General features: G+C 69.6%; 56 protein-coding genes (2 of these 56 running past the window's edge). 32 read left to right on the top strand and 24 right to left on the bottom strand.

The window, feature by feature from the left end:
* From ACIBTM_RS19865 to ACIBTM_RS19835, 7 genes are all read right to left on the bottom strand, one after another.
* Positions 1 to 1,292: the 5' portion of an amino acid permease gene (locus ACIBTM_RS19865; RefSeq protein ID WP_395878533.1), read on the bottom strand. 145 nt of this gene lie to the left of the window's left edge; the window shows 1,292 of its 1,437 coding nt (coding positions 1-1,292); its start codon is at positions 1,290 to 1,292; the stop codon falls past the left edge of the window.
* Between the two features lie 55 nt (positions 1,293 to 1,347).
* Positions 1,348 to 2,349, bottom strand: coding sequence for a proline racemase family protein (locus tag ACIBTM_RS19860; protein WP_395878532.1), 1,002 nt, complete (start codon positions 2,347 to 2,349; stop codon positions 1,348 to 1,350).
* Positions 2,350 to 3,261 carry a dihydrodipicolinate synthase family protein gene (locus ACIBTM_RS19855; RefSeq protein WP_395878531.1) on the bottom strand — a complete coding sequence of 304 codons (912 nt, stop codon included), beginning with the start codon at positions 3,259 to 3,261 and terminating at the stop codon, positions 2,350 to 2,352. It lies immediately after the preceding gene.
* Positions 3,258 to 4,619 (bottom strand): NAD(P)/FAD-dependent oxidoreductase, encoded by a 1,362-nt coding sequence (locus ACIBTM_RS19850; RefSeq protein ID WP_395878530.1) that lies wholly within the window; start codon positions 4,617 to 4,619, stop codon positions 3,258 to 3,260. The genes ACIBTM_RS19855 and ACIBTM_RS19850 overlap by 4 nt, the downstream gene beginning before the upstream one ends.
* Entirely contained in the window at positions 4,616 to 4,924 is a 309-nt protein-coding gene (locus ACIBTM_RS19845; RefSeq protein WP_395878529.1) for a (2Fe-2S)-binding protein, read from the bottom strand. The genes ACIBTM_RS19850 and ACIBTM_RS19845 overlap by 4 nt, the downstream gene beginning before the upstream one ends.
* Positions 4,921 to 6,093 (bottom strand): NAD(P)/FAD-dependent oxidoreductase, encoded by a 1,173-nt coding sequence (locus ACIBTM_RS19840; RefSeq protein ID WP_395878528.1) that lies wholly within the window; start codon positions 6,091 to 6,093, stop codon positions 4,921 to 4,923. The genes ACIBTM_RS19845 and ACIBTM_RS19840 overlap by 4 nt, the downstream gene beginning before the upstream one ends.
* A 78-nt stretch (positions 6,094 to 6,171) precedes the next feature.
* Positions 6,172 to 6,771: a helix-turn-helix domain-containing protein gene (locus ACIBTM_RS19835; protein WP_395878527.1), complete on the bottom strand. Its 600-nt coding sequence runs from the start codon at positions 6,769 to 6,771 to the stop codon at positions 6,172 to 6,174.
* Positions 6,772 to 7,006: 235 nt separating this feature from the next.
* Between ACIBTM_RS19835 and ACIBTM_RS19830 the strand changes: the two genes are divergently transcribed.
* Positions 7,007 to 8,137 carry a metalloprotease gene (locus ACIBTM_RS19830; RefSeq protein WP_395878526.1) on the top strand — a complete coding sequence of 377 codons (1,131 nt, stop codon included), beginning with the start codon at positions 7,007 to 7,009 and terminating at the stop codon, positions 8,135 to 8,137.
* A gap of 232 nt (positions 8,138 to 8,369) precedes the next feature.
* Here ACIBTM_RS19830 and ACIBTM_RS19825 read toward each other — a convergent pair whose 3' ends face one another.
* The gene (locus tag ACIBTM_RS19825; RefSeq protein ID WP_395878525.1) at positions 8,370 to 9,785 is read right to left on the bottom strand and encodes an aminopeptidase P family protein; all 1,416 of its coding nucleotides are present in this window, start codon (positions 9,783 to 9,785) and stop codon (positions 8,370 to 8,372) included.
* Between the two features lie 90 nt (positions 9,786 to 9,875).
* On the opposite strand from ACIBTM_RS19825, the gene ACIBTM_RS19820 reads away from it, so the two are divergent.
* The 3 genes from ACIBTM_RS19820 (at position 9,876) to ACIBTM_RS19810 (ending at position 12,120) form a co-directional block, all read left to right on the top strand.
* On the top strand, positions 9,876 to 10,862 hold the full coding sequence (locus ACIBTM_RS19820) for a LysR family transcriptional regulator (protein WP_395878524.1): 987 nt from the start codon (positions 9,876 to 9,878) through the stop codon (positions 10,860 to 10,862).
* 372 nt (positions 10,863 to 11,234) lie between these two features.
* Positions 11,235 to 11,447: a hypothetical protein gene (locus ACIBTM_RS19815; RefSeq protein ID WP_395878523.1), complete on the top strand. Its 213-nt coding sequence runs from the start codon at positions 11,235 to 11,237 to the stop codon at positions 11,445 to 11,447.
* A 235-nt stretch (positions 11,448 to 11,682) separates the two neighbouring features.
* Entirely contained in the window at positions 11,683 to 12,120 is a 438-nt protein-coding gene (locus ACIBTM_RS19810; protein WP_395878522.1) for an STAS domain-containing protein, read from the top strand.
* A gap of 3 nt (positions 12,121 to 12,123) precedes the next feature.
* On the opposite strand, the gene ACIBTM_RS19805 is transcribed toward ACIBTM_RS19810, so the two are convergent.
* Positions 12,124 to 12,468, bottom strand: a complete 345-nt coding sequence (locus ACIBTM_RS19805) for an STAS domain-containing protein (RefSeq protein ID WP_395878521.1) — start codon at positions 12,466 to 12,468, stop codon at positions 12,124 to 12,126.
* A 153-nt stretch (positions 12,469 to 12,621) separates the two neighbouring features.
* Between ACIBTM_RS19805 and ACIBTM_RS19800 the strand changes: the two genes are divergently transcribed.
* Complete coding sequence (locus ACIBTM_RS19800; RefSeq protein ID WP_395878520.1) at positions 12,622 to 13,035, top strand: ATP-binding protein; 414 nt, start codon at positions 12,622 to 12,624, stop codon at positions 13,033 to 13,035.
* A gap of 13 nt (positions 13,036 to 13,048) precedes the next feature.
* Here the strand turns inward: ACIBTM_RS19800 and ACIBTM_RS19795 are convergent, their stop codons facing one another.
* The 4 genes from ACIBTM_RS19795 to ACIBTM_RS19780 all read right to left on the bottom strand — a co-directional run bounded on the left by ACIBTM_RS19795 (position 13,049) and on the right by ACIBTM_RS19780 (position 16,536).
* Complete coding sequence (locus tag ACIBTM_RS19795) at positions 13,049 to 13,882, bottom strand: ABC transporter ATP-binding protein (RefSeq protein ID WP_395878519.1); 834 nt, start codon at positions 13,880 to 13,882, stop codon at positions 13,049 to 13,051.
* 39 nt (positions 13,883 to 13,921) lie between these two features.
* Positions 13,922 to 14,497: a dihydrofolate reductase family protein gene (locus tag ACIBTM_RS19790; protein ID WP_395878518.1), complete on the bottom strand. Its 576-nt coding sequence runs from the start codon at positions 14,495 to 14,497 to the stop codon at positions 13,922 to 13,924.
* A 182-nt stretch (positions 14,498 to 14,679) separates the two neighbouring features.
* Complete coding sequence (locus ACIBTM_RS19785) at positions 14,680 to 15,351, bottom strand: response regulator (protein WP_395878517.1); 672 nt, start codon at positions 15,349 to 15,351, stop codon at positions 14,680 to 14,682.
* Complete coding sequence (locus ACIBTM_RS19780) at positions 15,352 to 16,536, bottom strand: sensor histidine kinase (protein ID WP_395878516.1); 1,185 nt, start codon at positions 16,534 to 16,536, stop codon at positions 15,352 to 15,354.
* Between the two features lie 180 nt (positions 16,537 to 16,716).
* Between ACIBTM_RS19780 and ACIBTM_RS19775 the strand changes: the two genes are divergently transcribed.
* Positions 16,717 to 16,950 carry a hypothetical protein gene (locus tag ACIBTM_RS19775; protein WP_395878515.1) on the top strand — a complete coding sequence of 78 codons (234 nt, stop codon included), beginning with the start codon at positions 16,717 to 16,719 and terminating at the stop codon, positions 16,948 to 16,950.
* An 89-nt stretch (positions 16,951 to 17,039) separates the two neighbouring features.
* Positions 17,040 to 19,352, top strand: coding sequence for a LuxR C-terminal-related transcriptional regulator (locus ACIBTM_RS19770; protein ID WP_395878514.1), 2,313 nt, complete (start codon positions 17,040 to 17,042; stop codon positions 19,350 to 19,352).
* Positions 19,353 to 19,355: 3 nt separating this feature from the next.
* Here ACIBTM_RS19770 and ACIBTM_RS19765 read toward each other — a convergent pair whose 3' ends face one another.
* The 3 genes from ACIBTM_RS19765 to ACIBTM_RS19755 all read right to left on the bottom strand — a co-directional run bounded on the left by ACIBTM_RS19765 (position 19,356) and on the right by ACIBTM_RS19755 (position 23,725).
* On the bottom strand, positions 19,356 to 20,468 hold the full coding sequence (locus ACIBTM_RS19765; protein WP_395878513.1) for a helix-turn-helix domain-containing protein: 1,113 nt from the start codon (positions 20,466 to 20,468) through the stop codon (positions 19,356 to 19,358).
* 233 nt (positions 20,469 to 20,701) lie between these two features.
* Positions 20,702 to 22,381, bottom strand: a complete 1,680-nt coding sequence (gene ilvD, locus ACIBTM_RS19760; RefSeq protein WP_395878512.1) for a dihydroxy-acid dehydratase — start codon at positions 22,379 to 22,381, stop codon at positions 20,702 to 20,704.
* A gap of 63 nt (positions 22,382 to 22,444) precedes the next feature.
* Entirely contained in the window at positions 22,445 to 23,725 is a 1,281-nt protein-coding gene (locus ACIBTM_RS19755; protein ID WP_395878511.1) for a hemolysin family protein, read from the bottom strand.
* A 130-nt stretch (positions 23,726 to 23,855) separates the two neighbouring features.
* Here ACIBTM_RS19755 and ACIBTM_RS19750 point away from each other — a divergent pair, with 130 nt between their 5' ends.
* Positions 23,856 to 25,190 carry a cytochrome P450 gene (locus ACIBTM_RS19750; RefSeq protein ID WP_395878510.1) on the top strand — a complete coding sequence of 445 codons (1,335 nt, stop codon included), beginning with the start codon at positions 23,856 to 23,858 and terminating at the stop codon, positions 25,188 to 25,190.
* A 60-nt stretch (positions 25,191 to 25,250) separates the two neighbouring features.
* On the opposite strand, the gene ACIBTM_RS19745 is transcribed toward ACIBTM_RS19750, so the two are convergent.
* The gene (locus tag ACIBTM_RS19745) at positions 25,251 to 25,424 is read right to left on the bottom strand and encodes a lactococcin 972 family bacteriocin (RefSeq protein WP_395878901.1); all 174 of its coding nucleotides are present in this window, start codon (positions 25,422 to 25,424) and stop codon (positions 25,251 to 25,253) included.
* 131 nt (positions 25,425 to 25,555) lie between these two features.
* On the opposite strand from ACIBTM_RS19745, the gene ACIBTM_RS19740 reads away from it, so the two are divergent.
* The 11 genes from ACIBTM_RS19740 to ACIBTM_RS19690 all read left to right on the top strand — a co-directional run bounded on the left by ACIBTM_RS19740 (position 25,556) and on the right by ACIBTM_RS19690 (position 34,713).
* A complete protein-coding gene (locus ACIBTM_RS19740) occupies positions 25,556 to 25,957 on the top strand; it encodes a hypothetical protein (RefSeq protein WP_395878509.1) in 402 nt (133 codons plus the stop codon).
* 543 nt (positions 25,958 to 26,500) lie between these two features.
* Positions 26,501 to 27,007, top strand: coding sequence for an O-acetyl-ADP-ribose deacetylase (locus ACIBTM_RS19735; protein ID WP_395878508.1), 507 nt, complete (start codon positions 26,501 to 26,503; stop codon positions 27,005 to 27,007).
* Positions 27,008 to 27,071: 64 nt separating this feature from the next.
* Positions 27,072 to 27,341: a hypothetical protein gene (locus tag ACIBTM_RS19730; protein WP_395878507.1), complete on the top strand. Its 270-nt coding sequence runs from the start codon at positions 27,072 to 27,074 to the stop codon at positions 27,339 to 27,341.
* A gap of 10 nt (positions 27,342 to 27,351) precedes the next feature.
* Entirely contained in the window at positions 27,352 to 27,834 is a 483-nt protein-coding gene (locus tag ACIBTM_RS19725; RefSeq protein ID WP_395878506.1) for a hypothetical protein, read from the top strand.
* An 81-nt stretch (positions 27,835 to 27,915) separates the two neighbouring features.
* Positions 27,916 to 28,896 carry a helix-turn-helix domain-containing protein gene (locus tag ACIBTM_RS19720; protein ID WP_395878505.1) on the top strand — a complete coding sequence of 327 codons (981 nt, stop codon included), beginning with the start codon at positions 27,916 to 27,918 and terminating at the stop codon, positions 28,894 to 28,896.
* Positions 28,897 to 28,936: 40 nt separating this feature from the next.
* Positions 28,937 to 29,704 (top strand): MoaF C-terminal domain-containing protein, encoded by a 768-nt coding sequence (locus ACIBTM_RS19715; protein ID WP_395878504.1) that lies wholly within the window; start codon positions 28,937 to 28,939, stop codon positions 29,702 to 29,704.
* A gap of 186 nt (positions 29,705 to 29,890) precedes the next feature.
* Positions 29,891 to 30,283 (top strand): nuclear transport factor 2 family protein, encoded by a 393-nt coding sequence (locus ACIBTM_RS19710; protein ID WP_395878503.1) that lies wholly within the window; start codon positions 29,891 to 29,893, stop codon positions 30,281 to 30,283.
* On the top strand, positions 30,280 to 31,458 hold the full coding sequence (locus tag ACIBTM_RS19705; protein WP_395878502.1) for an ABC transporter substrate-binding protein: 1,179 nt from the start codon (positions 30,280 to 30,282) through the stop codon (positions 31,456 to 31,458). The genes ACIBTM_RS19710 and ACIBTM_RS19705 overlap by 4 nt, the downstream gene beginning before the upstream one ends.
* A gap of 12 nt (positions 31,459 to 31,470) precedes the next feature.
* A complete protein-coding gene (locus tag ACIBTM_RS19700; protein WP_395878501.1) occupies positions 31,471 to 32,331 on the top strand; it encodes a branched-chain amino acid ABC transporter permease in 861 nt (286 codons plus the stop codon).
* Positions 32,318 to 34,021, top strand: a complete 1,704-nt coding sequence (locus ACIBTM_RS19695) for an ATP-binding cassette domain-containing protein (protein WP_395878500.1) — start codon at positions 32,318 to 32,320, stop codon at positions 34,019 to 34,021. Before ACIBTM_RS19700 ends, ACIBTM_RS19695 begins: the two co-directional genes overlap by 14 nt.
* On the top strand, positions 34,018 to 34,713 hold the full coding sequence (locus ACIBTM_RS19690) for an ABC transporter ATP-binding protein (RefSeq protein ID WP_395878499.1): 696 nt from the start codon (positions 34,018 to 34,020) through the stop codon (positions 34,711 to 34,713). Before ACIBTM_RS19695 ends, ACIBTM_RS19690 begins: the two co-directional genes overlap by 4 nt.
* Positions 34,714 to 34,796: 83 nt before the next feature.
* Here ACIBTM_RS19690 and ACIBTM_RS19685 read toward each other — a convergent pair whose 3' ends face one another.
* Positions 34,797 to 35,594 carry an SDR family NAD(P)-dependent oxidoreductase gene (locus ACIBTM_RS19685; RefSeq protein ID WP_395878498.1) on the bottom strand — a complete coding sequence of 266 codons (798 nt, stop codon included), beginning with the start codon at positions 35,592 to 35,594 and terminating at the stop codon, positions 34,797 to 34,799.
* Positions 35,595 to 35,608: 14 nt separating this feature from the next.
* Positions 35,609 to 36,328 carry an SDR family NAD(P)-dependent oxidoreductase gene (locus tag ACIBTM_RS19680; protein ID WP_395878497.1) on the bottom strand — a complete coding sequence of 240 codons (720 nt, stop codon included), beginning with the start codon at positions 36,326 to 36,328 and terminating at the stop codon, positions 35,609 to 35,611.
* A gap of 114 nt (positions 36,329 to 36,442) precedes the next feature.
* Here ACIBTM_RS19680 and ACIBTM_RS19675 point away from each other — a divergent pair, with 114 nt between their 5' ends.
* The 4 genes from ACIBTM_RS19675 to ACIBTM_RS19660 are packed head-to-tail and all read left to right on the top strand — an operon-like array spanning position 36,443 to position 41,377.
* Positions 36,443 to 38,308 carry a primary-amine oxidase gene (locus tag ACIBTM_RS19675; protein ID WP_395878496.1) on the top strand — a complete coding sequence of 622 codons (1,866 nt, stop codon included), beginning with the start codon at positions 36,443 to 36,445 and terminating at the stop codon, positions 38,306 to 38,308.
* A 10-nt stretch (positions 38,309 to 38,318) separates the two neighbouring features.
* Positions 38,319 to 39,110 (top strand): molybdenum cofactor biosynthesis F family protein, encoded by a 792-nt coding sequence (locus ACIBTM_RS19670; protein WP_395878495.1) that lies wholly within the window; start codon positions 38,319 to 38,321, stop codon positions 39,108 to 39,110.
* Between the two features lie 3 nt (positions 39,111 to 39,113).
* A complete protein-coding gene (locus ACIBTM_RS19665) occupies positions 39,114 to 40,748 on the top strand; it encodes an amidohydrolase (protein ID WP_395878494.1) in 1,635 nt (544 codons plus the stop codon).
* 41 nt (positions 40,749 to 40,789) lie between these two features.
* Positions 40,790 to 41,377 (top strand): TetR/AcrR family transcriptional regulator, encoded by a 588-nt coding sequence (locus ACIBTM_RS19660; RefSeq protein ID WP_016333932.1) that lies wholly within the window; start codon positions 40,790 to 40,792, stop codon positions 41,375 to 41,377.
* A gap of 69 nt (positions 41,378 to 41,446) precedes the next feature.
* On the opposite strand, the gene ACIBTM_RS19655 is transcribed toward ACIBTM_RS19660, so the two are convergent.
* Together ACIBTM_RS19655 and ACIBTM_RS19650 are read right to left on the bottom strand one after the other, a co-directional pair.
* A complete protein-coding gene (locus ACIBTM_RS19655) occupies positions 41,447 to 42,382 on the bottom strand; it encodes an alpha/beta hydrolase (protein ID WP_395878493.1) in 936 nt (311 codons plus the stop codon).
* On the bottom strand, positions 42,379 to 43,365 hold the full coding sequence (locus tag ACIBTM_RS19650) for a methyltransferase dimerization domain-containing protein (RefSeq protein WP_395878492.1): 987 nt from the start codon (positions 43,363 to 43,365) through the stop codon (positions 42,379 to 42,381). Before ACIBTM_RS19650 ends, ACIBTM_RS19655 begins: the two co-directional genes overlap by 4 nt.
* 233 nt (positions 43,366 to 43,598) lie before the next feature.
* On the opposite strand from ACIBTM_RS19650, the gene ACIBTM_RS19645 reads away from it, so the two are divergent.
* From ACIBTM_RS19645 to ACIBTM_RS19625, 5 genes are all read left to right on the top strand, one after another.
* Positions 43,599 to 45,341: a dipeptide ABC transporter ATP-binding protein gene (locus ACIBTM_RS19645; protein ID WP_395878491.1), complete on the top strand. Its 1,743-nt coding sequence runs from the start codon at positions 43,599 to 43,601 to the stop codon at positions 45,339 to 45,341.
* Entirely contained in the window at positions 45,338 to 46,918 is a 1,581-nt protein-coding gene (locus ACIBTM_RS19640) for an ABC transporter substrate-binding protein (RefSeq protein WP_395878490.1), read from the top strand. Before ACIBTM_RS19645 ends, ACIBTM_RS19640 begins: the two co-directional genes overlap by 4 nt.
* Complete coding sequence (locus tag ACIBTM_RS19635) at positions 46,915 to 47,859, top strand: ABC transporter permease (protein WP_007029119.1); 945 nt, start codon at positions 46,915 to 46,917, stop codon at positions 47,857 to 47,859. Before ACIBTM_RS19640 ends, ACIBTM_RS19635 begins: the two co-directional genes overlap by 4 nt.
* Entirely contained in the window at positions 47,856 to 48,776 is a 921-nt protein-coding gene (locus ACIBTM_RS19630) for an ABC transporter permease (RefSeq protein WP_395878489.1), read from the top strand. Before ACIBTM_RS19635 ends, ACIBTM_RS19630 begins: the two co-directional genes overlap by 4 nt.
* Before the next feature lie 75 nt (positions 48,777 to 48,851).
* On the top strand, positions 48,852 to 49,505 hold the full coding sequence (locus ACIBTM_RS19625; RefSeq protein ID WP_395878900.1) for an alpha/beta fold hydrolase: 654 nt from the start codon (positions 48,852 to 48,854) through the stop codon (positions 49,503 to 49,505).
* 188 nt (positions 49,506 to 49,693) lie between these two features.
* Here the strand turns inward: ACIBTM_RS19625 and ACIBTM_RS19620 are convergent, their stop codons facing one another.
* Positions 49,694 to 50,635: an aldo/keto reductase gene (locus tag ACIBTM_RS19620; protein ID WP_395878488.1), complete on the bottom strand. Its 942-nt coding sequence runs from the start codon at positions 50,633 to 50,635 to the stop codon at positions 49,694 to 49,696.
* Between the two features lie 69 nt (positions 50,636 to 50,704).
* On the opposite strand from ACIBTM_RS19620, the gene ACIBTM_RS19615 reads away from it, so the two are divergent.
* Positions 50,705 to 51,421: an SDR family NAD(P)-dependent oxidoreductase gene (locus ACIBTM_RS19615; protein WP_395878899.1), complete on the top strand. Its 717-nt coding sequence runs from the start codon at positions 50,705 to 50,707 to the stop codon at positions 51,419 to 51,421.
* Here the strand turns inward: ACIBTM_RS19615 and ACIBTM_RS19610 are convergent.
* Positions 51,338 to 52,717 carry an amidohydrolase gene (locus tag ACIBTM_RS19610; protein ID WP_395878487.1) on the bottom strand — a complete coding sequence of 460 codons (1,380 nt, stop codon included), beginning with the start codon at positions 52,715 to 52,717 and terminating at the stop codon, positions 51,338 to 51,340. The genes ACIBTM_RS19615 and ACIBTM_RS19610 overlap by 84 nt on opposite strands.
* Positions 52,718 to 52,767: 50 nt before the next feature.
* On the opposite strand from ACIBTM_RS19610, the gene ACIBTM_RS19605 reads away from it, so the two are divergent.
* The 3 genes from ACIBTM_RS19605 to ACIBTM_RS19595 are packed head-to-tail and all read left to right on the top strand — an operon-like array spanning position 52,768 to position 55,757.
* Complete coding sequence (locus tag ACIBTM_RS19605) at positions 52,768 to 53,871, top strand: zinc-binding dehydrogenase (RefSeq protein ID WP_395878486.1); 1,104 nt, start codon at positions 52,768 to 52,770, stop codon at positions 53,869 to 53,871.
* Between the two features lie 9 nt (positions 53,872 to 53,880).
* The gene (locus tag ACIBTM_RS19600) at positions 53,881 to 54,837 is read left to right on the top strand and encodes an aldo/keto reductase (protein ID WP_395878485.1); all 957 of its coding nucleotides are present in this window, start codon (positions 53,881 to 53,883) and stop codon (positions 54,835 to 54,837) included.
* The gene (locus ACIBTM_RS19595) at positions 54,834 to 55,757 is read left to right on the top strand and encodes an alpha/beta hydrolase (RefSeq protein WP_395878484.1); all 924 of its coding nucleotides are present in this window, start codon (positions 54,834 to 54,836) and stop codon (positions 55,755 to 55,757) included. Before ACIBTM_RS19600 ends, ACIBTM_RS19595 begins: the two co-directional genes overlap by 4 nt.
* On the opposite strand, the gene ACIBTM_RS19590 is transcribed toward ACIBTM_RS19595, so the two are convergent.
* On the bottom strand, positions 55,741 to 56,480 hold the 3' portion of the coding sequence (locus tag ACIBTM_RS19590) for a GMC family oxidoreductase (RefSeq protein WP_395878483.1). The gene runs 706 nt beyond the window's last position; only the last 740 of its 1,446 coding nucleotides appear in the window; its start codon lies beyond the right edge, outside the window; the stop codon is at positions 55,741 to 55,743. The two genes, ACIBTM_RS19595 and ACIBTM_RS19590, sit on opposite strands and share 17 nt — an antisense overlap.

Below are 56,480 nucleotides of genomic sequence, written 5' to 3'. Positions count from 1 at the left end.
CCGACCAGCGGTACGAACGGGACCCACGGGGTGCGGAACGATCGCGGCAGGTCCGGCCGGGTGCGCCGCAGCACCATCACCGCGATCGACACGACGATGAACGCGGCCAGGATCCCGATGTTCGTCAGATCCGCGGCCTCCTTGATCGGCAGGAAACCCGCGATGACCGCCGAGCCGATCCCGACCGGCCAGATCACCCGTGTCGGGACCCTGCGCCGGGGGTGGGTGCGGGCGAAGTACCGTGGCAGCAGGCCGTCCCGGCTCATCGCGAACCAGATCCGCGACACCGCCAGCATGTTCGCGAACGCCGACGTCGTGATCCCGAGGATGCCGCCGACCGCGACGACCGTGCCCAGCCCGGCCAGCCCGACCGCGGCCAGCGCGCTCGAGAACGGGCTGTGCACGTCGATCTGGTCGTAGCGTTGCATGCCCACGAGCACGATGGACACCAGCAGGTAGATCACCGCCGCGATGGCGAGCGACACGATGATCGCCTTGGGCAGCAACCGTTTCGCCTCGACACTCTCCTCCGCGGCGGCCGTCATCGCGTCGTAGCCGTACACCGCGAAGAACGTCGTCGCCGCGCCCGCGACCGCGCCGCCGATGCCGTAGGGCAGGAACGGGCTGAAGTTCCCCGCCGAGATGTGGAACGCGCCGGCGACCACGACCAGTGCCACGATCGCCAGCTTGATCACTACCAGCGCCGTCTCGAACCGCGCGGATTGCTTGCTGCCGCGGGAAAGGACGAACGCCAGCAGCAGGCACAGCAGCGCGGCGAACAGGTCGACGCGGTGCCCCGGCCCGGTTCCCGGTGCCCCGAGCATCCACGACGGCAGGTCAAGGCCGACCTGCTCCACGACATAGGACAGGTACCCGGATACCGCGATCGCCACCACCGCGACGATCGCGGTGTACTCCAGCAGCAGATCCCAGCCGATGAGCCAGCCCGCGATCTCCCCCAGCGCCGCGTAGGAATAGGTGTACGCGGATCCGGCACGCGGGATGAGCCCGGCGAACTCCGCGTAGCACAGGGCCGCCGCCGAGCTGGCGATGATCGCGATCAGGAACGAGATCATCACGCCGGGTCCGGCCTGCTGGTTCGCGACCACGCCTGCCAGCGAGAAGACACCGGCGCCGACCAGGCCGCCGAGGCTGAGCGAGACCAGCTGCCAGAGGCCCATCGTGCGGGGAAGCCCACCGGCCTCGTCGGGGCCTTCGAAGAACTTGCGGCGGAAGAGCCCGGAACGGGAGAAAAGCTTGGACTGAGGCCGGATCGTCGTTGATTCGGGCATGACAAATCCCTTCCGGACCGCGCGAGGCGGCCCGGGTCGGCGGTGGGGAGAGGGGTTAGAGGACGAACCCCGCGGGGAACGGGTCGTCCGGGTCCAGCAGATAGGTGGCGTTGCCGGTGATCCAGGCCCGTCCGGAGAACTCCGGCACCACCGCGGGGAGGCCGCCGACGGTGGTCTCGGCGACCAGCTCGCCGGTGAACGTGGTGCCGATGAGGGAACTGTTCTCGAACGGCGTGTGCAGCGCGAGCTCACCTCGGGCGTGGAGCTGGGCCATCCTGGCCGAAGTGCCGGTGCCGCAAGGCGACCGGTCGAACCAGCCAGGGTGGATCGCCATCGCGTTCCGTGAAGCCCGGGCGTCCGAACCCGGAGCGAGGAACTGGACGTGCTTGCAGCCGCCGATCAGCGGATCGGCGGGATGTTCCGGCGGGCGCCGGTCGTTGATCGCCGCCATGATGTCCAGCCCGGCGGCGAGGATCCGGTCCTTCTCCGCCCGATCGAACGTGATGTCCACTTGGGACAGTTCGAGGATGGCGTAGAAGTTTCCGCCGTAGGCCAGGTCGTAGCGCACCTCGCCGAGCCCCTGCACCTCGACGACGGCGTCCCGCTCGGCGAGGAACGAAGCGACGTTGCGCAGTTTGACGCGGACCGCGCGGCCGTCCCGGACCTCGACCTCGGCGTGCACGAGCCCGGCCGGGGTGTCCAGGCGGACCACGGTCTTCGGTTCGGTCACCTCGACCATGCCGGTCTCCACCAGCACGGTCGCCACACCGATCGTGCCGTGCCCGCACATCGGCAGGCAGCCGGACACCTCGATGTACACCACGCCCCAGTCGGCGTCCGGCCGGGTCGGCGGCTGCAGGATCGCGCCGCTCATCGCCGAATGGCCGCGCGGCTCGTTCATCAGGAACTGCCGCAGGTGGTCCATCTTCTCCATGAAGTACCGGCGGCGTTCGGCCATCGTGTCGCCGGGGATGACGCCGACCCCGCCGGTCACCACCCGGGTCGGCATGCCCTCCGTATGCGAGTCGACCGCGATGATCGACCGGATCGACCGCACCTACTCCACCCCCAGCGAGGCGAGTGCGCGGCGCATGTCGGCGGTGACCTGCTCGTGGTGCTCCTCGGTCAGCGGTCCCCTCGGCGGACGGCACGGCCCGCCGTAGCGGCCCACGAGGTCCATCCCGAGCTTGATCGCCTGGACGAACTCGGTTCGCGAGTCCCAGCGGAACGCGGCCACCAGCGGTTCGTAGAGTGCCCTGGCCTCTTCGAGTTTGCCGGACCGCGCCAGGTCGAACAGGCGCACCGACTCGGCGGGGAACACGTTGGGGAAACCGGCGAACCAGCCTGTCGCGCCCATCAGCAGGCTCTCCAGCACGACGTCGTCGGCGCCGCTGATCACGTCCAGGCCCGGTGCCTGCTCGCGGATCTCCAGCACCCGCCGGACGTCACCGGAGAACTCCTTGACCGCGACCACGTTGTCGATCTGCGCGATCTCGGCGAGCAGGGCGGGCGTGAGGTCGACTTTGGTGTCGATCGGGTTGTTGTAGACCATCACCGGCAGGCCGACCGACGCGACCGCCTCGAAATGCGCGAGCACCTCGCCGCGGTTCGCGCGGTACATCGTGGGCGGCAGGCACAGCAGACCGTCGGCACCGTCCTCGGCGGCGACCTCGGCCCAGTGCTTCGCCTGATGGGATCCGGGGCCGTGCACGCCGACGACGACGATCCCGTCCTCGCCGACGGTTTCGATCGCGGTGCGGGCGACGCGGCGGCGCTCCTCGTCGGTCAGCGACGAGTACTCGCCGAGGGAGCCGTTCGGGCCGACGCCCCGGCAGCCGTTGTCGACCAGCCACCGGCAGTGCGCGGCGTAGGCGTCGTAGTCCACGGCCAGCCCGGCGGGGGCCGACGCGTCCGCCCGGTACGGGAGGGCGGTCGCGACGACGACGCCACCGAGGTCGGGGGTGCTCATTCAGGTTCTCCTTCGGTTCGGGCGGCGAGTTCGCCCAGCCGGATCGGCTGGACGATCGGGCGGTGGTGCCGTTCGGCTCCGCCGCCGAGTTCGGATACGGTCGGGCCGCAGATCCGGCCTTGGCACGGGCCGAGACCGGCCCGGGTACCGAGTTTCAGCGCGTGCGGTCCGGGACAGGACTCGTCCTCGGCCGCACGCGTCAGGTCGCCGTACGTGGTTTCCTCGCAGCGGCAGACGATCGTGTCCGCACGCAGCCAGCTTGGCCAGGCAGGGCCGATCGGGTGTGCGGTGGCGAGACGTTCGGCGAAGACGCGGGCCCGGTCGCGGGCACGCAGCAGTGCCGGTGCCGGTGTTCCACCCGCGGCGGCGCAGCCGGCCACCGCACCTTCGGCGGCGGCGGTGATCGCGCCGCCGATCCCGGTGATCTCGCCCGCGGCGAAGACACCGTCCACTGTGGTCTTTTGCGCGGCGTCGACCCGGACGAAACCGTCGTCCAGGACACAGCCCGCGGCGACGGCCAGTTCCGGCTGCGGGACGAAGCCGTGTCCGACGCAGACCGCGTCGACCTCGTAGACGCGCTCGGTCCCGGGGACGACGGACCAGTCCGCGCGGACCTTCGCGGTCACGACCTCGCGGACGCGATCCGCGCCGCGAGCCTCGATCACCACCCGGCCCATCAGGTACGGGACCCGGTGCCTGGCCAGCGTCGCGGCGTAACGAACCAGTTCCCCCGCCTTCCCGGCGTGCGCGGCCAGGCGCCACGGCCGGGACGACCATCCTTTTCGGACGGTCGAGACCGGGTTCGCCTCCAGCACCGCGACCACCTCGGCCCCGACGCCCAGCAAGGATTCCGCGACCGGCAGCAGGAACGGCCCGGCACCGGCGACGAGAACCCGCTCGCCGATCGCGACCCGCTCCCCCTTCGCCAGCGCCTGTGCCGCGCCCGCGGTGTACACGCCGGGCAGTTCCCAGCCGGGAAACGGCAGTGTGCGGTCGTATGCACCGGTGGCGAGGATCAGCGCGTCCGGGACGAGGGTCAGCCGCCGTCGTCCCGAACCGTCGGCCGGTCCGCGCAGGATGTGCACCCGCCGCTCCGCCCGGTCGAACGCCCAGACGGTGGAGCCGGGCCACCACCGGCACCGCGGATGCGCGAGTACCCGGCGGCGCCGGTCGAACTCCGCCCGGCCGTGCTGTACCCGTTCCGGACGCTTCGCCGCGTACGCCTCGGGGAGCATCCGGTGGTACTGGCCGCCGGGGGTGTCCGCCTGGTCCAGCACCGTGACCTGGGCACCGGCCCGCAGGGTGTGCTCGGCCGCCGCGAGCCCGGCGGGCCCGGCACCGACGATCACCACGTTCACGCGGTCTCCTCCCGGGACTGGGTACGGACTTCGTCACCGTCGGCCGCCGGACGCCGGCACGCGCGGACGTCGGGCACGTCGTTGACCGTGAGCAGGCAGTCGAAGCACGCGCCAATTCCGCAGAAGACCCCGCGCGGAGCACCGGAACGCGTGGTCCGCCAGGAGGTCCGTCCCGCGGCGAGCAGTATCCCCGCCACGCTCTGGCCCGCGATCCCGGTCACGGGTTCGCCGTCGACGGTGATCCGGATCGGCCGGTCGGTACGGTCCACCGGATCGCGGTCGCGCGGCAGCAGCCGTCCGCTCATGCGGCCACCTCCGCCAGTACCGCGGGACGGTCCACAGTGAACTCTCCGACCGGCATCGCGGGCTCGGTTCCGGTGAGCAGTTCGCGCAGCAACAGCGCGGTGCCGACACTCAGCCCGATGCCCGCGCCCTCGTGTCCGGTGGCGTGCCAGAGGTTCCCGAGCCGCGGATCCTCGCCGAGCACAGGGAGATGATCGTCGACGTACGGCCGGAAACCGCCGTACGCGCGCATGATCGCGACGTCGGCGAGCGACGGGAACAGGCGCAGCGCCTTGACCGCGATGGCACTCAGCACGTCGGGGCGGATCGCGTCGTCGAACCCCACCCGGCGGCGTGACGAGCCGATGAGCACGGTGCCGCCCCAGGTCGACTCGACGACGGCGGAGGTCTGCAACTCGCCCGAATCGGCACCGACCGCGCCGACGTAATCGGCGTCGTAGACCTTGTGCCGCACGACACCCGGCATCGGCGTGGTCACCAGTACCTCGCCGCGGCGGGGGCGCACGGCGATCGGGGCGCCGAGGCACGCCGACACCTGACCGGCCCACGGGCCGGCGGCGTTCACGACGACGTCGGCTTCGATCACCTCACCGGGCACGCGGACACCGGTGATCCGTCCGTTGTGGACGGTCGCGCCGACGACCTCGGTGTCCGAGCGCAGCCGTGCGCCCTGGCGCAGCGCGGAGCCCAGCAGGGCCAGCGCCGCGCCCGCGGGCTGGACCTGCGCGTCCTCCGGGTAGTGGAACGCCGCGGTCACCGCACGGGTCAGCGCGGGCTCCGCGTCGGCGAGTTCCTTGTGGGACAACGGTTCCGCGCGAACACCGGATTGCGAGGCGGCGAACGCGGTGAGGGCGCGGGCGCCGTCGTCCGTGGTGGCGACGACGATGCCGCCCTTGGGGTCGTACTCGATCGACGCGGCGACACGCGCGTCCTCGTCGGCGATCTCGGCGACCACCTTCGGCCACAGCGCTGTCGAAAGCTTCGCGAGTTCGAGTTCCGCGCCCGGCCCCTTGTCGGAGACGAGGATGTTGCCCTCGCCGTGCGACGTGGTCCCGCCGGCGGGACGGCCGCGATCCACGACCAGGACGTCGAACCCCGCCAAGGTCAGCTCACGGGCACACGCGGCGCCGACGATCCCCGCGCCGAGGACGACCACACGCGTTCGGTTCATCGACCCTCCAGCGTTCGGTAAAGCGAACGATCGGAGAGTAGGTTCCACCCCGGACGGGTGTCAATACCTCGGGCGCGGTCAGCCCTTCAACACCGGATGCGGCCTGCCGTCGAGCCGTTCGTCGGCGCGGTATTGCAGCAGCAGGACCGAGTGCACCGGCCCGTCCGAAGCGGTGTAGCAATGCGGCTCGCGGGCGTCGAAGGCGACGTAATCCCCCGGGCCGACCTCGACGGTCCGGCCGGCCACCTCGACCAGCAGCGACCCGGTCTGCACGATGGTGTGCTCGACCCCGACATGCCCCTGCGAACGTTGCGGCGCGTCCCCGCGCACCACCTGGTCGTACACCTCGAAGACACCGTCACCGGTCTCGATCCGCCGCAGCGGCCGGAGATCCACTCCCTCACCGCTGAGCACCTCGACGTCGGCGCCGCGCACCACGGTGAGCGCGCCGCCCGCCCGGTGGTCGAGCAGATCGGAGATCGCCACCTCCAGCACCCTGGACAGGCTGAACACGGTCTCGATGGTCGGATTGCCCCCGCCCGACTCCAGCTGGGACAGCGTCGCCTTGCCGATTCCCGACCGCCGCGAGAGCTCCGACAGCGAGATCCCCCTCGCCGCCCTCGCCGCGCGCAGGTTGACCGCCAGCATGTCCCGGATCGAGGGCGCCTCGTCCTCCACCGCTTCTCCCTGTCGTTCGTCAAACCGTACGACCGGATGGGCGAATCGTTCGCTTTGCCGATCGAGTTCGCGGACATCATGACACGGCCTCCCCGCCCCGGGGCATAGCCGCGGCCGATGGGGCGGCGCGATGGTGGGCGGCGCGGGCCGCGATGAAACTCCTTCACCAACCGGTGTGTCACCGTCGGCACAGGGTCACGGGCGCACCGTCGTTCCTGTCAGCGAGGAGATTCCCGTGCAGCTGATCCGCAGATCCGCAGGCCGACGACTTCGGGCGTTCGGCGCGGTGCTCATCACCACCTTGGGGCTGACCGCCGCCGTCGCCGCCGCACCGGCGTCGGCCGCCGCGAACGCCTGCCTCACCGGCACACTCGTCTTCGACCATCTCGACGCGGAGGCCGGCACCAGCAAGCCCCTGCGCACGCAGGTGGCCCGGAACGCGAACTGGGAACTGTGGGGCCGCACCGGTTCCGGCACCGCGACCAGGCTCGCCGGCGGGATCACCAGCGCCTCCGACGGCCGCTTCACCGCCTGTCACTCGGCGTCCCTGGCCGAGGCGTACGTGCGCTTCCGGTCGAGCAGCACCTCGATGTGGCGGGTCGTCAAGGCCGCGAACAACACGACCGACTACACGTTCGACTCGGCGCGCCGCACGAACGTCTCCGGCACCCAGGACCTCGGCACGGTGAAGGTGCCGTCCACGCTCCAGCGCGCGTGGAAGGTCGTGGACACGCTCAACGTCCTGTACTGGAAGCGCGCCAACCCGTCTTCGTCGTGCTGGACGGCCCGGCAGTCCGACGGACGCTGCGACCAGATCACCTTCGTCTGGGATCCGAAGGTCGCCGGCGGCTACTGGGACTACCCGAACACGAACTACGTCTTCCTCGGCGCGACGATGCCGGACTCGAAGCACCTCATCCTCCACGAGGCCGGGCACTGGCTGCAGTGGCAGCTGTACGGCCGCCACTTCCCCGTGGTCGACAACTGCAACCCGCACTACATCGAGAAGCACAGCTCGAAATCGTGCGCGTGGACGGAAGGCTTCGCCGATGCCGTCGCCGCCTACGCCCTCGGTGACTACCGCTATGTCTACGACAACGGCGGCTCGTACAGCTTCGAGAACGACGCTTCGACCCCCGGCTGGGACCACGGCGACACCGTGCAGGGACGGGTCGGCTCGTCGCTGCTCGACCTGTGGGCGGCGGACGGACCGGACGGCGGGAACTGGAACCGGACGATCGCGCTGATGACCCGCCACTTCAGCCAGGACTTCCGCGAGTACTTCACGGTGGACAGGCCCGCCGTGGGCCTGTCCACGACCGGTGCCGCCGCGCGGATCCTCGCCGGGCACACCATTTCGTACTGACAGGGCTGAAGTCGCGACGTGTGATGACGCCATCGGCCGGCGAGTGCAGTGGTCGATGGCGTTGTCGCAGCGGGTCGTCAGTGGCGTTCAGGTGACTGAATGGACGACACGCGTGATCAGACGGACGACACACGTGACTGGACGGACGGCACTCTCCCGGCCGAGTCCCACCGCGTGTCGTCCGTCCAGTCACACGTGACGTCCACTCAGTCACGTGTGACGTCCCTACGGTTCACCCCCTGGCTGCCTGGACCCAGGCGGTGATCTCGTCGGCGGTCGAAGGGAAACCGCCGGAGAGCAGGTCGTACCCCGTTCCGGTGACCACGACGTCGTCCTCGATGCGGACACCGAGGCCGCGCAACTCTGGCGGCACGGTGCGGTCACCTGCGTGGAAGTACAGACCGGGCTCGACCGCGAGCGCCATCCCCTCGGCGAGTGTGCCCTCGCGGTACGTGGAGGGATGCGCGGCGGCGCAGTCGTGGACGTCCAGCCCGAGGAAATGTCCGGTACCACAGACGATGTACCGCCGGTGCTGTTGTCCGTCCGGCGACAGCGCTTCGTCCACCGACACCGGGAGGAGGCCCCAATCGTGCAACCCCTCAGCGAGCACGCGCAGCGCCGTCGCCTGGAACGCGCCGTAATCCTGACCGGGGCGCACCTCGCCCAGCGCCGCGACATGCGCCTTGTGCACCAGGTCGTAGACGTCGCGCTGCGCCATCGTGAACTCCCCGCCGACCGGGAAGGTCCGGGTGATGTCCGCCGTGTACAAGGAATCCACCTCGACACCCGCGTCGAGCAGCAGGAGGCTGTCCTCGGTCACCTGCCCGTCGCAGCGCGTCCAGTGCAGGATCGGGGCATGCGGCCCGGCCGCCACGATCGAGGTGTAGCCGGGCCCGGTGCCCTCGGTGCGGGCACGGCGGTCGAAGGTGCCCTGCAGCCAGCGTTCCCCACCGCCGCGGACCGCCTCCGGCAGCGCGGCCAGCACGTCCGCGAAGCCCAGGGCGGTCGCGTCGACGGCGTCGCGCAGCTGGCCGATCTCCCAGTCGTCCTTGATCCGGCGCAGCTGGGCGAGGACCGTCCGGAGCCGCTCACTGTGGCCGAAGCGGTACGCGTCGAGCGCGGGATCGACCCCGGCAGCGACCAGGAAGCCCGGGTTCCGCCCGCGCAAGCCGTGCGGGAGGTCCTCCAGCGGGCGGCATTCGATGCCGAGCGCCTCCCCGTACGCGGCCGGTCCGGCGGCGGAACCGACCCACAACGGGCTGGTGTCGGCGTCGCCCACGAAGTCGGGCTCGTGCGCCTCGGCGGGGCGCGGGACGTACAGCGTGGCATGGTGGCTGTCCCCCGCCGGGGTCATCACCAGGATCGCGCCCTCACGCTGGCAACCGGTGAGCCACACGAAATCGCTGTCGGCGCGGAAGCCGTGGAAGGTGTCGTTGGACCGCACCACGGCCCGGCCCGCCGCGAGCGCGATCCGCTGACCGGGCAGTTCCGCCGACAGCCTCCCGCGATGGGCGGCGGCCGCCTCGGCGGTGCCCGCCGGCACATCGACGACGTCGTCCGCGGGCTCCCAGCCGTCGCTGATCCAGTTCCGGAGCCCTTTGGCGGCCAGCAGCGCGCGCAGATCCGGCCGGGTTCGGTCGCCGGTCATCGGCTCCCCTTTCAGGTAGTCATGGTTCTGGCCGCACCTTCGCACCGCGAAGGACCTGGCCGTAATGATCGGCGGCGATAGACTCCGCCTATGGCCCTGGAGATCCGGCACCTGCGGGCGATCTGCGCCATCGCCGAAGCGGGCAGCCTCTCGCAGGCGGCCGCCGCGCTGGGGATGTCCCAGCCGTCGCTGACCTCGCTGCTCCAGCGGCTCGAACGGCAGATCGGCGCGCCGTTGTTCGTCCGCAGCCACACCGGCGTGACCCCGACCCCGGTCGGCGAGCAGACGCTGCGCCGCGCGCTGACCCTGCTCGTGGAGTTCGACCGGTTCGAAAGCGACCTCCTCGGCGCGCTCGGCGACGGCCCGGTGCGGCTCGGATCGTCGCAAATGGACTGTCTGCCCACCTTCGTCGAGCGGCTGGACGACGCGTTGCCGGGGCTGGACGTGACCGTCCACGTGGAACCCTCCAGCGCGGTGCTGGCGCAGGCACTCGCCCGCGCGACCTTGGACATCGCCGTCATCGCCATGTCCGACGACCAGGAAGTGCCGCTGGCGAAGCATCTCGGGCACCGGGTGCTGTTCTCGTGGCTGCCCGTCTTCGTCGGGATACCGGCCGAGCACCGGCTCGCCGTCGGTTGCGAAGTCGACCTGGCCGACCTCGCGGACGAGGCGTGGATCGGGCCGCCCGGTCCCGAGGACGGCTCGCTGACGTCGCTGCGTGCGGCGACGCATCGCGCGGGGTTCACGCCGCGGGTCCGCTTCGAATGCCCCAACGGCGGCGGGCGGCACCTGATCGCCGCCGGGCAGGCGGTGCAGCTCGTGGAACCCACCGCGCCCGAACTGCCCGGCATGGTCGTCCGCCCGTTGAAGGGCGACCCCATGCGGATGCGGCTCGTACTGGCGTGGCGCAAGGAACGGCTGACGTGGGACCAGGCGGAGAACGTCTACCGCGCGGTGATGACGTCGTACACGCGGCACGCGATGGCGTCGACCCCGTTCCGGACGTGGTGGGAGCGGCGGCGGAAGTCCCAGTCGTGGGACGGGCTGGTCGACTTCTTCCGGGCGGCCGGTTCATGAAAGCGCCGAGGCGTTGCGAAAGCTTCTTTCCCAACGTTGAAGGATGCTGTTGGTCAAGTCGAGACTGGGCCGACCACTTCTGTCCACAAAGGACACACGATTTGGCTGCGGCTGATCGCATGCCAGTCCGTGAAGGCCTCCTTCCCTACCCTGAAGGTAGGGAAGGAGGCCTTCACGGACCCGATGACCGCCACACTCGCCCCAGGAGAACCAGCAGTCACAGCGGTCACATGTACCTCGGGACCTGGATGGCCCTCGCCACCGTCGGCCAGACTCGGTCCACCACAGTGAAACGACCGGTTTCGAACAGCCTGTAACCCGATCCCGCCTCACCGCGATTGACCTCCCGTACCGGGCGAACGGAGACGGGCGATGATGACGCAACGGCTGTGGCTGGGACTGGCTGTCGTCTACATGTGCACCGCCGTGGTCCAGCTCTACCTTCTCGTCAGCACCGGCGCTGTCTGGGCCGGGACCCTCACCGCGGTCGGCTTCATGGCGGCACTCCTGTGCGTCCTCGCGGCTTGGAAGGCCCCGAAACGACAACGGGACGGTACAAGGGAAATCGATTCGCACGGGCGCTGACGTCCTGTGCGAGTGACCACGTAACCCACCGTTCACCGCACACGGCCTTGCCAGGAGAGGTGAGCGGCGTACGGTGAGGAGTACGTGAGGTTGAGTCCACCAGCCCGCGCGAACGACCCGCATGTCCGCGGCCCAGCACCTTCCCAGGGCGACGCGGCGGCGAGTTGACTTGCGCAGCAGTTGTGCAGGCTTTCCCGTTGTCCGTCTCGTCCCGGCTATCCCGGGAGACCTCATCATGACCGAACGTATTCCGTACACGCGGAGCAGCCGCGACGGCCCCTTCCGCACCGTGCTCGACCCGGCCGTTCCGCGACCGCGCCCTTCGGCCGAGAATCTGTTGCGGATTCAGCGAATCCCGTGGAACGACGATCTGCTCGTCGTCGCCGCGGCCGGGGAGATCGACCTCGCCACCGCGGGACGGCTGGAACGGGCCCTGCGTGCCCCTCTCCCGGCCGCCACGGTGCTCGACCTCAGCAAGGTCGGTTTCCTCGGCGTCGCCGGATTGCGCGTCATCGAATCCGTGGCGGCCCGCGCCCGCGCCGAACGGCGCGCGACCGGTGTCGTCGCCGACACCAGGCCGGTACTGCGCCTGCTGCATCTGTTCGGCGCCGACACCAAGATCCCCGTTTACCGGCACCTCGACCACGCGATCCTCGAAGTGCCGAACCGCTGACGATCAGGCGAGCGGCAGGAGCGTGGACAGTCCCGTCTTCGAAGCCAGCCGCCGGATCGTGGGCGACGGCAGGAACCGCAGCGCGACCCCCTGGGTACTGCACCGGTCGTTGATCCCGACCAGGGTCGCCAAACCGGTGGAATCGCAGAACTCCACACCTTCGAGGTCGACCACGAGCCTGCCCGGCACGGGCTCCAGCGCTTGCTCGAACGTGTCCTTGAGGTCTTCGGAGGTCGTCAGATCGATCTCCCCCGCCACCGCGATGACGACCTCGGCGCCATCGGGCCTGGCGACGGACACCGAGAACGGAACCTCCCGGAGTTCGCCGTCTCCGCTCGTCACCGTCATCCACCCCTTACGTTCGGTACCCGACTGTCCCGAACATATCGGATGACGGCGCCCGCTCGCGCCGCTCACGTGTCCCGGCCCCGGCGGTGCCTTAGCCTTGTCGACGGATCCGGCGGTCGTGGACCGCGGCGGACGACGAGGAGAAGCTTCGTGATGCCGATCGACGAGCCGGTGCGCAAGAACACCGACGAGCTGGTCCTCGAGGTCGCCGCCGTCCCCGCCCAGGCCGCCGCGTTGCGGGACGTCCTGGCGAAATGGGCCCTCGAACGGGGTCTTCCCCGGGAACTGGCCGAGGATCTCAAGCTCACCGCCTACGAAGCGATGACGAACGTCGTCAAGCACGCTTACCCGGACGGCACCGAAGGCAACGTCATGACGGTGACCGCCGCCCACGACGACGACCACCTCAAGATCAGCGTCGCCGACGAGGGCCGGTGGCGCGACGGCCCCAGGCCGGACGGCGGCCGTGGCTTGCCGATCATCCGCGCCTTCGCGCCGGAGGCCTCGGTGACGAGCACACCCACCGGGACCGTCGTCCGGCTCGCCTGGCCCTGCCCCTCCCTCTGACCGGCCCGGCTCGTCAGGGACGTCGGATCGCGTGCGCGGCCCAGCGTCCGTTGATGCGGTGGACCTCGACATCCCGCTCGTAACAGGCGGAAAGCACTTCGTCGGTCAGGACCTCGTCGATCGGCCCCGCGGCGGTGATCCCGCCGCGGCGCACCATCAGGGCGTGCGTCGCCGTCGCCGGGATCTCCTCCAGGTGATGTGTCACGGTGACGGTGGCCAGCTCCGGCTGCGCCAGCGTCAGGTTCTCCAACGCCATCAGGAGATCCTCGCGGCCGGGCAGGTCGAGGCCGGCGAACGGCTCGTCCAGCAGGAGCAGCAGCGGATCGGCCATGAGCGCCCTGGCGAGCCGGACCCGGGCGCGCTCGCCCTGCGAGCACACGCGCACCGGCCGGTCGCGCAGTTCGGCACAGCCGACCAGTTCGAGCAGCTTCGACGCCCTGTCCCGGATCGCGTCGTCGTAGCGGTCCCAGAGCGGGAGCACGCTTCCGCTGAAGCCGGTGAGCACCACGGTGTGCGCGTCGTGGTTCTCCGCGTCGGGCAGCCGCTGGTTCGCGCCGACGAAGCCGATATGCGTCCGCACGTCACGCAGGTCGACCGCGCCCATGGGGTGCCCGAGCACGACGGCCGTGCCCGCGCTGGGGAACCGCTGGGTCGAGGCCACCGAAAGGATCGTCGACTTCCCCGCCCCGTTGCGGCCGAGGACGACCCAGCGCTGGCCGTAGTCCACCCGCCAGTCCACGTCCGACACCAGCGGCACCCGGCCGACGTGCACCTCGACCCCGGAAAGCTCCACCGCCGGTCCGTCGAGGTTCGGCTGTACGAAGACGGGCTTGTTCACGCGGTTCATGATCGCAGGGCACGCGGCCGTCGCCCGGTCGGGGTCCGATCATCGGATGACGTCGTAGACCAGCTTCTGGATCCCGTTGCCGTAGGCCTCGCTCTCGACGAGCTTGAGGCTCTGCTTGTCCTTGTCGGTGTCGCTGAACAGCTTCTTGCCCGCGCCGAGCAGGACCGGGAACAGCAGCAGGTGGTAGCGGTCGATCAGACCGGCGTCGGCGAGGTTCCGGTCCAGTTCCGCGCTGCCGTGGAGGATGATCGGCCCGCCCTCGGTCTGCTTGAGCTTCGCGACGTCGTCGAGCGAACGCAGGATCGTGGTCTCGCCCCAGTTGTCGACGAGGTCCTCGTCCCGCAGTGTCGTCGACACGACGTACTTCGGCATCGCGTTGTACTCGGCGAATTCCTCGGTCATCCCGGGCCACACCGGCGAGAACGCCTGGTAGCTGGCCCGGCCCATCATCATCGCCGTGGCCTCGCCCTGCTCACGCCCCTTGAGCTCGTAGGCCGCCGCGTCGAACTCGATGCCGTCGAAGGTCCAGCCGGAGTTGCGGTAGCCCGGCTCTCCGCCGGGCCCTTCGACGACGCCGTCGAGCGAGACGAACGCGGTGGCGATCAGGGTGCGCATCAGGTTTCTCCTTGGTGGTTCGGAAGTGCTTTCGACACTGCGTCGACCGGGGAACGACGGATTCGACACCGCGCCGGAAAAAGTTTCCGCCGGATGCCGAAGGGGCGACGGATGTCATGAAAGGGTCGTTCAGGACATCTTTCGTCCTGAACGACCCTTTCATGACATCCCGAGCGGGCAGGTCACTCTTCGGCGTCGCGGACCAGCAAGGCGATCTGGACCCGGTTTTCCACGCCGAGCTTGGCGAGCATGCTGCTCGTGTGCGCCTTCACCGTCGCGACGGTGATGTCCAGCCTTCGCGCGACGTCGGTGTTGGAGAGCCCCTCGGCGATGGCACCCGCCGTCTCGCGTTCGCGGTCGGTCAGCGTGGCCAGCAGCCCGCGGGCGGTTTCCCGCGACGCCCGGCGCGCGTCGGAGGAGTGCGGTCCGGTGGCCGCGGTGATCAGCCGGGCCGTGGCGGCCGGCGAGAGCGCGGGTTCACCGGTCGCGACCGTCCGGATCGCCGCGAGGATCCGCGGCGGCGGGGTGTCCTTGAGCAGGAACCCGAGCGCGCCGACGCGCAGCGCGCCCAGCACCATCTCGTCCGAGTCGAACGTGGTGAGCACCAGCACCCGGGGCGGCTCCGTGAGCCGGAGGATCTCCTCGGTCGCGCTCAGCCCGTCCCGTCCGGGCATCCGGACGTCCATCAGGACGACGTCGGGCCGCTGCTCCCCCACCACGGTGACCGCGGTGTCGCCGTCGGCGGCCTCACCGACCACGACGAGGTCGGGTTCCCCGTCGACGATGAGCCGCAGCGCCATCCGCACCAGATGCTCGTCGTCGACCAGCACGACCCGCACCCGCTCGTCGTCCATTCACTCGCTCCCTTCGCGGACCGGCCACGGCAACCGCGCGGCGAGCACGAATCCGCCGCCGGGTTCCGCGTGGTGGTCCAGTTCGCCGCCCGCCAGTTCGACCCGCTCGGAAAGGCCAAGCAGACCGAATCCCGACTCGGGCGGGCCCGCGATCGCCCGCGCCGCACCGGAATCCCGGATCGTCGCGCGCAGCCCGTCACCCGGCTTTCCTTCGACGGTGACGACCACGTCGGCGCCGGGCGCGTGTTTGCCCGCGTTGGTCAGCCCTTCCTGCACGATCCGGTAGACGGTCCTCGCGATCGCGTCGGGTGGCTCGCCCTCGGTCGTGGTCTTCATCGTGACGTCCAGCCCCAGCGCCCGCGCGTCCGCAACGAGCGCGGGCAGGTCGGCGAGCGAAGGTTGCGGCGGTTCCAGTTCACCCGGGTCCGCCCGCAGCACGCCGAGGACGTCCCGCAGTTCCTCCAGCGCCTGGTGGGAGCCGTCCGCGATGCCGCGCGCCAGTTCCGCGACCTGGTCGGCGGGCAGATCCGGGCGATGCCCCAGCACTCCGGCCTGCATCGCGACCAGCGAGACCCGGTGCGCGAGGACGTCGTGCATCTCGCGGGCGATCCGGTGGCGCTCCATGATCCGCGCCTCGGCCGCCCGAGCGGCCTGCTCCCGTTCCGCGCTCTCGACCCGTTCCCGCAGGGAGCGCACCTCCTCCCGGCGCGCCCCGATCGCGGCGCCGACGGCCACCACGATGCCCACCAGCAAGGTGGGGAAACTGATCACCAGCCACAGCGGTCCCGGCACCTCGCGCTGCGGGTAGAGGTCGACGACCAGGATCGCCGTGACCACGGACAACACCGCCGCGACCGCCGTTTCGGCCGGTCGCCGCCGGGTCGCCAGCGAACAGAGTGCCAGCAGCGCCGCGCCGCCGGCCAGTACCGAAACCGTCGAGGCGAGGATGACCACGACGGCGATCACGACCGGGAAGCGACGGCGCCACAGCAAGGCGATCAGGCAGCCGAGCGCCACCAGCGGATCACCGGTGATCATCCATTCGACCCTCGGTCCCGACGCGCCAACCGGCAGTTGCGCCGCCGTGATGACCCAGAGCACCACGCCCAGCGCGGCCGCGGCGAGCAGGCGCCAGGCCTGTCCCCACGGACGGAGGGGCGGCTGGGCGCCGGCGTCGGTGATCACCGGCCCATCATGGTCGACCCGCCCGCGGCGGCGCAGCCGGACACCGGACGATTCCGGCCCCGACCTCGGTCGCGGCCGGGATCGACTTTGGTCGAACGCGAGACGCGACGCGCTGCCGATGCGCGCCGGGATCCGCGGGAACGATGCTGGGGCTCGACCCTGAACCAGGAGGTGGGAAGCATGACCAAGGGCGGCTATCTGGGGCTGCAGATCTTCGGGATGGTGGCCATCGCCGTCTTCGCGCAGGCCGCCATCCGCAGTCTCTTCGATCATTCCGCGACCCAGTTGTGGGGCGCGTTCGACTGGGTACCCGGTGACTGGGGCGGCAGGTTGATCGTGTTCCTGCTGCTCGCGGCCACCGGAACGGTGCTGGCGGGCTGGGCGCACGACCGCGCCAAACAAGTGCCCCGCTAGGCAGGCACCGGTCCGCTAGTATCCGCAGCCGGGCGTTTTCCGTCTACATCGGACGAAAAACGCGGGGCTGGTCGATCGCGGGAGAGTGCATGGCGGACGGAGTTGGCTCGCTTGCGGGGTGGTCGGCCGATCCCACCGAAGTGACCAGCTACGTGGGACGGGACGCCGAGACCGGTGAGGCGAGGCGCCTGCTGGAGGCATCGTCCCTGGTCACGCTGACGGGGCCGGGCGGAGTGGGCAAGACCAGGCTCGCCTGGCGGATCGCGGCGGCCCACCGGGAGGCCACGGCCGACGAGGTCGCGTTCGTGTCGCTGGCCGAACTGCGGGAGCCCGCGCTGCTGGTGCCGACGGTGGCGAATGTCCTCGGCTTCGGTGACCGCTCGGCGAAACCGGCCATCGATGTCGTCGTCGAAGCCCTTCAGGCGAGCCGCCTGCTGCTCGTGCTCGACAACTGCGAGCATCTGGTCGACAGCTGCGCCTGGTTCGCCGACACCGTGGTCAGGGCCTGTCCGCAGGTGACCGTGCTGGCCACGAGCAGGCAGTCCCTCGGTGTGGCGGGCGAGCGCGTCCTGCCGGTGCCGCCGCTGGCGATCCCGGAACAGGGCGACTCCTTCGAACGCGTGCTGAACGACGACTCCGTGCGGCTGTTCGTCGACCGCGCGACCGCCGTCGCGCCGTCGTTCCGGCTCACCGAAGAGGACGCCGAGCCGCTGATCCGGCTGTGCCGCAGGCTCGACGGGCTGCCGCTGGCCATCGAACTGGCCGCCGTCCGCGCGCGGGCGTTGTCCGTGCGTCAGCTGGCCGACCGCCTCGACCGCCAGTTCTCCGTGCTCACGAAGGACCGGCGGGGGCGGCCGGAGCGGCACGAGACCATGCGGGCCCTGATCGACTGGAGCCACGACCTGTGCACCGGGCCCGAACGGCTGCTGTGGGCACGCGCGTCGGTGTTCTCCGGCAGCTTCGACCTCGACGCCGCCGAGCAGGTCTGCGGCGGCGGCGAACTGCCGCGCGAACGCGTCCTCGAAGTCGTCGACGGGCTACTCGACAAGTCCATCCTGCTGCGCGAGGAATACCCCGGCGGGGTGCGGTACCGCATGCTGGAATCGGTGCGCGAGTACGGCGTCGACAGGCTCAGCGAAACCGGCGGGACGGCGGAGTTCCGGAAACGGCACCGGGACTGGTTCGCCGAACTCGCCGGCCGGTACGCCTCCGAATGGCTGGAGACCGATCAGCTCGGCTGGATCGGGCGGCTGCGGCGCGAACACGCGAACCTGCGGGTCGCCCTCGACTACTGCACCGGCGATCCCGAGGACGCCGTCGTCGGGCTGCGGATGTTGCGCGACGTCAAGGAGTTCTGGATCGTCCGCGGGCTCAACACCGAAGGCCGGATGTGGGTCCGCCGCCTCGACGAGGCCGCGGCACCGGGGGTCCCGGAGCGGGCGCACGGGCTGTGGCTCTCCGGCTTCCTGGCGGTGGTGCAGGGAGACATGCCCGCCCACCGGTGCATGGTGGAGCGGGCGGCCGCCGAAGCCGAGGCGAGCGGCGACGAACTCGCCGCCGCGTACGTGCTCCACGTCCGTGCCTACGCCGCGCTGATCGGCGACGACATGGTCGAGGCGTCACGCCTGTTCGGCACGGCCATCGATCTCTTCCGCGCCCATGGCGACGAGGGCGGGGACCTCTGGGCGAGTTACAACCACGGGCTCGCCGTCTGGCTGAACGGCGACATCGACCGCGGGCGGGCGGTACTCGCGGAAGCCGTCGAGCGCTGCGAGCGCCGTGGTGAGGTCTTCTGGCGTGGCTGGGCATTGTGGTCGCGCGCCGCCGCGGAATACCTGCAAGGTGATCTCGCCGTCGCCGAGCGCTGCTGCGAGCAGGTCCTGCGCCTGCACGAGCGGGTGGACGACCGCGTCGTCGTCGGGTTCACGCTCACCGTCATGGCGGGCTGCGCGGCCCGGACCAAACGCCCCAACCGGGCGGCGATCCTGCAGGGCGCCGCGATGAACGTCTGGCGCACGGTCGGCGCCTGGCCGACGCGGTACGAGGCGTTCACCGAACCGCTGCTCGCCGACACCGACACCGTGACGACGGCGCTGGGCTGGGAGGTCGCGGTCAAGGAATTCGCCGACGGCGCCGCGATGCCCACCCGGGACGCCATCGCGTACGCCCTCGAAGAACGCACCCCCGGCCCGCGGAAACGAACCGCGCAGGTGCTCACCAAACGCGAAACCGAGATCGCGCACGTGATCGCCGAGGGCCTGACGAACCAGGAGATCGCCGACCGGCTCGGCATCGCCCGGCGCACGGTGGACACCCATATCGACCACATCCTCACCAAGCTCGGCTACTCGAACCGCGTCCAGGTCGCCACCTGGGTGACCCGGTCCGCGGATCCCGCCTGACGCTCACGCCACCTTCATCGGGGCGGAGGGCCGGGCCGGTTCGACCGTGCGCAGCTCCGCGCGCAGGGCGATCCGCAGGTCCAGGCGGGACTGCGGATCGTCGAGCCGGGCACCGAACAGGACCCGCAGCCGTCGCATGCGGTTCCGGACCGTCTGCGGGTGGACGCCGAGGTTGTTCGCGATCTCGGGCGCCCCGCCGCGGGCGGAGAGCATGGCGTCGAGGGTTTCGGCGAGTTTGGTGCGCTCGTTGGCGGGCAGGTCGGCGATCGGCGCCAGGCTGCGGGTCACCAGCGCGGTGGTGAGCACCTCGTCGGCGAACAGCCAGTGCGTGGTCAGGTGATCCGACCAGCGCACGAGCGGGCCGTCCTCGATCACCTCACGGCGGACCAGCTCCAGTGTCCGGCGCGCCCAGCGCAGGGACACCGCGGCGTCGGCGGGGGCCACCGCGGGCCCGACCGCCGCCCGCGTCCCCGCCAGGACACCGCCGATCTCGATGTCGTCGGGCACGAGCAGATGCGGGTATTCGCCGCCGAGGTCGGCCAGCACCTCCGGACCGAACGAGGCGCGGACGGCGCCGGGCTCGGCAGCGATGGCCACCACCCGCGCGGGCGGCACCCAGCCCGCGTCGGCCGCGAGTCCCGCCCATTTCGCGGGCGATCGGCCGCTCAAGATCTCTTTCAGCAGGTCTCGGCGCAGCTCGGCGATCGAGGGCGTGTGCGCGGCGCGGTAGGCCGCGGTGGACAGCCGGATCAGGACGTCCGAGCAGCGGAGCAGCGCCTCCACCCCGGTGTCCATCAGGGCGGACCCGGCCCCGGGCTGCCGCGACAACGACGCCAGCGCGGGAAGGGCACACCGGCCCGCCGAGTGGTAGGCCCTGGAGAGCCGGTCCAGTTCCTTGCCCGCCGCGTACTCGGCGACGCCTGCCTGGCGGAAGGCGTCCGCACCCGCCGCGATGCCCAGGTTCATCCCGTCGCGCTCCAGTACCGAGGCGACGAACTCGGTGGCCCGTGCGTCGAACAGCGGCGCGTGCTCGGGCAGCGAATGCCGGATCCCGTCGACGACCACCCGGGCGATCACGAGGGCGGCGGAGCGGGCAGGGGCGTGAGACGCGGTCATCGTCGACCTCCGGAGCAGCGGGAATCGTCGGGCCGCCGAGTCTGCTACCGCGGAGTAGCCGGGCGCATCGGGTGAATTACGTACTCGGGCTGTCAGGCCCGCCCATCACCCGTTCGTGGAGGTCGGGTGCAGCTTGATCGCGGGCCAAGTACATGAAGGCCCCCATCCTTGCGCCTATGTACAGGAAGGGGGCCTTCACGTACTTCAGAGCCCGTGAGTGAGCTGTCGGGTGGCTACTCGCAAACGGCTCCGTGCGCGGCGCTCCGCACGACCTTGGCGTACTTGCCGAGCACCCCGCGCGTGTACGCCGGCGCCTTGGGGGTCCAGCCCTCCTTGCGCGCCTCGATGTCGTCGATCTCGACTTCGAGCGTCCGGTTCGCGACGTCGAGCGTGATCGGATCCCCATCGCGCACGAAGGCGATCGGCCCGGCGTCGACGGCTTCCGGGGCGATGTGCCCGACACAGAGTCCTGTGGTGCCACCGCTGAACCGGCCGTCGGTGATGAGCAGGACGTCCTTGCCGAGTCCGGCGCCCTTGATCGCGCCGGTGATGGCGAGCATCTCCCGCATCCCCGGCCCGCCCTTGGGACCTTCGTAGCGGATGACGACGACGTCCCCGGCGACGATCCGGCCGTCGGCGAGCGCGTCGAGAGCGGCCCGCTCGCCGTCGAAGACCCGCGCGGTACCGGTGAACGTCGATTCGTCGAAGCCCGCCGACTTCACGACCGCGCCTTCGGGCGCCAGCGAGCCCTTGAGGATGGTCAGCCCGCCGGTCTTGTGGATCGGGCGGTCGAGCGGGCGGATGATCTCGCCGTCGACCCCGGCGGGCGCGATGCCTTCGAGGTTCTCGGCCATCGTCTTCCCGGTCACGGTGAGCACGTCGCCGTGCATGAGCCCGGCGTCGAGCAGCGCCTTCATCACCACGGGGATGCCGCCGACCTTGTCGACGTCGTTCATCACGTACTTCCCGAACGGTTTGAGGTCGCCGAGGTGCGGGACCTTGTCGCCGATCCGGTTGAAGTCGTCGATGCGCAGATCGACCTCCGCCTCGCGCGCGATCGCGAGCAGGTGGAGGACGGCGTTGGTCGAGCCGCCCAGCGCCATCACGACGGCGATCGCGTTCTCGAAGGCCTCCATGGTCATGATCTGCCGCGCGGTGACGCCCTGGCGGAGCATGCCGACGACGGCCTCCCCCGAACGATGCGCGAAACCGTCACGACGCCGGTCGACCGCGGGCGGGGCGGCCGATCCGGGCAGCGACATGCCGAGTGCTTCGGCGACCGACGCCATCGTGTTGGCGGTGTACATGCCGCCGCAGGCACCTTCGCCGGGGCAGATCGCGCGCTCGATCTTGTCCACTTCGGCACGGCTGATCTTGCCTGCCAGGCAGGCGCCGACGGCTTCGAAGGCGTCGATGATCGTGACGTCCTGGCCGTCGACCTGACCGGGCATGATCGAGCCGGCGTAAAGGAAGACGGAGGCGAGGTCGAGCCTGGCCGCGGCCATGAGCATGCCCGGCAACGACTTGTCGCAGCCTGCCAGCAGCACGGAGCCGTCCAGCCGCTCGGCCATCATCACCGTCTCGACCGAATCGGCGATCACCTCGCGGGACACCAGCGAGAAGTGCATTCCCTCGTGTCCCATGGAAATGCCGTCGGACACCGAGATCGTGCCGAACTCCAGCGGGTAGCCACCGGCCGCGTGCACGCCGTTCTTGACCGCTTTGGCCAGCCGGTCCAGCGACAGGTTGCACGGGGTGATCTCGTTCCACGAGGACGCCACCCCGATCTGCGGTTTGGCGAAGTCGTCGTCGCCCATCCCGACCGCGCGGAGCATCCCGCGGGCCGCCGCGCGCTCCAGGCCGTCGGTCACGTCGCGCGAACGAGGTTTCAAATCCGGCTGGTCTTGCGGCATCGGGGCACCTTTCTTCGTGGCGGGACACCGGGCACGCTGCCAACCCCGCGCGTCCGGCGCAACTCATCGCTCCGCACCCGGCCCCCGGTGCAGCGCCACCCGCGTGATCGCGTGATGCTCCACGCCGAGCACCTCGGCGGTCCAGCCGGAGACCACCACGCGGTCGCCCGGTTTCTCCGGGATCCGCCCGAGGATCACGAGGATCAGCCCCGCGATCGTCGCGTATTCCCCCGGCGGCGCGTCGCGCAGCTCGACCCCGACGTCGACGAGGTCGTGCACCGGGAAGGTGCCCGGGAGGACCAGGGAACCGTCCTGGCCGTCGCGCACGGCGAGCACGTCACGGTCGGTCTCGTCGTAGATCTCGCCGACGATCTCCTCCAGCAGGTCCTCCAGCGTGACCATGCCCGCGACGGCGCCGTGCTCGTCGACCACCAGCGCCATCTGCTCCCGTTCGGCCTTGAAACTCCGGAGCGCGTCCGACACCCGCAGCGAATCGGGGAACACCACCGCCGGCCGGACGACTTCGGCGAGGTCTTCGTGGTCGTCGAGCAGGTCGCGCAGCCGCACGACACCGACGACGTCGTCCAGATGGCCGCCGCGGGCGACCGGCGCCCTCGAATGGCCGGATTCGGCCAGTTGCCTGCGCGCCGAAAGCAGATCCTGTTCGGCGGCCAGGGTCAGCACCGCCCGGCGGGGAACGAGCACTTCCCGCAGCCGTCGTTCGTGGATCTCCAAGGCGCCGTTGATGATCATGCGCTGCTCGGCGTTCAGGCCGCGCTGCGCCGAGACCAGCTCCCGGAGCTCCTCGGGCGACATCTGGTCCGGATCGGCCTCCGACCGGCCGCCCAGCGCCCGCACGACGAAGTTCGTCGACACGCTCAACGCCCACACCACGGGCCTCGAGATCGCTGACAAAAGGTTCAGCGGACGCGCCACGAGCAACGCCCACCGCAGCGCGTTCTGCATGGCCAGCCGCTTCGGAGCCAGTTCGCCGAGCACCAGGGTCAGGAACGTGAGGACCACCGTCACCAGCGCGACGGCCACCGCGCCGGCCCCGTCGCCGAGGAAGCCCAGCAGCGGCACCAGGGGTTGCGCGAGGGACACCGCCGCCGTGGCCGAGGCGAGGAACCCGGCGAGCGTGATCCCGATCTGGATCGTCGCCAGGAAACGATTCGGGTCGCGCGCCAGCCGCACCAGGGTGCGGCCTGCCGCGCGGCCGTCGCGTTCCAACGCTCGCAGCTGCCCTTCGCGCAACGAGATCAGCGCCATCTCGCTGCCCGCGAACACCGCGTTGAGCACCACCAGCACCGCGACCAGCGCGATGTCGAACCCGTAGCCGCCCACAAGCACTCCCCGGCCCACTGGAAGTGCAGAACATTACCGAGCGGAGAGCGGGACCGCAGATATCGCAGCCGCTCGCTACTGACACGTCGTTCCGCTACCTTCGAAGGAACCCCGCACGGACGGAGTCCTGATGTTCGCACTCAAGACCGCCCCCGCCCGGACCTTCCGGCACAAGGCGGAGGCGATCGCCAAACCGGTCACCCGCTGGAGCATCGGCCACGCCATCCCCCGGGTCGCCCTCCGGGCCGCGGCGCGCCGGGGCGACCTCCAGGGCAGGCTGTCCGTCGAGGCGAGCGGCGGAGCGGACCTGACCGGCCTGTTCGACGAGATCCGCTCGCACGGCGCCATCGCGACCACCCGGGTCGGGCACGTCACCACCCGGCATTCGGCGTGCAAAGAGGTCCTGACCAGCGATGCGTTCAAGACCGTGCGGTTCGTCCCGGACAACCCGCTGCTCAACCGGCTCATCGCCTGGTCGTCGTCCGGCCTGATCCATCCGATCGAGCCGCCGTCGCTGCTCGCCAGCGAACCGCCCGACCACACGCGCTACCGCAAACTGGTCACCCGCGTCTTCACCGCCCGCGCGGTGGAGCAGCTGCGGGAGCGCACACAGGCGATCACCGACGAACTGCTCGACGGCCTCGACCCGACGAGCCCGGTCGATCTCATCGAGCAGTACTGCGGGCTCCTGCCGGTCACGGTGATCAGCCAGATCCTCGGCGTCCCACCGGAAGAACGCGACAAGGTGCTCGCGCTGGGCGGCGCCGCGGCCCCGAGTCTCGACCTCGGCCTGCCGTGGCGGACCTTCCGGACGGTGGAGGCGACGCTGGCCGAATTCGATTCGTGGCTCACCCTGCATTTGGAGAAGCTGCGGGCGAATCCCGGCGACAACCTGCTCAGCAAGCTGATCGCCGCGCGCGAGGACGGCGTCGGCCTGACCGAACGGGAACTCAAGGCCACCGCCGGCTTGGTGCTGGCGGCCGGCTTCGAAACGACCGTCAACCTCCTCGGCAACGGCATCGCCCTGCTCACCCGGCACCCGGACGAACTCGCGAAGCTACGGGCGGATCCGGGCCTGTGGAGCAATGCCGTCGACGAGGTCCTCCGCTACGACCCGCCGGTCCTGCTCACCGGCAGGCTGGCCGCGCGGGACACCGAGATCGGCGGGACCCGTATCGAGCGCGGCGCGATCGTCACCACCGTGCTCGCGGGCGCCAACCGGGACCCGGAGATCTTCGACGACCCCGCCGGCTTCGACGTCGAGCGGGCGAACGCGCGGGATCACGTGTCGTTCGGCGCGGGGCGGCACTACTGTCTCGGCGCTTCACTGGCGCGAATGGAAGGCGAGATCGGGCTGCGGTCGATCTTCGAGCGCTTCCCCGGTCTGCGGCTGCTCGACGGGGCGCGAAGGCGGGAGACCCGGATCCTGCGCGGCTTCGAAACGCTCCCCGCCGCGCTCATCTGACCCCACGTTCGCGGGGCGCCGAACCCGGCACAGCCGGATTCGACGCCCCGCGTCGGTCAATCATGCGTTGGAGTTGTAATACGCGTTGCAGGTGTCGTTCCTGGAACCGATCACTTCGGCCTTGGCCCACTGCCCGCGATTCGCGACCTTCTTGTCTTGCCTGGAGCCGAGAATGGCGGTCGCGCTGTGGCGCCTGCTCGGGTGCAGATAGTGTGAGCAACACTTCTCACTGATTCAGGTGATCACCATCGCATGAATTCCACAGGTCACCCGGCTGCCGGGGAAATGGCCGGGTTGCTCCGTCTGTGAATCCCTGGATACTTCGGCGGTGTCCGGATTGTGCCACTTGTGACAAAGGAGCCCGCATGTCTGTCACCCGTATCGCCGCCACCGCACTGGCCGCGGCGGCCATGGCCGCACTCGGAACTGCCCCCGCCTCGGCCGTAGAGGCCTTCGGCAAAGTGATCGCCTTCGAGCACGAGTTCACACCGTTGACCACCTGGGAGAACCCCAAGGGCTGCAAGCAGTTGCCCTCGGGCACACAGGTCATCTTCAACCTGACGAACGTTCCCATCGCTATCTACTCCGACCCACTGTGCCTCCTCCCGGCCGAGCCGCTGAGCGTCCTGCACCCAAACCACGGCACCCACGTCAGCGCGGTGGGCAGCTTCAAAGGGTGGCGCTCAAATGATCAGCTCCCCGCCTCGTGCATCGCCTGCGTGTTGTCCAGGAACGACGACGTTCGGGTTCAGTCCGCGCGCACGTAGGTACCCTCGTCGGTTGCCTGGCCACTGTCATCGTGGGGTGCAGGTGCGGAGATCTTGCCGGTTCGGCCCGGTGCTTTGCCGAGGACAAGAAGACCCACCAAGGGCGTCAATTAATCAGTGTGCACCACCCGACACGTGTCCGATGTGGATCGTTATCGCAGGCGTTCCTGCGCCGGTTCGATATCGCGCACACCTTCCGGGTGCACGATCTGCGCTAGGACATGTCCGGGGGCGCCCATATACGTCGATGCGCCAAGCCGGATATTTGTCGAAACAAGTCAGGCCAGCATCTTTCCGTTGTCACTTTGCCCTGCGACAAAAGTTCCGATCAAGAAAAATGGCGGGTCGACATCAAGTCGATCCATCCGACTGACGACGAACGTCAGATCGTGACAAGTAGCGAAGTGGCCGCGATCCAAGAAGCGAATACCTCTCGATATGACCATCCGGGAGAATCCTGAAGTCAGGCCGGTTCGCGACAGGCGAACACTGACCTGCTCACGTTAACGCATGTGCACACCGTACTGATGGCACTATCCAGCTATGGCCGTCATTGAGGTAGTGCGTGGCGATATCACCAAAGAAAACGTGGACGCCGTGGTGACCGCTGCCAACGAGTCGTTGCTTGGCGGCGGTGGAGTCGATGGGGCCGTCCATCGGGCGGCAGGACCTCGGCTCGCCGAAGCGGGTGCTGCCATCGGACCCTGCCCACCCGGCGACGCGATGGCAACCCCGGCATTCGATCTCGACCCGCCTGTTCACCACGTCATCCACACCGTAGGACCAGTCTGGGAAGGCGGCGACCGGGACGAGGCGGAGACTCTGGCCTCGTGCTACCGCCGATGCGTCCAGGTCGCGGATGAGCTGAGCGTGCGCAGCATGGCCTTCCCAGCCATCGCCACCGGCGTCTATGGATATCCCGTCGACCAGGCGGCGAACATCGCGGTCGCAACGCTCAGCTCCACGCCGACTCGCGTCAAGCAGATTCGACTTGTCGCGTTTGACCAAGACACTTACGAACACCTCACTGCCGCATTGCAAGGAGAATAGGCCGCCACCCCTTGGGGCTTCCACGTCGTGCAGCCAAGCCTTCCCCGCCGGCCGCGAGGACCCGTTGACCGGCTGCGCATTGTTCGGCGCAGCGGGGATCCGGGGCGCGCACGTGTACACGTTCATCGCGCCGAACCTGCCGCATCATCCGGCCCGGCCGGAGTTCGATCTCGACATGGCGTCGTACGGCCTGGTGAAAACCTTGCGCGAACGACACGAGGACGAGAAATCGCCGTACCGGTTCGAACGCAAGCCGTCCTTCGACGCGCTCGCCCGGCACAACCGGGGACAAGCGGGCATTTTTGCCGAACCGGTGTGGGAAACCGGCCAGTAACCTCACGCTGGTGAAGACGGACCGCGAAGGCAAGGAAGCCCCGGAGCTGCCCGCCTTCACCGTCATCGGCTGCCTCTTGGGCTTCTTCATGACCGTGCTGGTCCTGATCGGTCCGGCCCTGCTCTGGATCAGCACCCGCTTCGCTCCCGGCGACGACGACCGCCTGGTCGTCGTCGCCATGGGCGCCGTGTTCACCCTCGGCGGTACCGGCGTCGTCGGCTCGCATCTCTGGCAGAACGCCAAAGCCAGGGAGGCCCATCGCGGACTCGACCGGAAAGGTGTCCGCGCGAACGCCGAAGTCGTTTCCAGCAAGCGGATCTGGGTCGGCGAGGTGAGCACGCCCACGGACGACGTCGACCTCGTGGTCACCGGCCCGGGCGTGGCACCGTTCAGCGCGCGAGTGCTCACCGAGGACGTCGGCCGCTACGAAACGGGCACGGTGGTACCCGTCGACGTGGACCCTGGAACCCTCCTGTTCCGCCTCGCCGACTGACCTCGCCGCGATCATTGCCCGGCAGCATCGTATCGCTTATCGTATATGAAATTCGCCACCCGATGCTGCGAGGTGACCCCCGTGACCACCGCCACCGCCGACCCGACCACCACCACGGTCGCGCGAGATTTCACCGACTTCCGCACGGTGGTGTCACAATCCTTCGTGCCGCTGCACGTGACGAGCGAGCACCGGGACCACTTCCGCGGCCGCATCCGCTCGTGCGGAGCCGACGACGTGCAGCTGACCGAGGTGACCGCGTCGGCGCACGTGGTCGAGCGGACCCCCGAACTCATCGCCAGGGCGGACAGGCACTACTACAAGCTGAGCCTGATCCTGTCCGGCACCGGCCTGCTCGTGCAGGACAACCGCGAGGCGATGCTGCGTCCCGGCGACGTGGCGTTGTACGACACGCACCGGCCGTACACCCTGGCGTTCGAAGAGGATTTCCGCACGCTCGTGGTGATGTTCCCGCAGCGGCTCATCGATCTCCCCCGCGACCTGGTCGGCCAGCTGACCGCGGTGCCGATGTCGGGCAAGCGGGGCATGGGCAACGTGGTGGTGCCCTTCCTCGCGCAGCTCGGCAGCAACCTCGACCAGCTCGGCGGGCCGGCGGGTGTCCGGCTCGCGCATACCGCGGTCGATCTGCTCGCCACCCTGTTCGCCAGCGAGCTCGACCTCGCCCGCGCGACGGCCGGGCCGCATCACGAATTGATGCGCCGTGTCCTCGCCTATATCGACGCGAACCTCTCCGCCACCGACCTGGGACCGGCACAGATCGCCGCCGAGCACTACATCTCCACCCGGCATCTGCACGGCCTCTTCCACGAGCAGGGCACGACCGTCTCGGGCTGGATCCGCACCCGGCGACTCGAACACTGCCGCCGCGAATTGCTCGACCCCGTGCACACTTCGCGGCCCGTGGCGGCCATCGCGGCGAAGTGGGGTTTCGTCGACGCGCCGCATTTCAGCCGGGTGTTCAAGACGGAATTCGGCTGCTCGCCGAGCGAACTGCGGCGCGGCTTGACCGTGAGCGATCGGTTGTTGCCGCCCAGCGCGTGACAGCTGGCCCTGCCAGGGCGGTCGCCTCGACGATGACCGCATGCCCGAAGCACCCGAGGAACAGTGGCGTACCTATGACGAGTTCGCCGCCGGAATAGCCACCTACCGCCTGCCGAACGCGGACCTGTCGGGACGCGAGTTCACCGTCACCCTCGACGACGGAACGACGCTCGCGCTGTGGTTCGAAAACGCTGAAACCGTCACCTGCAACGGCATCAAGGATCCGTACGACGCGGTCGCCGTCCGGGAAGACGTCTTCTTCGTCAATCTCCCACACACCAGCGTCGAAGGGGAAGCGCTCACCGTCGTCTTCTCCACGACGACGCATCGCGCGCTCGCCGTGCGCTCGGTCATCGGCGCCGAGGATGTCGAAGGCGTTCCCCGTGTCTCCCAGACGTTCTGGTCCGGCACGACCGACGCGGGCACGCCGACCGGCGAGGTTCCCGGGCCGTCGCGCGACCTGATCGGCAAGCGCAACATCTACCGCTACAGCCCGGAACACCTCTACGAGCACGTGTACGTGTCTTCGCAACGCTATGCCTGGCAATGCCTCGAAGGCGTCCAGCGCGGCCACGGGGACATGGACCTGTCGACGGTGTGGAAGTTCCAGGACGGGCTCTACCTGTTCTGTTTCCGCGAATTCCGCATCGCCGTGGCCAGTGTGTGGCTGCACGACCTCGGCTACGCGCTGAAGACCACCGGCGTCTTCCTCGGCCTGACCGGCGACGGCCGGTCGGAGCACTCCCGCGCGGGCGGGCACATCTATCCACTCGGTGCCGTCGCCTACCCCGACGCCCAACCGGTCTAAGGAACTTGTCGGCGGAGCTGAGACTTTGTCCGGAAAGTGACCATACGCGTGAACCCGCCCCGCCGAAGGTCCCGCTATCGCGGTGGCAGGGCGCCTTCACCACCCCCGCGACCTGAAAGAACCAAGCCGCGCCCTGCCGACGTCGATCGCGGACGCGGGTTCACCAACAGACATCAAGGAGCCTCAGTGTCCAATCCAGACATCATCGCCGCGCACTACGCCGCGAGTGACCGGGGCGACCTGGCGGGCATGCTGGCCCCGCTCGGTCCCGAGACCACCTGGACGGAGGCGGCCGGTTTCCCTTACGCCGGCACCTACACCGGTCCGGAAGAGGTCCGGGACAACGTCTTCGGCGCCATCGCGAAGGACTGGGAGGGCTACACGTTCACCCTCGGCGACCTTCTCGACGCCGGTGACACGGTGATCGGCCTCGGGACCTATCAGGCCAAGCACCGCGAGACCGGTCGCTCGTTCACCGCCCGCGTCGCGCACGTGTGGCGGTTCGACGACGGCAAGGTCACCTCGTTCGAGCAGATCGTCGACTCGGTGCCCGTGGTCGACGCCATGGAGAACCGGTGAAACCCGCGCGGCGCCTCGTCGCCCTCGCCTCGGCCGTCCTGCTCGCGACGGCGGGCTGCGCCGGATCCGGCAGCGGTTCGAGCGGGCCGATCGTGGTCGGTTCGGTCAACGCGCTGAGCGGCGCGGCGACCTTCCCCGAGGCCTCGCAGGCGGCCAAGGCGGTCTTCGACGCGGCCAACGCCAGCGGCGGCGTGAACGGCAGGCAGATCCAGTACAAGGCGCTCGACGACAAGGGCGACCCGGCGGCAGCGGCCGCCGCGGCCCGTGAGGTCGTCGGGCGGGACGAGGCGGTGGCGCTCGTCGGCTCGTCCAGCCTCATCGAGTGCGAGATCAACAACAAGTACTACGAGCAGCAGAAGATCCTGTCCATGCAAGGCATCGGCGTGGACCCGGCCTGCTTCTCCAGCCCGAACATCGCCCCGGTCAACGTCGGCCCGTACCACGACATGACGCTGACCCTGCTCTACGGCTCGGAAACGCTGAAGCTGAACGACATCTGCGCGCTGCTGGAGATCGCGGGCAACACGCTGCCGTCGTACCAGGCGGCGATCGACGAGTGGTCGGCCATCAGCGGCAAGAAGCTCAAGTACCTCGACGCGACCGTGCCCTACGGCGGCTCCGACTACACCTCCTACATCGTCAAGGCGCGCAACGCGGGCTGCAAGGCGATCACGGTGAACCCGGTCGAGCCGGATTCCATCGGGCAGCTGAAGGCCGCCGCGGCGCAGGGCTGGAACGACGTCACGTGGCTGCTGCTCACGAGCGTGTACAGCGAGAACTACGCCAAGGCCATCACCAACGCCGGCGCCGGGGTGTACGTACCCGCCGAGTTCTACCCGTTCACCGACGCGACCAGCCCGCAGAACAAGGACTGGCGCGAGCTGATGACCAAGAACAACATCCCGCTGACCTCGTTCAGCCAGGGCGGTTACCTGGCGGCGAAGTACTTCCTCGACGTCGTTCGCGGCATCCAGGGTGACATCACCCGTGAATCGGTGACCAAGGCACTGCGCGAGATGAAGCCGATCACCGATCCGATGGTCGGCACGCCGTACGTCTTCGGCCCCGGCCGGACGCACCACGACAACACCGCGGGCTGGCCGATCAAGCTCGCCTCCGGCACCAACAAATGGGAACTCGTCGCCGACGACTGGCTGCGGATTCCCAAGAAGTAACGGGAGGATTCGATGCTGCAGGGAGCGCTGGCAGGCCTGGCTGCCGGCGGACTGTACGCGGTGTTGGCGGTATGCCTGACGCTGATGTCGCGCCTCGTGCGAGTGGTGAACTTCGCGCAGTCTGCCACCGGGATGTTCGGTTGCTACGTGGCGGTGTTCCTGTCCGTCGATCTGGGCCTGCCGATATGGCTCGCCACCGTCGCGGGGATCGTGCTCGGCGGCCTGCTCAGCGCGCTGCTCGGCTGGATCGTGTCCACCTGGCTCGCCGAGGCGGACACCGGCACCCGCTCGGCGGTCACCGTGGCGGTGCTGCTCCTGCTGATCTCGTTGTCGTTCATCCTGTTCGGCAACAAACCGCAGCCGTTCCACCCGATCCTGGACGGTCCGGCGGTGACCGTCGGCGGCGTGGTGATCAGCCAGGTCACCGTGGTCACCGTCGCGCTGGCGATCCTGGTGGCGGTGGCCAGCCGGATCGTGCTGAGCCGGACCCCGGCGGGCGTCCAGCTCAGGGCGCTGTCGGAACGCCCGACGACGGCGGAGCTGCTGGGCATTCCGGCGAAGCGGCTCAGCGTCGCGGTCTGGGCGGTCACCGGGGTGGTCAGCACGCTGGTCATCTCGATCGTGGCGCCGTCGCAGTCCAACGACGCGACGTCGCTGGCGATGCTGGTGGTCCCCGCGGCCGCGGCGGCCCTGCTCGGCGGATTCCGCCGGCTCGACCTCGCGGTCGCGGGCGGGCTGGGGCTCGGCCTGATCCAGGGCGCGGCCGCGCAGGTCGATGGCCTTTCGGTGATGCGGTACTTCCTGCCGTTCGCAGTGATCGTCGCGCTGCTGCTGTGGTCGCAGCGCAAGGAGGTGTGGGATGCGGCTCGCTGAACGCGGGATCCCGTTCGTCGTCGCCATCGTGGCGATCGCGGTCGGGTACGGCCTGAGTGTCGGTCTCGACGGGTACTTCGTCTACCTCGGCATGAGCGCCGTCGTCGCCGGGATCTCACTGCTCGGGCTGGGCGTGGTCACCGGCAGCGCGGGCATGATCTCCCTGTGCCAGCTGACCTTCGGCGCCGTCGGCGCCTGGACGGTGTCGGCGCTGAACGAGGCGCAGGCGCCCGGCGGGTTCCTCACCTGGCTGGTGCTGGGCGGTCTCGCCGCCGGGGTGGTCGGGGTGCTCGTCGGGCTCCCGGCGCTGCGGCTGCGCGGGATCAACCTCGCCGTCGTCACGCTGGGGCTCGCCGCGGCGGCCGACCTCGCGCTCGTCCAGCTGCAGTTCCCCGGTGTCTCCGCCGGGATCTCGGTCGAACGGCCGGACGCCTTCTCCGACGACCGGTCGTATTTCCGGCTCGCCGTCGTGGTGCTGGTGCTGTGCTGCCTCGCCGTGTACTTCCTGCGCCGCGGGCGCTGGGGCAGCGCCTGGCAGGCGGTGGCGTTCTCCGAACGCGGCACGGCGGCCGCCGGCACGAGTGTGCGGACGTCGAAGCTGACCGCGTTCGCCGTGAGCGCCACCCTCGGCGGGATCAGCGGCGGTCTGCTCACCGGACAGGTCGGGATCGCCTTCCCGGCCAGTTTCACCGCGATCCAGTCGCTGGCGCTGTACGTGCTGGCGATCATGTCGGGCGCGCATCTGATCGACATGGCCGTGTTCGGCGCGGTCCTGTGGGTCGGGGTGCCGGAACTGCTGAAGCGCTGGGGAATCCCGCAGGACTGGGGTTTCGTGGTGTTCGGCGTGCTCGGGGTCCAGGCGCTGGCCGGTGGCGGGAACCTGGGCACCACGGTGCGGCAGATCTGGTACCGCCGGTCCAAGAAGGAACCGGCGAAACTCGATCTCGCCGCCGGAGCCGGCGATGCCGGACCGGTCTCCGCCGGTCCGCCACTGCTCACCGTACGGGGCCTGAGCGTGAATTTCGGGCATGTGGCCGCACTGTCCTCAGTGGACATATCGGTGCCGGAGCACGGGGTCCTCGGTGTCATCGGGCCGAACGGCGCGGGCAAGTCGACGCTGGTCGACGCGATCAGCGGATTCCTGCCGAACGCCGAGGGCGCCGTCGAACTCGGTGGCCGCCCGCTGACCGGATCGCCGTCGAACCGGGCCCGCACCGGGCTGCGCCGGACGTTCCAGCAGGACCGCGTCCCGCCGGGACTGACGGTCGGGGCGTACCTGAAGTTCCTCGCCAGGCGACGGCTCACCGCCGACGAGATCGGCGACGCGCTGGACTTCTTCGGCTGCCCTGCGGCCCCCACCCCACTGTCGCAAGTGGACGTCGGTGCGCGCAGGCTGATCGAGGTCGTCGGGCATCTGCTGGCGCGGCCGCGTGTCCTGCTGCTCGACGAGCCCGCCGCCGGGCTGCCGCACGAGGAGCACGTCGCGTTCGGGGAACGGCTGCGGCAGGTTCCCGCGCGGTTCGGGGTTTCGGTCCTGCTCATCGAGCACGATCTGGACCTGGTGCGCTCGGTCTGCGACACGATCACCGTCCTCGACTTCGGCCGCGTACTGGCCTCCGGTCCGCAGGCCGAAGTGCTCGCCGATCCCGCCGTGCTCAAGGCGTACATGGGTGAAACGGAGATGCTGTGAACGCTTTGCGAATAGCGGGGCTGACGGTCACCCGCGGTGCCGGGCCGGTGATCCGCGACGTCGACCTGACCCTGGAGCCGGGACGGATCACGGCGCTCGTCGGCCCCAACGGCGCCGGGAAGACCAGCCTGCTGGAGGCCGTCTCCGGCGTGGTGCCCGCCTCGGCCGGGACCGTCCACATGGGAGCCGACGAGATCACGAAGCAGTCGCGGGTCGCCCGCGCGCGGCGAGGTCTGGCGCATATCGAACAGGGTCGCGCGGTGTTCGGCGGCCTGACGGTGCTGGAGAACCTGATGCTGACCGCGCGCACCCGCGCGCGGGCCGACGAGCTGTTCGAGGCGTTCCCCGAACTGGAGAAACGCCGCGACTCGCCGGCCGCGCTGCTCAGCGGCGGCGAGCAGCAGATGGTGGTGCTGGCCCGCGCCTTCGCCGCGCGGCCGTCGTTCCTGCTGATCGACGAGATGTCGCTGGGCCTCGCGCCCGTGGTGTTCACCCGACTGCTGCCGATGGTGACCCGGTTCGCCGAAGAGGGCGCGGCGATCCTGCTGGTCGAGCAGTTCACGCATCTGGCCCTCGGCGTGGCGAGTGACGCGCTGGTGGTCTCTTCGGGGCGGGTCACCTACGCGGGTTCCGCTCAGGACCTGCTGGACTCGCCCGGGACCCTGCACGCGGCCTACCTCGGGGAATCCTGACCGTTCGTAAGTCCGTGAAGGCCTCCTTCCCTACCCTCAAGGTAGTGAAGGAGGCCTTCACGGACTTCACGCGCAAAACCCCGCTAGGAGCCCATGCCCGCCCGTTCGAAGGCCAGCGTCGGCAGATCGACCGCGTGCGCGCCGCCGTCCGCCACGATCACCGCGCCGGTGATGTACGACGACTCCGAAGACCCCAGGAATCGCACGATCGACGCGATCTCCTCCGGTTCGGCGGGACGGCGCAGCGGGACCTCGGCGGTGACCCGCCGGTAGCCTTCGTCATGGCCGCCGTCGAAGCCCGCGGCCTCGGCGAACTGGTCCATCTCGCCGTCCGCCATCGGCGTGCGCACCCAGCCTGGGCAGACGGCGTTCGCGCGGACGCCCTTCGGCCCGTAGTCGCGGGCGATCGAACGCGTCAGCCCGATCAGCGCGTGCTTGGCGACGGTGTATCCGGCGACGTTCGGCCCGGCGAACAGGCCGGCCAGCGACGACACGACGACGACCTGGCCGCCGGTTTCGATCAGCGAAGGCAGCGTGGCCCGGCAGAACACGAAGGCGCTCGACAGGTTCGAGCGCAGCGCCAGTTCCCATTCCTCGTCGCCGGTGTCGACCACCGAAGACAGCCCGTGCCCACCGGCGTTGGCCACCACGACGTCCAGCCTGCCGAACTTGCCGACGATCTCTGCCACGGCGGTCTCGGCGGCTTCGCGATCGCTGGCGTCGCACGAGATGACGTGCGCGCCGGTTTCGGCGGCCACCTTCTCCAGCGGCTCGAGCCGCCGTCCGAGCACCACCACCTGAGCGCCCTCGTCGGCGTACCGGCGGGCGACCGCGGCACCGATTCCGGTACCGCCACCCGTGATCGCGACAACCTTCTTCACTTGCGGAGTCCTTTCTAAGCGGGAAAACCGGAGTGGGCCGAGACGCCGAAGTCGGCGAGCACGGCCTGGCCGTTGACCGCCCGCGAACGCGCGGACGCGAGGTGGAGCACCTGCCAGGCGACGTCTTCCGGAGCCTGCACCGGAAACGCGGGATCGTCGAGCACTTCGCCGAGATCGCCCCGCGCCATCGGGGTGTCGACCACCGACGGGCAGACGCAGTTCACCCGGACTCCGGGGAGATCGACCGCGAGCGCCCTGGTCATCGCGACCACGGCCCCTTTCGAAGCGCAGTACGGGACCATGCCGGGCGCGCTGGTGAACGCCGAGTCACTGGCCAGCAGCACCACCGCGCCGCCCGAGGCGGTGAGCCAGGGAGCGGCGTGTTTGACCAGCAGGAACTGGCCGGTGACATTGACCGCCATCAGGGCGGCGAAATCCGCCGCGGAGGTTTCGGTGACCGGCGTCCCCACCGGACCGGAGATCCCGGCACAGCCGACCACGACGTCGAGCCCGCCGAAGCGGCTCGCCACGGTGCCGATCGCGGCGGCCACCGACGGCTCGTCGGTCACGTCGGCCTGAACCGCCAGGAGACCGTCGGCCAGGGTGGGCACGGGAGCCCGGTCGAGGGCGCCGACCCGCGCGCCCTCGGCGAGGAACGCCTGGACGCAGGCAAGGCCGATACCGGATGCCGCGCCGGTCACCAGCACGGCCTTGCCCGCGAGATCCAGTCCCATGACGTCATCCTCCGGTCCGGACCTTTCACCGAGCTTGGCCGTCAGTGCATCCTTCTTGTCGGCAGCCGCATGACGGCCTTTTCAGCCGGGGACGGACCGGCAAGACTGCGAAGCATGACCAGGCCGCATCCACTCGATCCGCTGACCGCCGACGAACTCACCGCAGGCCGAGCGATCCTGACCGCCGAAGGCCTGCTCACCTCCACCACACGGTTCCCGGCCGTGCTGCCGGTGGAGCCGGAGAAGGGCGACGCCGCCCCCGACCGCCGGGTCCGGTACACGCTGCTGGACACCGCGACCGGCGAGGCCCGCGACGTGATCGTCTCGCTGGCGAAACGTGAAGTGGTCTCCACCGAGGACTGCGGCCCGGGCCAGCCCGCGTACCTGTTCGAGGAGTACGACCTCGCCGCCTCGATCACCAAGGCCTCGCCGGAATGGCAGGCCGCCATGGAGCGGCGCGGGCTCGCCGACCGGATCGAGCACGCCTTCTGCGCCCCACTGGCGCCCGGGTTCTTCGGCAGGCCGGACGAGACCGGCCGGGTCATCCGCTCGCTGACGTTCCTGCGCGACGACGCGTCCGACAGCCCGTGGGCGCATCCGGTCGAGGGCCTGATCGTCCACATCGACCTGACCGAGCAGCGGGTCATCCGGGTGGAGGACGAGGGCGACGTCCCCGTGCCGCCGGAGCACGGCCGCTACGGCGACGTCCCGGCCCGGACCACGCTCAAGCCGATCGAGATCACCCAGCCGGAGGGCCCGAGCTTCACCGTCGACGGCAGCGAGGTCACCTGGGAGGGCTGGAAACTCCGTGTCGGCTTCAACGCCCGCGAGGGCCTGACGCTGCATCAGATCAGCTTCCAGGACCGGTCGGTGCTGCACCGCGCGTCGGTACCGGAGATGGTGGTGCCCTACGGCGACACCGCGCCCGGCCGGTTCTGGATCAGCTACTTCGACGCGGGCGAGTACCTGCTCGGCAAGAACGCCAACGACCTGCGGCTGGGCTGCGACTGCCTCGGCGTCATCCACTACTTCCCCGCGTTCGTCGCCGACGACCACGGCCACCCGGTCGAGATCCCGCGCGCGATCTGCATGCACGAGGAGGACTACGGGATCCTCTGGAAGCACACGGATCTCGACGGCCGCGCCGAGGTCCGCCGGTCGCGGCGGCTGGTGATCTCGTCGATCTCCACCATCGGCAACTACGACTACGGCTTCTTCTGGTACCTCTACCTCGACGGCACCGTGGAACTGGAGGCGAAGGCCACCGGCATCGTGTTCGCGGGCGCCGCGCATCCCGGCACGGATCACCCGCACGCCAACGAGATCGCCCCCGGCCTGTTCGCGCCGGTGCACCAGCACCTGTTCTGCGCACGGCTCGACGTGGCGATCGACGGCGAACGCAATTCGCTCGTCGAGATCGACGTCGAACGCGTGCCGATGGGCGAGCAGAACCCGTACGGGAACGCGTTCACCTGGAAGGAGACCCCGCTGCGGACCGAACAGGAGGCGCAACGGTTCGCGGATCCGGCCAAGGCGCGTGTCTGGGAGATCCGCAGCGCGGAGCGGACCAACCGCCTCGGCTCCCCCACGGCGTACCAGCTCGTGCCGCGGCCGTCCGCGACCCTGATGGCGCAGCCGGAATCGACCGTCCACCAGCGGGCGACGTTCGCCACCCGTCATCTGTGGGCGACGCCGTACCGCGCGGACGAACGCTTCCCGGCAGGCGACCGCCCGAACGCGCATCCGGGCGGCGCGGGCCTGCCCGCCTGGACGGCCGCCGACCGCGACCTCACCGACACCGACCTCGTGCTGTGGCACGTGTTCGGCCCGACGCACATCCCGCGTCCGGAGGACTGGCCGGTCATGCCGGTCGACTACTCCGGTTTCTCCTTGCGCCCCTATGGGTTCTTCGACCGAAACCCGGCCCTCGATCTGCCCTCCGGCGCCGCTGACGATCACTGTTCCGCCCACGAGCACTAGGACTCTCCCGATGCCCGAACTGACCCTGTCCGACACGTCCACGTGGCTGCCGCTGGACGGACTCGCCCCCGGCTTCGACGCGAACAAGGCGCCCACGGTCGGCGACCTGCACGGCCGCTCGTTCGAACTCGCCTGCGAAGACGGCACCAGGTTCACCGCCGCCTTCTCCGGCACCCGGATCGAATGGGCCTACCACGGCACGGGCACCGATCGCTGCGAGACGTTCCTGGTCGACGACGACCTCTACTACGTCCAGTTCCACCCGCGGGCACGGCAGGGGGAGGCGTTCACCCTCCTGCTCGACCTGCGCCGCGGCCGGGCGCTGCTGGTACTGAGCAAGATCGGCGACACCTCGCCCCGCGTCACGCAGTCCTTCGTGGCCGCCACGATCGGCGGTATCGAGCCGACCGGGGACTCGCTCGCCCCGACCACGTCGCTGGTCGGGCGCCGGGTGTTGTGGGTGTACAGCACCGAGCACGCCTACGAGCACGTGTACCTCAGCCCGCACTGGTACACCTGGCAGTGCCTGGCCGGACCGGAGCGGGGGCTCGCGGACACCGACGAGAACTCGGTCTACGAGCTGCGGCCGGGTATCTACGTCTTCGCCTGGCGGGAGAAGGTGATCCCGTGCGCGTCGGTGACCGTCGCCGACCACCGGGACGCGAAGCGGCTGCGCTCGCACGGTGTCCTTTTCGGACTGGACGCCTCCGGTAGCACGCCCACCCACTTCACCTTCGGCGCGCACGGCAAGCTGCTCAGCACCACCGTGCACCCCGAGGCGTACGACCCGGCCGGGAGCTGAGCCTTGACCGCCGACCTCGTCCTCACCAACGCCACGGTGTACACAGTGGACGGTCATCGCCCCTGGGCGTCGTCACTGGCCGTCAAGGACGGCAAGGTGCTGTCGCTGGAGGACATCGAACGCGGGCCGACCACCGAGGTCGTCGACCTCGACGGCGCGTTCGTGATGCCCGGTCTGGTCGACGTGCACAACCATCACGCCCTCGCCGGGCGCGCTGCGCTGTTCGAACTGAATTTCGGCCTCGACGCGGGCCTGGACGACATCCTCGCCGCGGTCCGCGAGCGGGCCGCTGGGCTCGGGCCGGACGAGTGGGTGGTCGGCAGCGCCTGGGCGTCCACGCTGGTCGGCGCGCTCTCGCGGTCTTCCGCCCGGCACGCGCTCGACGAGGCCGCCGGCGGGCGTCCGGTCATGCTGTCGGACGACAGCAGGCACAACCGCTGGGTGAGCAGCCGGGCCTTGGAGCTCGCGGGTGTCTCCGCCGCGACGCCTGATCCTGCGGGCGGGGAGATCGTCCGCGATCCGGACACGGGCGAACCCGCCGGCGTCCTGCTCGAAGCGGCGGGCGTCGCCGTCGAGCGGGCGCTCAGCGAGACACGGACGCTCACCGCGGAGCAGCACGTCGCGGCGTCGCGGCACGGGATCGGCACCTTGCATTCGTACGGGGTCACCGCGTTCCAGGACGCCGGGGTCTCCGCGGACATCCTGCGGGCGCTGAAATCGCTCGACGACGCGGGCGAACTGCACGCGTGGGTCGTCTCGTCGCTGCTGATCAACGATCCGATCTTCGGCTTCGACCCGATCGGGGCACCGTTGCTGGAGGTCGCCGGGCAATTCCGGAGCGAGCACCACCGGCCGGACTTCGTGAAGATCTTCCTCGACGGGGTCCCGCCGACGCGGACCGCCGCCTTCCTGGAGCCGTATCTGCCGGACGCCGCGCACGGAGCCTGCCACCACGGCGCCACCACCATGCCGGGTGACGAACTCGTGGGCTGGCTGCGCACGGCGGCCGCGGCGGGGCTGTCGGCCAAGGTGCACTGCACCGGGGACGCGTCGGTGCGCGCGACCCTCGACGCCGTCGAGAAGGTGCGTGCCGAAGGCTTCGCCGACGCGCGATTCCAGGTCGCGCACGGCCAGTTCGTGCACCCCGACGATCTCCCGCGCTTCGCCGCGCTCGGTGTCGCCGCGGACATCTCACCGTTCCTGTGGGTCCCCGGTGTCATCCCGGCGGCCATCGCCGAGGTGCTGCCCGGCGAACGGGCGGGCCGGATGCAGCCGAACCGGTCGCTGCTGGACGAGGGCGCGCTGGTGGCGGGCGGTTCGGACTGGCCGGTCAGCGAGTCGCCGAACGCGTGGGAAGGGATCCACGGCCTCGTCACGCGCCAGGACCCGAGCGGCACGTTCCCCGGCGCGCTGTGGCCTGAGCAGGCGATCACCCTCGCCGAGGCGATCGAGGTCTTCACCCTGGCCGCCGCCCGCGCGATGGGGCTGGGCGACGTCACCGGCTCGCTGGCCCCCGGGAAGTCGGCGGATTTCGTCGTACTGGACCGCGATCCGTTCGCGACCGATCCGTCCGAGCTCGTCAAGACAAAGGTGACGCAAACGTGGTTCGCCGGGCACCGCGTGTATCGCCAGGCCTGATCTCCTACACTGGTAGAAGAACCAGTGCGGGAGGTCTGCCGATGCCGAAGATCATCGACCACGACGAGCGGCGCAGCCATATCGTCGACGTCACCTGGGATTTGATCACCCAGGGCGGGATCGAAGCCGCCACCATGCGCGAGATCGCGGCGGCCGCGGGCTTCGCCAACGGCGCGCTCAAGCTGTACTTCCCGAGCAAGGAAGACATCATCCAGGCCACCTACGAACGCGCGCTCGGCATGATGCGCGAGTACGTGGAGCTGGACGAGCTGCGCGGGCTGACCGCGCTCCGCGAGCTGTGCGTCTCGTCGATGCCCATCGACGAGGACCGCATCGCCGCGGGGCGCGTCCTGCTCACCTTCTGGCAGCTGTCGCTGACCAACCCGAAACTGCAGGACAAGTACCTGGAGCACATCCGCTCGTGGCGGGGCCTGCTGCACCGGTATCTCACCGAGGGCCGGGAGGACGGCGACATCGTCACCGAAACGCCCGACGAGCAGCTGGTCGACGAGGTCGTGCTGATCAACGCCGGGGCGAACGTGATGAGCCTGGTCGCCGGGGAGTTCTCGACGATCGCCCTGCAGCGGCAACACCTGGAGTCGTTCTTCGCGCGCCTGACCCGCCCCTGACACCACGTACTACCGCATTTAGTCCTCTGAATGCGGTAGTACGTAGTGCGAACAAGCGCGTTCAGAGGACTAGACGCGGCGGTCGAAGGTCCGCGTAAGGAAGCTCGCCACATGCCGGTGCGAGCGCGGCGAGGCGGGAAGATCCGTGTAGAGCCCATAGAACCCGTGGATCTGGCCTGAGTACCGCGTCATCTCGACCTGCGTCCCCGCGTCGGTCAGCCGCCGCGCGAACTCCTCCCCTTCGTCACGCAGGACGTCGTACTCGGCCGTGAGCACCAGCGCCGGCGGGAGCCCGGTCAGGTCGCCGGACCGCAGCGGCAGCAGGTACGGATCGTTCAGCTGCGCCGGATCCGACACGTACTGCTCGAAGAAGAACCGCATCGCCCCGGCGGTCATGCCGAAGCCCTCCGCGAAGTCCACATAGGACCGGAAGCCGTCGTCCGGGTGACCGTAGACCGGGCAGATCAGCACCTGCGCGGCCAACGACGGACCGCCCCGGTCACGGGACATCATCGAGACCACCGTCGACAGGTTGCCGCCCGCGCTTTCGCCGCCGACAGCGATCCGCGCCCCGTCCACCGAGGGACCGGCGCCGCCCGCGGCGAGCCATTCGACGACGGCGTAGCAGTCGTCCGGGGCCGCCGGGTACGGATGTTCGGGCGCGAGCCGGTAGTCGACCGCCACGACGGCGACCCCGGCCGCGTTGCACACCGCCCGCGACGCGACCTCGTTCTCGTCGATCGAGCCGATCGTCCAGCCGCCGCCGTGGATCCAGACGAACGCGGGCACCGGCGCCGTGGCCTCGGGTAGATAGATCCGCACCCGCACACCGGACGGCAGGACGTGGTCGGCCACCGAAGCGACCTCTTCGACCGAATCGGGACGTCGCCACGAGGCGGCGAAGGCGGCACGCAACTCGGGTGCCGTCAAAGGCCCGGTTGGCACTTCCGCCGGAGCACTGCGGGCGAGCAGTTCCTTGACCGCGGGATCGAGGGTCACGGTCACACCGCTTCCGCGACGAGCACACGCGGGCTGCCCGGCAGCGCGAGCCGGTCGGTGACCCGCCAGCCCGCCGCGCTCAGCCACTCCCGGACCTCCTCCTCCGGATAGACGACCGTCCCGTCGATCACCAGGTACTCCCCCGCGTGCAACGCGTCGATCGGCCGCTGGACGGCGTCGTCGTCGAGGAAGAAGTCGAGCAACAGCAACGTCGCCCCCGGCGCGGCGGCGGCACGGGCGTTGCGCAGGATCTCCGCGTTCTGCTTCGCGTCGAAACGGTGCACGACGTGGTTGACCATCACCAGGTCGAACTCGCCCTCGGGGCGCGCGGTGGGCGTCTCCGCGCCGATGACGGTCGCGCGGCCGGCGAGCCCCGCTTCGGCCGCCGCGGTGGCGACCGACTCGGTGAAACCCGGGTCGAAGACGAACGTGGTGTGCAGTCCGTCGTTGGTCTTCATGGCTTCGACCGCGAACGCGCTCGACAGGCCGCCGAGGTCCAGCGCCTTTCGATGAGGGCCGAAATCGTACGCGCCGGCCAGCATCTTGGCGTGCAGGGCGTTATACGTCATGACGCCTGCCATGAACGTGCCCCAGCGCGCGTCGTCCATCTCCAGCTTGCCCGGCTCGCCGCTGTCGGCCGTGTGGCCGAACTGCAGCCAATGCGGGTAGCTGATCGAGTCCAGGAACGTGAGGAACGGCGCCAGATCGAGGTCTCCGCCGCCGAGGTACGCCGCGGCGTCGGCGGCCAGTGCGTAGCGTCCGTCCACACGGGACAGCAGGCCGAGTGATGACATGGCGTCACCGAGGATGCGGGTGATCTTCTCCGGTTTGCCGGTCTTCTCCGCCAGTTCCGCGGCCGTCAGCGGCCCGCCGTCGAGCGCGGTGAACAGGCCGATCCGGCTCGCCGCGAAGAGTTGCTTGGCCGCCATGTACCCCACGGCGATGTCCACGATCCGCTCGGGACCGGCAGTCTTGGTCGACCCGCTCACGGGTGCCCTCCTAGCTCGTTTCCGCCGAGAGTCTACAGACGTAGACAAAAGAATCCAGTGCAAGTTTTCGCCCACCACCAGGAAAAACCCGCCGGATATCAACTTCCTACATTCGTAGAATATACCCATTGACAGCACACTCCCCCAGTGTCAACATGCGTAGAACTACCCCCGCCGGAGGTCCGTTCCCCGGCAGTGCGGTCCGCTACGGGCGGGCTCGGGAAAGGGGATTCATGACCCTGCTCGAATTACGAGAACTCACCGTCGGTGTCATCGCCGACGAAACCGAACGCGAACTGGTCCGCGAACTTTCGTTCGACCTCGACCAAGGCCGGACACTCTGCGTGGTCGGCGAATCCGGCAGCGGTAAAACGGTGACGGCCTTGTCGATCATCCGGTTACTGGAGTTCGTCGCGCCGGTGTTCACCCGCGGCGAGATCAGTGTCGACGGCGTGGATCTCACACGGCTTTCCGCCGACGAGATGCGCGCGTACCGCGGCCCGCGGATCGGCATGATCTTCCAGGAGGCGCTGGATTCGCTCAACCCCGGTCAACGGGTCGGCAAGCAGCTGATCGAGGCTTACCGCAAGCCCGGTTCCCTGCCGCGTCAAGCCGCGCGCAAGGGAACGCCGTTGCACCGCGAGGCCGAGGCGAAGGCCCGCGGCCTGCTGAAGGAGGTCGGGCTCACCGACACCGACCGCGTGCTTTCCCTGTATCCGCACCAGATGTCGGGCGGGATGCAGCAGCGCGTGATGATCGCACTGGCCCTGATGGCCGACCCGAGCCTGCTGATCGCCGACGAGCCGACCACGGCACTGGACGTGACCACACAGGCGGAGATCCTCACCCTGTTCGACCGCGTGCGCCGCGACCACGGCACCGCGTGCGTCTTCATCACGCACGACATGGGCGTGGCCGCGCAGGTGGCGGACCGGATCGCGGTGATGTACCGGGGCGAGCTTGTCGAGCTCGGGTCCACAGAGGACATTCTGCACTCGCCGAAGCATCCCTATACCCGGGCGTTGCTCGACTGTGTCCCGCAGCTCGGGGTGAGCAGGCGCGACGGCTTCCCCACCATCTCCGAAGCACTGCTCGAAGCCGCGATGAACGGCGAATCGGCGGTCGCGACCGAAACCAGGTCCTTGAGCCGCCCGAAGTCCCGGGAGACGAGCGAGGGCACCGCGCTCGTCATCGACTCGGTGTCCAAAGTGTACGGACGGCGCGGCCGGTTCTCGCTGAGCCGCGAGCCCGAGGTGCACGCGGTCAAGAACGTCTCACTGGAGATCGCACCGGGCGAATTCTTCGGCCTGGTCGGGGAATCCGGTTCGGGCAAGACCACGCTCGGCCGTCTGGTGAGCGCGCTGGAAACCCCGACCGAGGGCACCATCGCCTTCGGTGCGCACCGGTGCACGCCGTCCGGTCTCGAAGGCGACGAGCGCGCGTTCCGCCGCCGCGCACAGCTCATCTTCCAAGACCCGCAAAGCTCGCTCGATCCCCGGCATACCGCCGCCAGGATCATCGCCGAGCCGCTGCGGGAACTCACCGGCCTCCGCGGCACTGAGCTCGACCGCCGCGTCACCGAACTGATCGACGAGGTCGGGCTTCCCTCCGACACCGCGAAGAAACTGCCGTCGCAGCTCTCCGGCGGGCAACGGCAGCGCGTCTCGATCGCCCGCGCGATCGCGGCCGAACCCGACCTCATCGTCGCCGACGAGCCCACTTCCGCGCTCGACGTCTCGGTGCAGGGCCAGGTGATGAACCTGTTGCTGGACCTGCGGCGCACCCGCGCGCTCAGCTTCCTGTTCATCACGCACAACCTCAGCCTGGTGCTGTCGGTCGCCGACCGGGTCGGCGTGATGTACCGGGGCGAACTGATCGAGATCGGCGAACCGGACGAGATCCGGCTCCACGCCCGGCACGACTACACCCGCCGTCTCCTCGCGGCGAATCCCGAAATCGGAGTGCGGAACCCATGAGACGAACCCTGACCTCGGCCGCCCTCGGCCTGGCGACCGTCCTGCTGCTCGGCTCGTGCATGGGAGGGCAGGCAGGCGGTGGCGCCGCCGACGGCCCGCCGAAGCCCGGCGGCAACCTCAACGTGGCGGTGCCCACCGACCCGCAGTCCCTCGACATGGTCGCGAATCCCGGCCAGGTGACCGCGCATATCGGCAACATGATGTACGAGAAGCTGTTCGAGGTGGACCGCGGTTTCACCGCCCGGCCCATGCTGGTCGAGGACTACACCACCAGCCCGGACCGGCTCACCTACACCTTCAAGCTGCGCCAGGGTGTCACCTTCCACGACGGCAACCCGCTGACGTCCGAGGACGTCGTGGCGAGCCTGAAGCGGTGGCAGCAGGTGCACCGCACCGGTCAGCTGGTCACGCCGGACATCGAGGCGATCACGCCGGCCGATCCGGCGACGGTGACCATCAAGCTCAAGAAGCCGCGTTACCCGCTGATCAACGAACTCGCCGGTGCGGGCACGGAGATCTACGAGGCGAAGAACCTCACCGGCGTCGCGCCGACCGGTTTCGGCCAGGAGAAGGCGATCGGGACCGGCCCGTACAAGCTGAAGAGCTGGGACATCGGCCGTGAACTGGTCCTGGAGCGGTACACCGGCTACAAGTCACGGTCCGAAGAGGACTGGGGCGGGCAAGCGGGCGCCAAGCACGCGTACCTGGACACCGTGACCTACAAGGTGGTCTCCGACCAGGACGCGCTGATCAACGGCCTGCAGACCGGGCAGTGGGACCACATCATGCCCACGAACGACCAGTACGAGCCCCTGCGCAACAACCCGGCCGTGGTCGTGCACAACCTGCCGGGCGGCAACGACAACGTGGTGATCCCGAACTTCAACACCGGTTCGAAGTTCGCCGACCCCCGTGCCCGCGAGGCGCTGAACCTGCTGCTGGACAAGCCCGCGATCAACGCGGCCACCGGTGGCAGCAAGGACCTCACTCTCGAGACGGGCGCCTTCGCCTCGCCGGACAACAAGCAGTTCTATTCCACCGCGGGCGAAGAGGTCTACAAGGCACACGACCCGGAAAAGGCCAAGCAACTGCTGGCCGCGGTGGGCATCACCGCCGGCGCGACGATCCGCATCGTCACCACGAACTCGTACCCGGAGTTCGGCAAATGGGCCGTGCTGATCCAGGACAGCCTGTCGAAGATCGGCATCAACACCAAGATCGACACCTTCGACTTCGCCACCATGCTCGGCACGCTGACCAAGGAGCCGGGCGGCTGGGACATCACCACGCTGTTCTTCGACTCGGCGCTGACCTCGCCCGCGCAGATGCCCGCGCTCACCCTGGGCACGCTGAACGGTTCGACCTCGCCCGAACTGGACGGGCTTATGGCGGAGTTCAACGCCTCGACCACCCCTGAGCAGGCGAAGGCGGTGGTGGACAAGCTGCAGGCGTTCACCTGGAAGCAGCTTTCGGTGATCACCCTGAGCCAGTCCAAGCTGTACGCGGCCTACTCCCCCAAGCTCAAGGGCTACGGCGACTTCTACCGTGTCTTCTGGAACACCTGGCTGGCGTCATGACCGGTCTGCTGCTGCGCAGGCTGCGCGATCTGGTGATCATCCTGGTGATCGTCGGGACGATGATGTTCTTCGTCATCCGGCTGATCCCCGGCGACCCGGCGCAGGCCATCCTCGGCCCCACCGCACGGCCGTCCGATGTGGACGCCCTGCGGGAGAGCATGGGGCTGAACGGACCCTTGTGGGAGCAATACCTCACCTGGGCCGGGAACGTGCTGCACGGCGACTTCGGCACGTCGATCACCTACCACGCGCCGGTGCTCGGCGTGGTCGCCGACCACATCCTGCCGACGCTGACCCTGGCCGTGCTGTCGACGGTGATCAGCTTCTTCCTCTCGGTCGCGATCACCTCGTGGCAGGCGGTGTCGCCGCGCAACCCGGTGGCGCGGGCGCTGGACCGGCTTTCCGCGCTCGGCATGGCGATGCCGGACTTCTGGATCTCGCTGATGCTGGTGCTCGTCTTCTCGGTGACGCTGCGCTGGTTCCCTTCCAGCGGCTACGAGAACCTGTTCACCGATCCGGCGACGGCGGTGCCCGCGCTGGTGCTGCCGCTGACCGTGCTGGTGATCGGGCAGACCGCGTTGTTCGTGCTCACCCTGCGGGAAAGCCTGCTCGGCGAGCTGCCGCTGGCGTATCTGCGTACCGCGCGGGTCAAGGGGCTGTCCGAGCGGCAGGTCATGACCAAACATGTCCTGCCGAACGCGCTGATGCCGCTGATCACCCAGCTGGGCAGCAACTTCGCCATGCTGGTCGGCGGGATCGTGATCATCGAGTCCATCTTCGTCGTGCCGGGGCTCGGCCATCTGCTGATGGGCGCGGTGTCCACCCGCGACTTCCCGCTGATTCAGGGTGTGACGCTGTTCGTCGCGGTGCTGTTCGTACTCGTCAACCTGCTGGTGGACCTGTCGTACGCGCTGCTCGATCCGAAGGTGCGTGTCTCGTGAGCGTGGCTCTCGTGGAAAAGACGTCGCCGGTGCGTGAAAAGCCGTCGTCCGGCCGCGCGGCCCGGGTGTTCCGGCGCAACCGGATGCTGGTGATCACCACGGCGGTGCTGGCGGTGATCGTCCTGGCCGTGATCGTACTGCCGTTCTTCCTGCCGAGCGTCAGCGCGACCGACCCGGTGAACCGGCTCCTGCCGCCGTCGGCCGCGCATCCGCTCGGCACGGACTCGTTCGGCCGTGACGTGCTCGCCCGCCTGGTCTCCGGCGGGCGGGCGTCGCTCGGGCTGTCCGCCTTGATCACCCTGTGCGCGGCCTTCACCGGCCTGGTGATCGGGCTGATCAGCGGTTTCTTCCGGGCGGCCGACGCGGTGCTGATGCGGGTGATGGACGCCTGGATGTCGTTCCCGGCGATCATCCTCGCGATGGCGCTGGCGATCTCGCTCGGCGCGAGCATCTGGACCGAACTGATCGCGCTGACGGTGATCTTCACGCCGTTCACCGCCCGCGTCATCCGCAGCCGCGTGCTCGGCATCGCCGGCCGCGCCTACATCGGCGCCGCCCGGGTCTCGGGCATGAGCCGGTGGAAGATCCTCGTCGTGCACGTGTTCCCGAACGTGCTGCCGCTCGCGCTGGTGCAGGTGGTGATCCTCTCCGCGGCGGCGATGCTGGTGGACGGGGCGATGAGCTTCCTCGGCCTCGGTATCGCTCCCCCGACCCCGACGTGGGGCAACATGATCGCCGAAGGCCGGTCGTACCTGGTGCAGGCGCCCTGGCTGGTGATCGTCCCCGGCGTGACGATCATGGTGTGCGTCTTCCTGCTGAACCTCATCGGATCGTCGCTGCGGATCGCCGTCGACGCCCGCGCGCGGACGCTGAGCGAGATGCAGCGCCTGCGCACCCGCCGCTCCTCCGGCAGCTGAGAAAGGATCCCGTTGTCCGCCACTACTTCCTTGGCCGTGCGCCGGTTCGCTCCCGAAACCGTCTCGGGACCGCCTGTGCTCTTGGTGCACGGATTCGCCTCCGACGGGCACACCGACTGGATCACCACCGGATGGCCCGCCGCGCTCACGGCCGCGGGCCGGGAGGTGTTGATACCGGACCTTCCCGCGCACGGCTCCAGCCCGGCGCCCTCGGGTTCGCTGGGTGCCGTCGCGATCACCGCGGAACTGTCGCGTCTCGTCGCCGATCTGTCCGAAGTGGACGTCGTCGGGTACTCGCTGGGCGCGCGGCTGTCCTGGGAGCTGCCCGCCCAGGCTCCGGTGCGGCGGCTCGTCCTCGCGGGGGTGAGCCCGTTCGAACCGTTCGGTGCCGTCGACGTGGCCGCCGCGCTGGCCTTCGCCGGTGGCGGCAAGGCTCCGTCGGATCCACTGACCGGGATGATCGCGCAGATGATCACCGCGCCGGGCCGGAATCCCGCCGCGCTCGCGCGGTGCATCGAGGACCTGCGCGCCGAGCCTTTCGCTCCGGTTTCCGGCGCGGTGTTGGTGCCCACCCGGTTCGTGGCGGGGGTGGACGATCCGGTGAGCCAGGGGATCGAGACGTTGGTGGGGCTGGTGCCGGGCGCCGATCTCGTGCGGGTGCCCGGGGATCACGGTGGGGCTTTGCGGAGCGCGGAGTTCAAGGCGGCCGTGCTGGAGTTTCTCGGCTGAGGTCTTTCGGCTCTCCGCGCGTGTCATGAAAGGGTCGTTCAGGACATCTTTTGTCCTGAACGACCCTTTCATGACATCCGGGGCACGGCGCGGACCGCAACGCCTCCCGAGACAAGACCGACGCCATGAACGGTCCTTTCCTTGCAAATTTCGCAAGGAAAGGACCGTTCCTAGCGTTCCCGGCGCGGTCAGAAGGTCCCATCGGCGGCGACGGAGCGATCCAGCCACAGGTCCTCCAGAGCCGCCCTCACCTCCGCGCCACGAGAAGCGGCCAGCGCGACAGCGCCCAGGTTGTCCTCCAGCTGGGCCATCCGGCTCACCCCGAACAACACGTTCGCCACCGGCTCGTACGCGAGACAGAACGCGAGTGCCAGCTGCGACGGGCTCACCCCGAAGTCTCCGGCCACGGCGGCGACGCGCGACGCGGCGTCCCGGATGGAGTCCCGGATACCGCCCGGATCGGCGCCGATCTTCCGTGCCGGGGTCTTGCCGAGCAACACGCCGCCCTCGAACACGTCCGACGCCTGCAAGGTCAAGCGGCCGGCCTCGAAATGCCTGCCGTAGAAGGAACCCTCGGCCATCGAGCGACGCGCGATGCTGTACTTCAGCTGAGCGAAACGGGGAGCAGGAAGGCCTTCACGCGCAGCGAATTCCAGTGCGAGATCGAGATCCGGGGCGTGCCAGTTGTTCACGCCCCAGACGTCGAAACGGCCGAGCCGGATCTGTTCGGCCACCTCGGTGACGATGCGCGGGATGTCCGGCCGTTCGAAGTAGTCGCCGACCACGACGGCTTCCGCGCGGTCGACACCGATGCGGTCGAACGAGGTGTCGAGCTGCTCGGCGAAACCGGTGTTCGGGTAGTCCCAGAGCCAGAGTTTGCCGCACAGCTGGTACTCGTCACGCTTGACGCCGGAGGCGCGGACGGCCTCGCCGAACAAGAGATCCGTGCGCGACTGTTCGGAATGCGGCCCCATGTCGTAGTGGGCCACATCGAACAGCGTGACCCCGGAATCGACGGCATGCCGGATCAGGCGTACCGCGTCGCCGAAGTCCATGCGGTCCCACGTGTTCCAGGATCCCAGGCTCAGCGCCGAAGTGGCGAAGCCCAGCCCATTCCGCTTCTCGTCCACGAGTTTTCCTTTCGCCGGCAACGGAAACAAGTTTTAGTCTACGATCGTAGAATGAACAAGAGACTCGTAGTGGTGACCGGCGGTGCCAGTGGCATCGGCCGCGGAGTCGCCGAAGCCTTCCAGTCCGCGGGCGACCGTGTGGTCATCGCCGACGTCGACACCCGGGCGGCCCACGACCTCGCCGCCGAACTCGGTGCGGAGCACGTGGAACTCGACATCTCCGACCCCGGATCGGTCGACGCGGCGCTGGCGCTCGTCACCGATCGCTTCGGCCCGGTCGAGGTCCTGGTCAACAACGCCGGTCTCGCCGGCGGTGGCGGCCCCTTGGTGGGGCTGGACATCGGCGTCTTCGACCTGTGCATGCGGGTGAACTTCCGCGGCACCTTCCTGATGACCCGCGCCGTCGGCGCGCAGATGGTCGAGGCGGGCACCCGTGGCGCCATCGTCAACATCACCTCCATCGGCGCCCGGCAGCCGACCCCCGGGCTCGGTCACTACGAGGCCACCAAGGCCGCCGTCGAGGCGCTCACCCGCTCGGCCGCGCTCGAACTGGCGCCACACGGCATCCGGGTCAACGCCGTCGCACCCGGCCCGGTGCTCACGCCGATGACCGCCGGATTCGCCGCCGACACCGCCGCCCGCGCGGCGTGGGAAGCGAGGATTCCCTTGGGAACCATCGCTTCCGTCGCCGACGTGGTGCCGTCAGTCCTGTTCCTCGCCTCCGCCGACGCCGGCCATCTCACCGGGGTGAGCCTCCAGGTCGACGGCGGGCAACTGCTCACCTGAGTACACGACGCGGCCGCCGGACACGGTGAGTTCGACACCGACGTCCGGCAGGTCCGCGAACGCGATATCGAGCGGATTCGCCGCCAGCACGCAGAAGTCCGCGACACGGCCCACGGTCAGCGATCCTTTCCAGTCCGCCGCGCCGTCCTGCTCGGCGGCCGCGACCGTGTAGCAGCGCAGCAACCGGGCCATCAACCCGGCGTCCACTTCGGACACGGCCAGCATCCGGGCGGCCGCGGCGATGTGCACCCGCCAATCGGGCGTCACCACCGGCGCGTCGCTGCTCAGGGTCAGCGGGACGCCCGACGACAGCATTTCCGCCAGCGGCCAGGCCCGCGCGCCGACTTCGGCGCCGAGCGCGTCCGTCAGCATTCCCCGCATCGCCACCGCGATGGCGGGCTGCGTGGTCAGCCCGACCCCCGCCGAGGCCATCCGCGCCAGCTGATCCGGCGTCACCAGATCGCCGTGCACCAGGTGATCCCCGCGGCGAAGCGACCCGAGCGCGGCTTCGATGCTGCGATCCCCCGTGGCGTGCACGGCGACCGTCATCCCGACCCCATGGGCGAGCCGGATCATCGCGGCCAGGTTGCCCGCACGACCCGGATCGTCGTCACCGTCGACGAGCAGCGCGCCGTGCGAACCGTCAGCATAGCAATGATGCGTCCACGCGGAGCGCATCGGCGGGATACCGTCGGCGAAGATCTTGACCCCGGGCACGGTGAGCCACAACGGATTCGCGGCCGGCGGCGGGGTCGCCAGCCCGCGCCGGAAGTCCGCCAGCGAGCTGGCGCCGTCGAGCAGACCGAACAACCGCAGTGCGGTCACCCTCGCGCGCAACAGGCCTTCGGCGGCCAGCGCCGCGTATTCCTCCAGCACTTCGGCGCCGAAACAGCCCGTCTCGCCGGGCCCCAGACCGGGTTCCGTGTAGCTCGTGATGCCCAGCGACGCGCACAGCTCACCCGCGCGCAGGATGGCGGCCCGTCGTTCGGCCGTGGTCCGCACCGTTTTCTCCTCTCCCCCGGTGAATCCGGCGCCACCGATGAGCGTGTCCGGCCACCGTGCGCCGAGCCAGGTCGCGTGCAGGTGCGAATCGTTGATACCGGGCAGGACGGTTCTCCCCGCGAGGTCGATCACCTCGGTCTCCGGGCCGATGTGGTCCAGCGCGACGTCGCCGAGGGCGACGATCCGGTCTCCTCGTACGGCCATCGCCTGTACGACCGTGCCCGCCGGGTCGAAGGTGAGCACAGGGCCGCCGCGAACCACGAGCGAAGCGGGGCGAATACGTTGCGACGGCATGGTTTCCTCCAGTATCTGGACTTTTTCTCCTACGACTGTAGACTAAAAAGATGGTCAACAGAACCGAAGCGGCGGTGCTCACCGAACACGGCTCCGCGCTCGCCTTGCGGGAACTACCGCTACCCGAGGAGCCGGAACCTGGTGCCGCGCTGGTCCGGATCACCTGCACCACGTTGTGCGGCACCGACGTGCACCTCTGGTCCGGCCAGATGACCTTCCCCGGCATGCTCCCGATGGTGCTGGGCCACGAAATGGTCGGCGAGGTGGTGGCCGTCGGACCGGGCACCACCGACACTCTCGGTCGCGAGATCGCCGAGGGCGACCGCATCGGCTGGTCCGAGTCGACCTGCGGAAAGTGTTACGGGTGCACGATCCTGCGCGAACCGGTCGCCTGCGAGAAGCGGGGATATGGATTCCTGCAGCGCTCTGACGTCTTCCCGTACGCCACCGGCGGACTCGTGCGGTACTGCTACGTGACTCCCGGCGCGGCCAAACTCCTGCTTCCCGGCGACGTCAAGGACACTTGGGCCTCGATGTCGGGCTGTGCGGGCAAAACCGTGCTGCGCGCCGTCTCCCGTGCGGGCGGGATCCGTCCCGGCGCGACGGTCGTGGTGCAGGGCGCGGGCGCGCTGGGCGTGTTCGCCACCGCGGTCGCGCGGATCTCCGGCGCGGGCGACGTGATCACCATCGGCGGGCCCGGCGACCGGCTGAAAACCGCCGAGCGGTTCGGGGCGACGGCGACGATCCCGGTCGACGGCACCGTCGAAGACCGCATCGACCGGGTCAAGGAACTCACCGGCGGCCGGGGCGCCGATCACGTCTTCGACTTCGCCGGCGGGCCGACCATCGGCGAAGAGGCCATCGCCTTCGCGGCCCAGCGCGGAACGATCGCGATCGTCGGCTCCACCGGCCCCGCGCCCTCCCCCGTGGCGCTGGGCACGGTGATGGGCAAGGAACTCACGGTCGTCGGGTCGCTCAACGGCGACATCGCCGACTACCACCGCTCGGTGGACTTCTTCCGCAGCTTCCCCGATCGGCTGCCGTGGGACGAACTGTTCAGCGAACCGGTCGGTCTTTCCCAAGCTTCCCAACGCGTCGAGTCGATGTCGCGGCTCGGCGAACTCAAAGCCGTCATCGATCCCCGCCTCCCCTAGGAGACCCGAATGACCATCCCCCAGCGTCGCATCGGCCGCGACGGCCCGCTCACCGGCGTGCTCTCGCTCGGCTCCTGGCACACCTACGACCGGATGGACTTCCGCGAGGCGGTGAGCCTCGTCCGCACGGCGGTCGATTCCGGCATCACCCTCTTCGACGTCGGCGTCTACGGATTCCCCGGCGCCACACCGGTCTTCACCGACGTGCTGTTCTCCGCGATGGTCCGAGCCGCAGGCCTGCGCCGGGACGACTACCTGCTTTCGGCCAAGCTCTGGCTGGAGGGATATCCCGAGCACAACCTCCGCGACCAGCTGGACAACGCGCTGTTCCGCGCGGGAGTCGAGCACGCGGATCTCGTGGTACTGGGCGATCTCCGGCGCGACGACACCGACCTGCACCGGCTCGTGCTGGATCTGAACGAGCTTCGCGAAGCCGGGCTCATCCGGCATTGGGGCGTGAACAACTGGTCCGCCACCACGATCCGGGCTCTGCACGATTTCGCCGCGGCCGAGAACGTACCCGGACCGGCCATCGCTCAGCTGAAGTACAGTGTCGCGCGACGGTCCATTCCGGACGGTGAGCCGTTCGGGAAGATTTTCGGCGAACTCGGGGTCACACTCCAGTCTTCGGACATCTTCGAGGGCGGGATCTTGCTGGGCAAGAACAGCGGCGCGCGCCAGGTGGGCCGCGACCCCGGTGACATCCGCGAGCGCATCGCCGCTTCCGCCCCGGCGCTGGCGAAGATCGCGGCCGAGCTGGACGCGACACCGGCGCAGCTGTGTCTCGCCTTCACCCTCACCCACCCGGCCAACACGACCACCCTCTTCGGCGCGACGAGCACCGAGCAGCTCAAGGACAACCTCGGCGCCGTCGACCTCGTCGAGCGCGTGGGTGCGGAGCGGCTCCGCGAACTGGTCGAGCCGTACTGGGCCGACCGCGGCGTCGTCGATCCGGAGGGACCGTGACGGCCTTCGATCCCGAGCTCGCCGGAGCCCTCGAAGGTCTGCCGTCCGGACCGCCGTTGAGCGCCGACTCCCTGGCGGGTATCCGCCTGGCGATGGCCGAGGGGAACCTGACCTGCGCCGAGGCGATCGGCGACCGGGATCTCGTCTGGGAAGACCACCAGGTACCCGGCACCGACGTGGTCGTCACCGTCGTCAAACCGCGAGGCGCCCGAAACGCACCGGGGTTCTACAACATCCACGGCGGCGGCATGGTGCTGGACGACCGGTTCGCCGACCTGCCCCGGATGGTCGCGCTGGTCGAGGAATTCGGCTTCGTCGCGGTGACCGTGGACTACCGGCTCGCGCCCGAACATCCGCATCCGGCGCCGATCGAGGACTGCTACGCGGGCCTGACCTGGATGGTCGAGCACGCGGCCGAACTCGGCTTCGATCCCGGCCGGCTGATCGTCGGCGGCGGCAGTGCGGGAGGCGGACTCAGCGCGGGGATCGCCCTGCTGGCCAGGGATCGCGGCGGACCTGCGCTGGCAGGCCAGTTCCTGCTGTGCCCGATGATCGACAGCCGCAACGACTCGGCGTCCACGGTGGAATTCGCGGAACGCGGGGTGTGGGGACGGGAGGCCAACGAGTTCGGCTGGCGATCGCTCCTCAAGGGACAGACGTCGCCGTATGCGGTCCCCGCGACCGCCGCCGATCTCACCGGGCTCCCGCCCGCCTTCATCGAGGTCGGCGCGGCCGAGATCTTCCGTGACGAGGATGTCGATTACGCGCGGCGCCTCTGGCAGGCCGGTGTGTCCACCGAACTGCACGTCTGGGCGGGCGCGTACCACGGTTTCGACCGGATCGCCCCGGACAGCGAGGTGACCCGGGCCGCGCTCGCCGCCCGGGCATCCTGGCTGCGCCGCACTATCGGCCGAGCATGAACCGGGCGGCCTGCTCGCCGACCAGCACCGCCGGCGCGTTGGTGTTGCCCGTGGTCACCCGCGGCAGCACCGACGCGTCGGCGATCCGGAGCCCGCTCAGCCCGTGCACGGCGAGTTCCGGGTCGACCACGGATTCCGCGTCGGTGCCCATCCGGCAGGTCCCGACCTGGTGGTGGTAGGTGATCGCGGTCCGGCGGACGTACTCGCGGACGTCGGCCGCCGGCCCTGGATACAGCTCGCGGGCGCCCCACTCCCCGGCCAGCGCGGGCGCGCGGCCGATCTCCCGGCACTGTTCCACCGACGCGACCAGGCTCTCGAAGTCGGCCGGATCCTCCAGCGCCGCGAGATCGATCAGCGGCTCGTCGAGCGGGCTCGGCCCGGAAAGCCGGAGACTGCCCCGGCTGCGCGGCGTGACCATGCCCGCCATCAGCGAGAACCCGGTTTCCGGACCCGTCATCCACGACTCGTACATGGGCACGCTGAAGTGGATCGGCTGGGTGTCGGGTACCGCCAGGCCGGGACGGCTGCGCCAGAAGAGATGGGTCTGCGTCACCGACCGCCCCGGCGCGGGCGGATCGACCTGGCGTCGGTCGGTGGCGAAGATGACCGGCGAAAGCAAGTGGTCGTGCAGGTTCTTCCCGACACCCGGCAGCTCGGCGACGACGTCGATACCGTGCACCTCCAGTTCGTCGACCGGGCCGACCCCGCTGCGCAGCAGGATCG

It is taken from the genome of Amycolatopsis sp. NPDC049868, assembly GCF_044461365.1.
GTDB lineage: Bacteria > Actinomycetota > Actinomycetes > Mycobacteriales > Pseudonocardiaceae > Amycolatopsis.
Note: the sequence above shows the minus strand (reverse complement) of the source record. Positions and strands in the feature narration are given on the sequence as shown.

Coding starts and splice junctions, on each gene's coding strand:
- ACIBTM_RS19660 (WP_016333932.1), top strand. CDS start 40,790: ATGCCGAAGATCATCGACCACGACGAGCGGCGCAGCCATATCGTCGAC.
- ACIBTM_RS19795 (WP_395878519.1), bottom strand. CDS start 13,882: ATGAACCGCGTGAACAAGCCCGTCTTCGTACAGCCGAACCTCGACGGA.
- ACIBTM_RS19825 (WP_395878525.1), bottom strand. CDS start 9,785: ATGACCGGCGACCGAACCCGGCCGGATCTGCGCGCGCTGCTGGCCGCC.
- ACIBTM_RS19640 (WP_395878490.1), top strand. CDS start 45,338: ATGAGACGAACCCTGACCTCGGCCGCCCTCGGCCTGGCGACCGTCCTG.
- ACIBTM_RS19680 (WP_395878497.1), bottom strand. CDS start 36,328: ATGGGACTGGATCTCGCGGGCAAGGCCGTGCTGGTGACCGGCGCGGCA.
- ACIBTM_RS19855 (WP_395878531.1), bottom strand. CDS start 3,261: ATGAGCACCCCCGACCTCGGTGGCGTCGTCGTCGCGACCGCCCTCCCG.
- ACIBTM_RS19815 (WP_395878523.1), top strand. CDS start 11,235: ATGATGACGCAACGGCTGTGGCTGGGACTGGCTGTCGTCTACATGTGC.
- ACIBTM_RS19635 (WP_007029119.1), top strand. CDS start 46,915: ATGACCGGTCTGCTGCTGCGCAGGCTGCGCGATCTGGTGATCATCCTG.
- ACIBTM_RS19770 (WP_395878514.1), top strand. CDS start 17,040: ATGGCGGACGGAGTTGGCTCGCTTGCGGGGTGGTCGGCCGATCCCACC.
- ACIBTM_RS19805 (WP_395878521.1), bottom strand. CDS start 12,468: ATGACGGTGACGAGCGGAGACGGCGAACTCCGGGAGGTTCCGTTCTCG.
- ACIBTM_RS19670 (WP_395878495.1), top strand. CDS start 38,319: ATGCCCGAACTGACCCTGTCCGACACGTCCACGTGGCTGCCGCTGGAC.
- ACIBTM_RS19840 (WP_395878528.1), bottom strand. CDS start 6,093: ATGAACCGAACGCGTGTGGTCGTCCTCGGCGCGGGGATCGTCGGCGCC.
- ACIBTM_RS19845 (WP_395878529.1), bottom strand. CDS start 4,924: ATGAGCGGACGGCTGCTGCCGCGCGACCGCGATCCGGTGGACCGTACC.
- ACIBTM_RS19695 (WP_395878500.1), top strand. CDS start 32,318: ATGCGGCTCGCTGAACGCGGGATCCCGTTCGTCGTCGCCATCGTGGCG.
- ACIBTM_RS19810 (WP_395878522.1), top strand. CDS start 11,683: ATGACCGAACGTATTCCGTACACGCGGAGCAGCCGCGACGGCCCCTTC.
- ACIBTM_RS19820 (WP_395878524.1), top strand. CDS start 9,876: ATGGCCCTGGAGATCCGGCACCTGCGGGCGATCTGCGCCATCGCCGAA.
- ACIBTM_RS19765 (WP_395878513.1), bottom strand. CDS start 20,468: ATGACCGCGTCTCACGCCCCTGCCCGCTCCGCCGCCCTCGTGATCGCC.
- ACIBTM_RS19785 (WP_395878517.1), bottom strand. CDS start 15,351: ATGGACGACGAGCGGGTGCGGGTCGTGCTGGTCGACGACGAGCATCTG.
- ACIBTM_RS19800 (WP_395878520.1), top strand. CDS start 12,622: ATGCCGATCGACGAGCCGGTGCGCAAGAACACCGACGAGCTGGTCCTC.
- ACIBTM_RS19610 (WP_395878487.1), bottom strand. CDS start 52,717: ATGCCGTCGCAACGTATTCGCCCCGCTTCGCTCGTGGTTCGCGGCGGC.
- ACIBTM_RS19775 (WP_395878515.1), top strand. CDS start 16,717: ATGACCAAGGGCGGCTATCTGGGGCTGCAGATCTTCGGGATGGTGGCC.
- ACIBTM_RS19600 (WP_395878485.1), top strand. CDS start 53,881: ATGACCATCCCCCAGCGTCGCATCGGCCGCGACGGCCCGCTCACCGGC.
- ACIBTM_RS19700 (WP_395878501.1), top strand. CDS start 31,471: ATGCTGCAGGGAGCGCTGGCAGGCCTGGCTGCCGGCGGACTGTACGCG.
- ACIBTM_RS19605 (WP_395878486.1), top strand. CDS start 52,768: ATGGTCAACAGAACCGAAGCGGCGGTGCTCACCGAACACGGCTCCGCG.
- ACIBTM_RS19790 (WP_395878518.1), bottom strand. CDS start 14,497: ATGCGCACCCTGATCGCCACCGCGTTCGTCTCGCTCGACGGCGTCGTC.
- ACIBTM_RS19645 (WP_395878491.1), top strand. CDS start 43,599: ATGACCCTGCTCGAATTACGAGAACTCACCGTCGGTGTCATCGCCGAC.
- ACIBTM_RS19715 (WP_395878504.1), top strand. CDS start 28,937: ATGCCCGAAGCACCCGAGGAACAGTGGCGTACCTATGACGAGTTCGCC.
- ACIBTM_RS19675 (WP_395878496.1), top strand. CDS start 36,443: ATGACCAGGCCGCATCCACTCGATCCGCTGACCGCCGACGAACTCACC.
- ACIBTM_RS19750 (WP_395878510.1), top strand. CDS start 23,856: ATGTTCGCACTCAAGACCGCCCCCGCCCGGACCTTCCGGCACAAGGCG.
- ilvD (WP_395878512.1), bottom strand. CDS start 22,381: ATGCCGCAAGACCAGCCGGATTTGAAACCTCGTTCGCGCGACGTGACC.
- ACIBTM_RS19735 (WP_395878508.1), top strand. CDS start 26,501: ATGGCCGTCATTGAGGTAGTGCGTGGCGATATCACCAAAGAAAACGTG.
- ACIBTM_RS19740 (WP_395878509.1), top strand. CDS start 25,556: ATGTCTGTCACCCGTATCGCCGCCACCGCACTGGCCGCGGCGGCCATG.